This is a genomic window from Gryllotalpicola reticulitermitis, from assembly GCF_042651345.1.
Classification (GTDB): Bacteria; Actinomycetota; Actinomycetes; order Actinomycetales; family Microbacteriaceae; genus Gryllotalpicola; species Gryllotalpicola reticulitermitis.
On the sequence record NZ_JBHSCN010000005.1, the window covers coordinates 453378 to 510541 of the forward strand.

49 protein-coding genes, 3 tRNA genes and 1 pseudogene (2 of these 53 cut by a window edge) are annotated in these 57164 nt (G+C 69.3%); 18 read left to right on the forward strand and 35 right to left on the reverse strand.

Going from position 1 to position 57164, the window contains the following annotated elements; genetic code table 11:
- The 4 genes from manA to ACFOYW_RS09270 all read left to right on the forward strand — a co-directional run.
- Positions 1-950, forward strand: partial view of a mannose-6-phosphate isomerase, class I gene (manA, locus tag ACFOYW_RS09255; protein WP_390228642.1) — the 3' portion only. Its footprint begins 379 nt before the window's first position; the window shows 950 of its 1329 coding nt (coding positions 380-1329); its start codon lies beyond the left edge, outside the window; its stop codon occupies positions 948-950.
- Between the two features lie 189 nt (positions 951-1139).
- Positions 1140-1463, forward strand: coding sequence for a WhiB family transcriptional regulator (locus tag ACFOYW_RS09260; RefSeq protein ID WP_390228643.1), 324 nt, complete (start codon positions 1140-1142; stop codon positions 1461-1463).
- A gap of 154 nt (positions 1464-1617) precedes the next feature.
- On the forward strand, positions 1618-4593 hold the full coding sequence (locus ACFOYW_RS09265; RefSeq protein WP_390228644.1) for a glycosyltransferase family 2 protein: 2976 nt from the start codon (positions 1618-1620) through the stop codon (positions 4591-4593).
- Between the two features lie 2 nt (positions 4594-4595).
- Positions 4596-6011: a DUF5719 family protein gene (locus ACFOYW_RS09270; RefSeq protein ID WP_390228646.1), complete on the forward strand. Its 1416-nt coding sequence runs from the start codon at positions 4596-4598 to the stop codon at positions 6009-6011.
- 10 nt (positions 6012-6021) lie between these two features.
- Here ACFOYW_RS09270 and ACFOYW_RS09275 read toward each other — a convergent pair whose 3' ends face one another.
- Positions 6022-6468, reverse strand: a complete 447-nt coding sequence (locus tag ACFOYW_RS09275; protein ID WP_390228647.1) for a metallopeptidase family protein — start codon at positions 6466-6468, stop codon at positions 6022-6024.
- A 67-nt stretch (positions 6469-6535) separates the two neighbouring features.
- Between ACFOYW_RS09275 and ACFOYW_RS09280 the strand changes: the two genes are divergently transcribed.
- Both ACFOYW_RS09280 and ahcY read left to right on the forward strand, forming a co-directional pair.
- Positions 6536-6745, forward strand: a complete 210-nt coding sequence (locus ACFOYW_RS09280; RefSeq protein WP_390228648.1) for a DUF3499 family protein — start codon at positions 6536-6538, stop codon at positions 6743-6745.
- Between the two features lie 82 nt (positions 6746-6827).
- The gene (ahcY, locus tag ACFOYW_RS09285; RefSeq protein ID WP_390228649.1) at positions 6828-8303 is read left to right on the forward strand and encodes an adenosylhomocysteinase; all 1476 of its coding nucleotides are present in this window, start codon (positions 6828-6830) and stop codon (positions 8301-8303) included.
- A 179-nt stretch (positions 8304-8482) separates the two neighbouring features.
- On the opposite strand, the gene ACFOYW_RS09290 is transcribed toward ahcY, so the two are convergent.
- Positions 8483-9337 (reverse strand): RDD family protein, encoded by an 855-nt coding sequence (locus ACFOYW_RS09290; protein ID WP_390228650.1) that lies wholly within the window; start codon positions 9335-9337, stop codon positions 8483-8485.
- A gap of 18 nt (positions 9338-9355) precedes the next feature.
- Here ACFOYW_RS09290 and ACFOYW_RS09295 point away from each other — a divergent pair, with 18 nt between their 5' ends.
- Positions 9356-10351, forward strand: coding sequence for a stage II sporulation protein M (locus ACFOYW_RS09295; RefSeq protein WP_390228651.1), 996 nt, complete (start codon positions 9356-9358; stop codon positions 10349-10351).
- Positions 10352-10434: 83 nt separating this feature from the next.
- Positions 10435-13038 (forward strand): cell wall-binding repeat-containing protein, encoded by a 2604-nt coding sequence (locus ACFOYW_RS09300; RefSeq protein WP_390228652.1) that lies wholly within the window; start codon positions 10435-10437, stop codon positions 13036-13038.
- Between the two features lie 338 nt (positions 13039-13376).
- Here ACFOYW_RS09300 and ACFOYW_RS09305 read toward each other — a convergent pair.
- The 5 genes and pseudogenes from ACFOYW_RS09305 to ACFOYW_RS09325 form a co-directional block, all read right to left on the reverse strand.
- Positions 13377-13907 (reverse strand): annotated as a pseudogene (locus ACFOYW_RS09305) (peptidoglycan-binding protein); the annotation flags it as partial.
- 1 nt (position 13908) lies between these two features.
- Positions 13909-14397, reverse strand: coding sequence for a hypothetical protein (locus ACFOYW_RS09310; protein ID WP_390228653.1), 489 nt, complete (start codon positions 14395-14397; stop codon positions 13909-13911).
- Positions 14394-14756, reverse strand: coding sequence for a hypothetical protein (locus ACFOYW_RS09315; RefSeq protein ID WP_390228654.1), 363 nt, complete (start codon positions 14754-14756; stop codon positions 14394-14396). The genes ACFOYW_RS09310 and ACFOYW_RS09315 overlap by 4 nt, the downstream gene beginning before the upstream one ends.
- Positions 14757-15089: 333 nt before the next feature.
- Entirely contained in the window at positions 15090-17615 is a 2526-nt protein-coding gene (locus tag ACFOYW_RS09320; RefSeq protein ID WP_390228655.1) for an ATP-dependent Clp protease ATP-binding subunit, read from the reverse strand.
- Between the two features lie 130 nt (positions 17616-17745).
- Entirely contained in the window at positions 17746-18186 is a 441-nt protein-coding gene (locus tag ACFOYW_RS09325) for a hypothetical protein (protein WP_390228656.1), read from the reverse strand.
- Positions 18187-18268: 82 nt separating this feature from the next.
- Here ACFOYW_RS09325 and rfbB point away from each other — a divergent pair, with 82 nt between their 5' ends.
- The 4 genes from rfbB to rfbA are packed head-to-tail and all read left to right on the forward strand — an operon-like array spanning position 18269 to position 22957.
- Entirely contained in the window at positions 18269-19267 is a 999-nt protein-coding gene (rfbB, locus tag ACFOYW_RS09330; protein ID WP_390228657.1) for a dTDP-glucose 4,6-dehydratase, read from the forward strand.
- Positions 19268-19311: 44 nt separating this feature from the next.
- Positions 19312-20724, forward strand: coding sequence for a sugar nucleotide-binding protein (locus tag ACFOYW_RS09335; RefSeq protein ID WP_390228658.1), 1413 nt, complete (start codon positions 19312-19314; stop codon positions 20722-20724).
- Between the two features lie 19 nt (positions 20725-20743).
- On the forward strand, positions 20744-22057 hold the full coding sequence (locus ACFOYW_RS09340) for a UDP-glucose dehydrogenase family protein (RefSeq protein ID WP_390228659.1): 1314 nt from the start codon (positions 20744-20746) through the stop codon (positions 22055-22057).
- Between the two features lie 27 nt (positions 22058-22084).
- Positions 22085-22957, forward strand: coding sequence for a glucose-1-phosphate thymidylyltransferase RfbA (rfbA, locus tag ACFOYW_RS09345; RefSeq protein ID WP_390228660.1), 873 nt, complete (start codon positions 22085-22087; stop codon positions 22955-22957).
- A 50-nt stretch (positions 22958-23007) separates the two neighbouring features.
- Here rfbA and ACFOYW_RS09350 read toward each other — a convergent pair whose 3' ends face one another.
- From ACFOYW_RS09350 to ACFOYW_RS09385, 8 genes are all read right to left on the reverse strand, one after another.
- Entirely contained in the window at positions 23008-26052 is a 3045-nt protein-coding gene (locus ACFOYW_RS09350; RefSeq protein ID WP_390228661.1) for an InlB B-repeat-containing protein, read from the reverse strand.
- Between the two features lie 6 nt (positions 26053-26058).
- The gene (locus tag ACFOYW_RS09355) at positions 26059-28218 is read right to left on the reverse strand and encodes an alkaline phosphatase family protein (protein ID WP_390228662.1); all 2160 of its coding nucleotides are present in this window, start codon (positions 28216-28218) and stop codon (positions 26059-26061) included.
- 194 nt (positions 28219-28412) lie between these two features.
- Positions 28413-29336 carry an L-threonylcarbamoyladenylate synthase gene (locus ACFOYW_RS09360; protein WP_390228663.1) on the reverse strand — a complete coding sequence of 308 codons (924 nt, stop codon included), beginning with the start codon at positions 29334-29336 and terminating at the stop codon, positions 28413-28415.
- 69 nt (positions 29337-29405) lie between these two features.
- The gene (locus tag ACFOYW_RS09365) at positions 29406-30212 is read right to left on the reverse strand and encodes a GntR family transcriptional regulator (protein ID WP_390228664.1); all 807 of its coding nucleotides are present in this window, start codon (positions 30210-30212) and stop codon (positions 29406-29408) included.
- A gap of 159 nt (positions 30213-30371) precedes the next feature.
- Positions 30372-32531 (reverse strand): prolyl oligopeptidase family serine peptidase, encoded by a 2160-nt coding sequence (locus ACFOYW_RS09370; RefSeq protein WP_390228665.1) that lies wholly within the window; start codon positions 32529-32531, stop codon positions 30372-30374.
- Between the two features lie 88 nt (positions 32532-32619).
- Entirely contained in the window at positions 32620-34092 is a 1473-nt protein-coding gene (cls, locus tag ACFOYW_RS09375; protein ID WP_390228666.1) for a cardiolipin synthase, read from the reverse strand.
- Positions 34093-34110: 18 nt separating this feature from the next.
- Positions 34111-34281 (reverse strand): hypothetical protein, encoded by a 171-nt coding sequence (locus tag ACFOYW_RS09380; protein WP_390228667.1) that lies wholly within the window; start codon positions 34279-34281, stop codon positions 34111-34113.
- Between the two features lie 124 nt (positions 34282-34405).
- Positions 34406-35224, reverse strand: a complete 819-nt coding sequence (locus ACFOYW_RS09385; RefSeq protein WP_390228668.1) for an SDR family oxidoreductase — start codon at positions 35222-35224, stop codon at positions 34406-34408.
- Between ACFOYW_RS09385 and ACFOYW_RS09390 the strand changes: the two genes are divergently transcribed.
- The gene (locus ACFOYW_RS09390) at positions 35223-36179 is read left to right on the forward strand and encodes a cytochrome c oxidase assembly protein (RefSeq protein ID WP_390228669.1); all 957 of its coding nucleotides are present in this window, start codon (positions 35223-35225) and stop codon (positions 36177-36179) included. The genes ACFOYW_RS09385 and ACFOYW_RS09390 overlap by 2 nt on opposite strands.
- A gap of 107 nt (positions 36180-36286) precedes the next feature.
- Here ACFOYW_RS09390 and lysS read toward each other — a convergent pair whose 3' ends face one another.
- From lysS to ACFOYW_RS09420, 6 genes are all read right to left on the reverse strand, one after another.
- The gene (gene lysS / locus ACFOYW_RS09395) at positions 36287-37804 is read right to left on the reverse strand and encodes a lysine--tRNA ligase (protein WP_390228670.1); all 1518 of its coding nucleotides are present in this window, start codon (positions 37802-37804) and stop codon (positions 36287-36289) included.
- Positions 37805-37814: 10 nt separating this feature from the next.
- A complete protein-coding gene (panC, locus tag ACFOYW_RS09400) occupies positions 37815-38681 on the reverse strand; it encodes a pantoate--beta-alanine ligase (protein WP_390228671.1) in 867 nt (288 codons plus the stop codon).
- Entirely contained in the window at positions 38681-39472 is a 792-nt protein-coding gene (locus ACFOYW_RS09405) for a Rossmann-like and DUF2520 domain-containing protein (protein WP_390228672.1), read from the reverse strand. Before ACFOYW_RS09405 ends, panC begins: the two co-directional genes overlap by 1 nt.
- Positions 39473-39491: 19 nt before the next feature.
- Positions 39492-41045, reverse strand: coding sequence for a PH domain-containing protein (locus ACFOYW_RS09410; RefSeq protein WP_390228673.1), 1554 nt, complete (start codon positions 41043-41045; stop codon positions 39492-39494).
- 67 nt (positions 41046-41112) lie between these two features.
- Entirely contained in the window at positions 41113-41598 is a 486-nt protein-coding gene (locus ACFOYW_RS09415) for a PH domain-containing protein (protein ID WP_390228674.1), read from the reverse strand.
- A gap of 22 nt (positions 41599-41620) precedes the next feature.
- Positions 41621-42526: a L,D-transpeptidase gene (locus ACFOYW_RS09420; protein WP_390228675.1), complete on the reverse strand. Its 906-nt coding sequence runs from the start codon at positions 42524-42526 to the stop codon at positions 41621-41623.
- A 164-nt stretch (positions 42527-42690) separates the two neighbouring features.
- Here ACFOYW_RS09420 and ACFOYW_RS09425 point away from each other — a divergent pair, with 164 nt between their 5' ends.
- Positions 42691-43302, forward strand: coding sequence for a biotin transporter BioY (locus tag ACFOYW_RS09425; RefSeq protein ID WP_390228676.1), 612 nt, complete (start codon positions 42691-42693; stop codon positions 43300-43302).
- Positions 43303-43368: 66 nt separating this feature from the next.
- On the opposite strand, the gene ACFOYW_RS09430 is transcribed toward ACFOYW_RS09425, so the two are convergent.
- The 8 genes from ACFOYW_RS09430 to tilS all read right to left on the reverse strand — a co-directional run bounded on the left by ACFOYW_RS09430 (position 43369) and on the right by tilS (position 49899).
- A complete protein-coding gene (locus ACFOYW_RS09430; RefSeq protein ID WP_390228677.1) occupies positions 43369-43860 on the reverse strand; it encodes a DUF3180 domain-containing protein in 492 nt (163 codons plus the stop codon).
- Positions 43857-44402: a 2-amino-4-hydroxy-6-hydroxymethyldihydropteridine diphosphokinase gene (gene folK, locus ACFOYW_RS09435; RefSeq protein ID WP_390228678.1), complete on the reverse strand. Its 546-nt coding sequence runs from the start codon at positions 44400-44402 to the stop codon at positions 43857-43859. The genes ACFOYW_RS09430 and folK overlap by 4 nt, the downstream gene beginning before the upstream one ends.
- Positions 44399-44800: a dihydroneopterin aldolase gene (gene folB, locus ACFOYW_RS09440; RefSeq protein WP_390228679.1), complete on the reverse strand. Its 402-nt coding sequence runs from the start codon at positions 44798-44800 to the stop codon at positions 44399-44401. The genes folK and folB overlap by 4 nt, the downstream gene beginning before the upstream one ends.
- Positions 44797-45597 (reverse strand): dihydropteroate synthase, encoded by an 801-nt coding sequence (gene folP, locus ACFOYW_RS09445; RefSeq protein WP_390228680.1) that lies wholly within the window; start codon positions 45595-45597, stop codon positions 44797-44799. Before folP ends, folB begins: the two co-directional genes overlap by 4 nt.
- Positions 45594-46172, reverse strand: a complete 579-nt coding sequence (folE, locus tag ACFOYW_RS09450; protein ID WP_390228681.1) for a GTP cyclohydrolase I FolE — start codon at positions 46170-46172, stop codon at positions 45594-45596. The genes folP and folE overlap by 4 nt, the downstream gene beginning before the upstream one ends.
- 9 nt (positions 46173-46181) lie before the next feature.
- Positions 46182-48182: an ATP-dependent zinc metalloprotease FtsH gene (gene ftsH, locus ACFOYW_RS09455; RefSeq protein WP_390228682.1), complete on the reverse strand. Its 2001-nt coding sequence runs from the start codon at positions 48180-48182 to the stop codon at positions 46182-46184.
- An 83-nt stretch (positions 48183-48265) separates the two neighbouring features.
- A complete protein-coding gene (gene hpt, locus ACFOYW_RS09460) occupies positions 48266-48817 on the reverse strand; it encodes a hypoxanthine phosphoribosyltransferase (protein WP_390228683.1) in 552 nt (183 codons plus the stop codon).
- Positions 48818-48894: 77 nt separating this feature from the next.
- Positions 48895-49899 (reverse strand): tRNA lysidine(34) synthetase TilS, encoded by a 1005-nt coding sequence (gene tilS, locus ACFOYW_RS09465; protein WP_390228684.1) that lies wholly within the window; start codon positions 49897-49899, stop codon positions 48895-48897.
- A gap of 17 nt (positions 49900-49916) precedes the next feature.
- Between tilS and ppa the strand changes: the two genes are divergently transcribed.
- Entirely contained in the window at positions 49917-50414 is a 498-nt protein-coding gene (gene ppa, locus ACFOYW_RS09470) for an inorganic diphosphatase (RefSeq protein WP_390228685.1), read from the forward strand.
- A 9-nt stretch (positions 50415-50423) separates the two neighbouring features.
- Here the strand turns inward: ppa and ACFOYW_RS09475 are convergent, their stop codons facing one another.
- Positions 50424-51872, reverse strand: a complete 1449-nt coding sequence (locus ACFOYW_RS09475) for a C40 family peptidase (protein ID WP_390228686.1) — start codon at positions 51870-51872, stop codon at positions 50424-50426.
- Positions 51869-53128, reverse strand: a complete 1260-nt coding sequence (locus tag ACFOYW_RS09480; RefSeq protein ID WP_390228687.1) for a M23 family metallopeptidase — start codon at positions 53126-53128, stop codon at positions 51869-51871. The genes ACFOYW_RS09475 and ACFOYW_RS09480 overlap by 4 nt, the downstream gene beginning before the upstream one ends.
- Before the next feature lie 177 nt (positions 53129-53305).
- Between ACFOYW_RS09480 and ACFOYW_RS09485 the strand changes: the two genes are divergently transcribed.
- The 3 genes from ACFOYW_RS09485 (at position 53306) to ACFOYW_RS09495 (ending at position 53620) form a co-directional block, all read left to right on the forward strand.
- Positions 53306-53381, forward strand: a tRNA-Glu gene (locus ACFOYW_RS09485).
- 23 nt (positions 53382-53404) lie between these two features.
- A tRNA-Asp gene (locus ACFOYW_RS09490) sits at positions 53405-53478 on the forward strand.
- Positions 53479-53544: 66 nt separating this feature from the next.
- Positions 53545-53620: transfer RNA gene (locus ACFOYW_RS09495), tRNA-Phe, on the forward strand.
- A 101-nt stretch (positions 53621-53721) separates the two neighbouring features.
- Here ACFOYW_RS09495 and ACFOYW_RS09500 read toward each other — a convergent pair.
- The 4 genes from ACFOYW_RS09500 to ACFOYW_RS09515 all read right to left on the reverse strand — a co-directional run.
- Positions 53722-54030 carry a hypothetical protein gene (locus tag ACFOYW_RS09500; RefSeq protein ID WP_390228688.1) on the reverse strand — a complete coding sequence of 103 codons (309 nt, stop codon included), beginning with the start codon at positions 54028-54030 and terminating at the stop codon, positions 53722-53724.
- A gap of 264 nt (positions 54031-54294) precedes the next feature.
- On the reverse strand, positions 54295-55779 hold the full coding sequence (locus ACFOYW_RS09505) for an ATP-binding protein (protein WP_390228689.1): 1485 nt from the start codon (positions 55777-55779) through the stop codon (positions 54295-54297).
- A 472-nt stretch (positions 55780-56251) separates the two neighbouring features.
- Positions 56252-56734 carry a hypothetical protein gene (locus ACFOYW_RS09510; protein WP_390228690.1) on the reverse strand — a complete coding sequence of 161 codons (483 nt, stop codon included), beginning with the start codon at positions 56732-56734 and terminating at the stop codon, positions 56252-56254.
- Between the two features lie 284 nt (positions 56735-57018).
- A protein-coding gene (locus ACFOYW_RS09515; protein ID WP_390228691.1) for a D-alanine--D-alanine ligase family protein crosses the window boundary here: on the reverse strand, positions 57019-57164 show its 3' portion. It continues 871 nt past the right edge of the window; the window shows 146 of its 1017 coding nt (coding positions 872-1017); the start codon falls outside the window, past its right edge — the gene reads right to left on this strand; the stop codon is at positions 57019-57021.

Genomic DNA, 57164 nt, shown 5'->3' on the forward strand with positions numbered 1-57164 from the left:
CGCATCGCAACTACAAGGACCCGTTCCACAAGCCCGAACTGATCTACGCCCTCTCCGACACGTTCCACGCCCTCTGCGGCTTCCGCGATCGGGCGAGCGTCGCGAGCGATCTCGTGCGCTTGGTCGCCGTGGCGGCCGACGCGGGAAGCCCGGCACCCGCCGTCGCGGCGTTCGCGGCACGCCTCACCGCCGCCGACGACGACGGCGCAGCACTGCGTGATGGCGTCACGTGGCTGCTGAGCGGGGGCGCCGAAGTGAACGCCCTCGTCGCCGAGACGATGCGCGCCGCTCGGCTCGTGCTCGCCGAGGCGGGTGCCGACGACTTCGAAGAGGTCGACGCCCTCGATCCGGCGCTCCTGCCGTTCGAGAGCGTCGTCACCTTGCACGACGCGTACCCAGGCGACGCAGGCGTCCCTCTCTCGCTGCTGCTCAATCGCGTGCGGCTCACGCGCGGGCAGGCGCTCTATCTTCCTGCCGGGAACATCCACATGTATCTGCGGGGGCTCGGCGTCGAGCTCATGGCGGCGAGCGACAACGTGCTGCGAGGCGGGTTCACGCCGAAGCACGTCGACGTCGACGAGCTCGGGCGCGTGCTCGACTTCACGCCGCTGCCCGCGCCGCTGCTCGAGCCGGCGATCGAGGGCGGCGTCGAGGTGTTCCGTCCGGGAGTGCCCGACTTCGAGCTCGTGCACATCGCGTCGGGCGCGGCCGCAGCTGCGTCGGGTGCGGAGGCGGGTACGGATGCCGGTGCGGGGGCCGACGCGTACCGCATCCGTCTCACGGCTCCGGCGATCGCTCTTGCCACCTCCGGCTCCCTCGAGCTCGCCGGGTCTCACGGCGCGGTCAGCGTTGCCCGCGGGCAGGCCGTGTACATCACCCCGGACGAGGGCGAGCTCGAGGTGCGCGGGCGGGGTGAGTTGTTCGTTGCCACGAGCCCGGGCAAATCCTGAAAATACTTCACCTTTTTAAGACACGCCGACACGCCCGGGCGCACAAATCCGGCGCCATGCCAGTACGATTCGCGACTTGACGCGAAGCGAATTACACCGCTGTAATTGGTGAAGCGTCCTGAGACGCGAGACCGGCAAAGGCGGTCATCGACACGCCGTCGGTGACCTGGTGGGGAAGGGGAGTTCGATATGACCGATGGCTATCGCTCCGCAGTGCCGGACGACTGGTTCGTTGATCCTGTCCGTCTGGGTGTGCCTGGGGTTCGTCAGGCAGACGTCGAAGAAGACGAGAACGCCCTCGCGTGGCAGACCGACGCGCTCTGCGCGCAGACCGACCCCGAGGCGTTCTTCCCTGAGAAGGGCGGCTCGACCCGTGACGCGAAGAAGATCTGCGGAACGTGCGAGGTGCGCGCACAGTGCCTCGAATACGCGCTGCAGAACGACGAGCGCTTCGGCATCTGGGGCGGCCTGTCCGAGCGCGAGCGCCGGAAGCTGCGCAAGCGGGCTGTGTAGTCTGTCGCGGCGGTCCTCGGCCGCCGCGACGCGCTGACGGTGCGGAAGCGGCATCGGTCGCCAAGTTGGGCACGCACTCAGGGTTCGTCCGGGTTTCGTGACGCGCCTGCCGCGCTCCGAAGGGCCCGCATGGCGTCTACCTAGGCTGTCCGCGATGCTTCAGACAGTCACCGCCATCATCGTCGCCCGCAGCGGGTCGACGCGTGTGCAGCGCACACTGGAGTCGCTTCGAGCCCAGACTCGCCGGCCCGATTCCGTCGTCGTGATCGAGGTCGGCTCCGACGGTGCGGCCGATTCCACGATCGCCGCGTTCGAGCCGACGCAGCACCTCGCCACGAGGGAGCGGCTGTCGTTCCCGGTGGCGGTCGCCGCCGCTGTGCGCGCGCTCGACGCGCCGCCCGACGCCGACCAGTGGCTGTGGCTGCTCGCGCAGGACACGGCGCCAGAGCCCCGCGCGCTCGAGCAGCTGATCGCGGTCGGCGAGGTCTCGCCCTCGGTGGCCGTCGCGGGTCCCAAGATCGTCGAGTGGGACGACCGCACACGGCTGCGCGGATTCGGCGTGTCGATGACGACCGCCGGGTCGGCGGTGTCCCTCGTCGATGACGAGCTCGACCAGGGGCAGCACGACCGCATCTCCGATGTTCTCGGGGTGCACGAGCCGGGCATGCTCGTGCGGCACAGCGTCTTCGACGAGCTCGGCGGCCTCGACGCGGGACTGCCCGTCGTCGACGGCGGACTCGACTTCTGCGTGCGTGCGCGCCTTGCGGGCCACCGCGTGGTCGTCGCACCGGGCGCGCGCGTGGCGATCGGCGGCGACGGCGTCGTCGGTCCGCGGCTCTCGCAGCGCACCGGGGCCGTGCGCGTCGGCCATCGGGTGCGCCGCGCGGCCCAGTTGCACCGCAGGCTCGCGTACGCGCCTGCCGCTCTGCTCTGGCTGTACTGGCTTTCCCTCGTGCCGTTCGCGATCGTGCGCTCGGTCGCCTTCCTCATCGGCAAGCGCCCCGGCGCCATCGGGGGCGAGCTCGCCGCGGCCTTCCAGACCGCGTTCGGCGGCGGTCACCTCGGGACCGCGCGCCGCAAGGTGCGCCGCGCGAAGCGGGTCGGCTGGGCCGTGATCGGGCCGCTGCGCATGCCCGCGCGCGAGATGCGGCGCAGACGGATGCTTGCGCGCGAGGCCGCGATCATCCTCGCGCACGGCGAGAAGCGCGAGATCGACTTCTTCGGCACCGGCGGCGGGTGGGTCGTGCTCGCCATGGTCGCGGCGTCGGTTCTGCTCAACGTGCGCCTGCTCGGCGCATCCGTCATCGGCGGTGGCGGCCTGCTGCCGCAGGCCGACTCGGTGTCCCAGCTGTGGAGCGGCTTCGGCTGGGGCTGGCGCGACGTCGGGCTCGGCTTCGTCGGCCCGAGCGACCCGTTCCAGGCCGTGCTCGCCGTGCTCGGCAGCGTCACGTTCTGGAATCCGTCGTTCGCGCTCGTGCTGGTCTGGCTCATCGCGATCCCGGTCGCGGCCCTCGGCGCGTGGCTGCTCGCCGCGCAGCTGACCCGGCGCCCCGGCGCCCGCGCCGTGTTCGCGGTCGTCTGGGCGATGGGGCCGCCGCTGCTCGCGGCCCTCGCCGCCGGTCGCCCGGCGGCCGTCCTCGCCCACGTCCTGCTGCCGTGGCTCGTGCTCGCGGGCGTTCTCGCCCGGCGGTCGTGGGCGGCCTCCGGCGTGACAGCCCTGCTCGCCGCCGCTCTCGTCGCGTGCTCTCCCTCGCTGATCCCGGCGCTCGCCATCGCGTGGGTCGTCTGGACGGCCGTCAGCGGCCGCGCCGTGTTCCGTGCGCTGTTCGTGCCGCTTCCTGCTGTGGCCCTCTTCCTGCCGCTTGCGCTCACGCAGCTCGGCAACGGGCATCCCGAGCGCATCTTCGCCGATCCGGGCCTGCCGGTGACGAGTCAGGCGGCCACGTCCTGGCAGTTGCTCGTCGGCTTCCCGGGGGGAGCCACGTCGGGATGGGAGAGCTTCAGCGGCTTCCTCGGGTGGCCGGCCGGCCTGCTCCCCATCCTGCTCGTGATCTTCTTCGCGCCGGTCGCTCTGCTCGCTCTGCTCGCGCTCTTCGTGCGCCCAGGGGTTTCCGCGGCCGGTGCGCTGCTCGGGGCGTTCCTCGGCCTCGGCACCGCCCTCGTCGCCTCGCACACCGCGCTCGCCGTCTCAGGGTCGCACTCGGTGCTGCTCTGGTCGGGTTCGGGCCTCAGCCTGTACTGGCTCGGCGCGACCGTCGCCGCACTCCACGGTCTCACCGGGCTGCGCCGCTTCAGCGTCGGGCCGGCGTGGCTCGCCGGGGTCGGGGCGATCGCCGCCGTCGTCCCGCTCGTACTGACCGGCGCTCTCGGCACCTCGGCCGTCACCGCCTCGGCGGCTGGCCGCCTGCCCGCGTACGTGACCGCCGAGGCCGGCGCGCAGCCGCGCACGGCGACCCTCATCGTCACCGCGGACAACGCGAACACGATCACCGCCGGCGTCGTGCACGGAAGCGGCGATACGCTCACGGCGCAGAGCACGGTGGCGTCGACGGCGCCGGGCGGCAAGGCATCCGATGCTCGCCTCGACCGCCTCGCGGTCAATCTGGTCTCGCGCAGCGGCTACCGGGCGTCGGCCGATCTCGCGCACTATGGCATCTCATTCGTCTTCCTCGAGACCGGGCCGTCGGCCGGGGTCGAGGAAGCGGCGTTCACCCGCCGTGCGGCCGCCGCCCTCGACGGGAACGCGCTGTTCACGCAGGTCGGAGCGACCACGAGCGGAACGCTGTGGAGCACGACCAAGTCGGTGCCGGCGGTGCTGGTGCCGACGAATGCGGGCGGCTGGCGGCAGCAGGCCGTTGTGCTGATGCTCATCGTCGTCTTCGGCGTGTTCGCGCTGCTCGCGATCCCGATCGGGCGCTCGCAGACCGGCGCGCCGCGCAGAAGGATGCCTGCCGCCGCACCGGCGGGCGGTGCCGCGCTCGCGACGGGAGACGACCCGGGCGGGGAGTCTCTCGATGAGTCCGCGCCGTCCGCGGACGATGCGCCCGGCCTCGAGCCCGACGGAGTCACGCAGATCGAGCCGGAGCCGGCGTTCGCCGGCGGCGGCTACGAGTACGAAGAGGAGGCGTGAACATGGCGTCGAGAACCGCAGCCACCCGGATCGGGGGGCGAGTCCTGGCGGGCATCGTGGGGCTCGCCGCCTCTGCGTGCGTCGTCGGCGCCGTGCTGACCGTGTCGCCCGCCGGCGCGCACACCACAGCCGCATCACGCACCGTGACGCCCGTCCCGGCCACCGCGATCGCCGCGTGTCCGGGGCCGTTGCTCTCGCTCGCCTCCGGCGCGCAAGGCAGCGCGCTGTCGGCGACCGGCACGCCGAGCGTCTCCTCCGGGGGCGGAACCCAGAGCCCGGGTTCGTCGACGCTGAGCGCCGCGGACATCACGGGCGGCGGTACCGCACCCCGGGCGTTCCAGCAGCCGGCGCCGAAATCCGGCGGGTCCCCGCTGCTGGCGGCGGCCCAGTCGTCGTCGGCGCGCACCGCGGAACTGTCCGGTTTCGCTGCCACGAACTGCGTTCAGCCCGACTACGACAGCTGGCTCGTCGGCGGAGCGACGTCACTCGGCTCGACGACGCTCGTCGTGCTGTCGAATCCCGGCGACGTCGCCGCCACGGTCGACCTCGACGTCTACGACGAGCAGGGGCTGGTGCAGGCCAGCGGCGGCCAGGGCGTGCCGGTTCAGCCGCATTCGCAGCACGTCGTCCCGCTGGCCGGTCTTGCGCCGAACGCGAGCGCGACGGCGATCCATGTGACGAGCACCGGTGGCACGGTGACCGCGCACCTGCAGGAATCGCACCTCACGGGCATCACCCCGCAGGGCGTCGAGTGGGTGGCGCCCACCGCGCCGCCGGCATCGCACCTGGTGATCCCGGGGGCGGTGCTCGACACGACGGCGCTGTCGGGTGGCGGCGCATCGGACTCGGGCGACGGCGGCGTGGCCGTTCTGCGGGTGCTGCCGGTCGGCAAGACGGATGCGAAGCTCAGCATCGGTGTCAAGCCGGAGTCGGGGAAGAAGGCGGGATCCGCTCTCAGCGTCACCGTCGATCACGGTGTCGTCTCGGAGGTTCCCCTCGACCGGCTGGCGTCCGGAACGTACACGATCACGGTCGACAGCACGGCCCCGATCGTCGGCGGCGTCACCACCTCGACGGTGAGCAAGCAGGGCACCGACTTCACCTGGTACGACGCGGCGCAGCCGCTGACAGGAGCCACGGCGATCCCGCTGGCGGCGGGCGCGGGCAAGGTCGTGCACCTCGTCAACACGTCGGGGTCGGCCGTCACGGTGCGTTTCGGGGGTCCGACCACGTGGACCGCGAAGATCCCGGCGGGCGGCACGGTCGCGAAGGCGCTGTCGGTCAACGGCGTGCTGTCGACGACGAATGCGCAGGGCGTGTACGCGTCGGTGAGCTACGCGAGCTCGGGAATGCTCGCCTCGTACGTCGGCTACCCGACGGGCGCTGCCGCCTCCTCGCTGACGGTGTACGGCCGCTAGCCCGCTCGCCTCAGTAGTGCCGGTAGCGCTCGGGCGCCAGCTCCCACGGGTCTTTGCCGAGGTACTCGGCGACGGCGCGGAAGACGCAGCTCTCGATGAACATGCGGCGGTGGTACTCGTCGTTGCGGTGCAGCTTCGCGAGTCGCTCGATCGGCACGCGGAAGAGCGTGATCCGATCGCGCGCGGCATCGACCGACCAGCGTTCCACGTCGTCCGGGCCGAGCGCGTTCGCGGGCGCCGCGGCGATCTCGAATCGCACGGGCGCGAGTTCGTCCGGCCACAGCCCCTTGAGGTAGTCGGCGCACGAGGCGACCGTCGTCTCGAAGAAGTCGATGCGACCTTGCAGCAACGGCAGGTGGGGCCCCGTGATCGGCCCCCGTACACCGCGTCGACCGTGCCGATTGCGCGCCGGGGCCGGGGACGCCGGCTGCGTCTCACGACGCCGGGAACGAGGCATGCACGAATCCTACGTCCGCGCGGTGGGGCGCCGAGCGGATGCCCGGCGCCGACGTAATGTAGGCCGCATGCTCGACCGTCTCTGCTCGAAGGCCGCCTGCCAGCGCGAGGCGGTCGCCACGCTCACATTCGACTACGCCGACTCGATGGCCGTTGTCGGTCCCCTCGCCCCGAGCCGGTCATCGCACGGCTTCGACCTGTGCGCCGATCACGCCGATCGCCTCTCGGTGCCGCAAGGCTGGCAAGTGGTCCGTCACCAGGTCATGGGCAACGTCTAGCCCGTCGCACCATTAGCCCGTCGGGGCGTCGGGGCGTCGGCCCACGCTGGCCGCACGCGGGAGTACTCGCCAGAATGGCGCTATGACTCAGGTGACCACCGCAGTGCCGTTCAAAGTACGTGATCTGACGTTGGCCGCCGCGGGGCGCCACCAGCTGAGGCTCGCCGAGCACGAGATGCCGGGGCTCATGGCGCTGCGCGCCGAGTACGCGGCGACGCAGCCGCTGGCCGGAGCGCGCATCGCGGGCAGCCTTCATATGACGGTGCAGACGGCGGTGCTGATCGAGACCCTGGTCGCGCTGGGCGCGCGGGTGCGGTGGGCGAGCTGCAACATCTTCTCCACGCAGGACGAGGCGGCGGCCGCCGTGGTCGTCGGGCCGAACGGCACGCCCGACGATCCGCAGGGAGTTCCGGTGTTCGCCTGGAAGGGCGAGACCCTCGACGAGTACTGGTGGTGCGCGGACCGCGTCCTCGACTGGTCCGCGGAAGCCGGGGCGGCCGGGGCGGACTGGATCGGCCCCAACCTGATCCTCGATGACGGCGGCGACGCCACTCTGCTCGTGCACCTCGGGCACGAATACGAGGGGGCCGGGGCCGTGCCCGAGGCGCCGGCTGGTGCGAGCGCGGAGCATCGGGCCCTTCTCGCGACCCTGAGCCGTTCGCTCGAAGCATCCGCTGATCGATTCACCCGCATCGCCGCCGAACTGATCGGCGTGACGGAGGAGACGACGACGGGCGTGCACCGCCTGCACGAGCGCGCCGATCGCGGCACGCTGCTGTTCCCGGCCATCAACGTGAACGACGCTGTCACCAAGTCGAAGTTCGACAACAAGTACGGCATCAGGCACTCGGCGATCGACGGTCTCAACCGCGCGACGGACGTGCTGATCGGCGGCAAGGTCGCCTTCGTCGCCGGCTACGGCGACGTCGGCAAGGGCGCAGCCGAGGCGCTGCGCGGCCAAGGTGCGCGGGTGATCGTGAGCGAGGTCGACCCCATCAACGCCCTGCAGGCGGCGATGGACGGATTCCAGGTCGCCCGCCTCGAGCAGGTGATCGGCGAGATCGACATCTTCATCTCCTGCACCGGCAACACCCGGGTGCTCGGCGTCGAGCACATGCTCGGGCTCAAGCACCTCGCCATCGTCTCGAACGTCGGGCACTTCGACGACGAGATCGACATGGCCGGCCTCGAGGCGCTGCCGGGCGTCACGAAGGTCGAGATCAAGCCGCAGGTGCACGAGTACCGGCTGCCGAACGGCCGCAGCGTGCTCGTGCTGTCGGAGGGGCGCCTGATGAACCTGGGCAACGCGACGGGGCATCCGTCGTTCGTCATGTCCAACTCGTTCACGAATCAGGTGCTCGCGCAGATCGAGTTGTTCACGCGAGCGGATGCTTACCCCATCGGCGTGCACACGCTGCCGAAGATCCTCGACGAGAAGGTCGCGCGCCTGCATCTGCCCGCGCTCGGGGTCGAGCTGACCGAGCTGACTGCGGAACAGGCCGCGTACATCGGTGTGCCGGTCGAGGGCCCCTACAAGCGGGACACCTACCGCTACTAGCCCCCCACCCCACTCCCTCTCCCCGCCCCACCCTCTCTCTCTCTCCCCCGCCGGTCCACCGATCAGTGACTGTGCCTGTTTGGCGCTCCTGCGCCCGTTGCAGCGGGCACAGTTGCGCCGACGGGGCACACTTGCGGCGCTCCGGTGCGCGTGCGCGCGCGGGGGAGGGGCGGGAACTGTCAGCGCTCGGGGAAGGCGTTCGGGCGACGCGCGAGGGTCGGCGTCAGCGCCGCGAGGCGCCGTGCCTCGGCCTCGAGGGCGCGCGACTCCCGTTCCCTCCGCACCGCGCTCACGCCGCAGAGGAACGTCAGCGCGTCGACGGCGGGAACCGGATGCACGTAGGGGAGCGTCTCGTTCGTGAACTGTGTCAGCAGTCCGAAGCGCGCCTGCGGTGAGAGACGCGCCTGGTGCTCGAGGAACGAGCTGAGCCGCCGCGCCAGCGAGTCCGGAAGCGCCGCGACGTCGGCGATCTCGGCCCACCCGGTGAGAACGGGAGGCAGGGGAACACCCGTTGCCGAAAGTGCGGGCACGCGCTCGTGCTGGGCGAAGGTGCCGGCGAGCAGATCGCCGATGCGCTTCGACCGCCCGTTCAGCAGCGCGACGATCACGGCGAGACCGCCGAGAGTCGCATAGATCTCGACCACACCCGCGAGCGCACGGATGAACGCATGACGGATGCCTGCTGCGCCGCCGTCGTCGCGCACGACCCGTGCGCCGATCGCGAGCCGCCCGAGCGAGCGCCCGTGCATGCCGAGCTCGATCGCCATCGGGAACCCGAGGACGGAGATCGCGAGCACCACGACAGTGAGTGCCGTCTGGATCGCCGCGTCGAGGTGCGCGGCCAGCACGCTGACCGTGAGGAACAGGACGGCGAGCACCGCGACGGACGCAGCCAGGTCGATCACGCCCGAGAGAGCACGCAGCAGGAAGCCGGCGGGGCGCACTGCGAGAGCGACCGCCTCACCGGTGACGAGCTCATCGGGCGGGCTCAGTTCCGGGGCGGTGGAGAACACCGTCGTCACCTGCGAGGCCATGGCTATCATCAAAGCACGATGGACCTCGACGCCTACACGACTGCTCACAGGGCCGAGTGGGGCCGTCTCGAAGAGCTCGCCCGGGCGCGGTCTCTCACCGGGCCCGAAGCCGACGAACTCATCGAGCTGTTCCAGACCGGGTCCGCGCACCTGTCGACGATCGCCTCCACGGTGGGGCAGAGCGTCCCCGGCGACCGCTTGTCGGTTGCGCTCTCGCGGGCGCGGCTGCGGTTCACCGGGGCATCCGACAACCCGCTGCGCGCCCTGCCGCGGTTCCTGTGGCTGCAGCTGCCCGCTGCGCTCTATCGACTGCGCTGGCTCACGCTCGCAGTCGGCGTCGCGTCGATCCTGATCGCAGTGCTTCTCGCGAGCTGGGTGAACGGCGACCACGCCGTGCTCGCCGCCCTCGGGCAGCAGGCAGATCTGCGTGCGCTCGTCGACAGCCAGTTCGTCGACTATTACCGGCAGAACCCCGCGGCCAGCTTCACGGGCCAGGTGTGGACGAACAATGCCTGGGTCGCGGCGCAGTGCATCGCGTTCGGCATCACCGGCGTGTACCCCGTGGTCGTCGTCATCCAGAACGCCGTCAATCTCGGCATAGACGCTGCCGCGATGTTCGCCTTCGGCAAGGGCGACGTGTTCTTCTCCTACGTTCTGCCGCACGGCATGCTCGAGCTGACGTCGATCTTCGTCGCGGCCGCCGCCGGCCTGCGCATCTTCTGGGCGTGGGTCGTGCCGGGCCCGCGTACCCGCACCAGGTCGCTCGCGGAAGAGGGCCGCTCGCTGTTCATCATCGCGATCGGACTCGTACTGTCACTGTTCGTGTCGGGTGTGATCGAGGGGTTCGTCACCCCGTCGCACCTTCCGGTGTGGGTCAAGATCTCCATCGGAGCCGTCGCGCTCGCCGCATTCCTCAGCTACATGCTCGTCGTCGGCGGCCGTGCGGTGCGGGCCGGCGAGACCGGTGATCTCGACGAGGCCGACCGCGGGGCGACGCAGCTGGTCGCGGGCTGAGCGTCCTTGCACGACTCGTTCTGGTGCAGATGACACCAGAACGGGGCTAGCCCGATCATCGGCTTGCTGCTTGATTTAGGTGCATGCCCCTCCTTAACGCTCGCTCGAGCGCGCTCTTCGCCGGTGCGCTGGCCCTCGCGGTCACGGCGACAAGCGTGGGGCTGAGCGCCGGCGCTGCACCCGCAGCGGCGGCGGGCACGACCGCGACGCCGGTGAGCACGACGATCCTGGCGGCCCCGGACTACGCCTCCACGACGTTCCACGACGCGTGGGACTACTCGAACACTGCCGACCTTCTCATCGACAACAGCGGGCCGACCATCGACGTCGCGAACGCGAAGTGGTCCGGCGGCGTGCTGAGCTACACGGCTGAGCCCCGGTCGTATGTCTCGCCGCTGTGGGGCGGTTACCCCGGCTCGCTCTATCTGGACCGCGACGGCGGCCTCGCGGCGAATCACATCACTGCGTCGAACTACAACTACATCAGCATCCACGCCTACTCGTCGGCCACGGTGTCCTCGGCGATCCAGTGGTTCACGTCCCCCAGCCTGAACAGCTCGACCGAGGGCGGACAGCCGTTCAACCTGCTGCCGGGGTGGCACGAATACCTCGTCCCCCTCGGCGTGAACGTGTTCCCGAAGCTCACCAAGAACTGGGCCGGCACGATCGAAGGCATCCGCTTCGCCACGAGTCCCGCGAGCGACGTGACGATCAAGCTCGACAACATGCGGCTGTACAAGGCGGGTGCCGACCCGACCGCGATGGCGAGCTGGGACATCACCGGCGACCCCGTTGTGCCGTACTGGTCGTCGAACGGCGCGACGAGCTGCGCCGCGGAGTCGCAGACCTGCGGTGCGGTGGTCGAGCCCGGCACGACCGACATCGGCGCGACGACCGGCCGGCTGACCGTGGACGCATCCGCGTACCCGCCCGGCACCACCCTCTTCCTCGCGGCGCCCGGCGGCGGCGCGGCCGTGCCCGGCAGCGCGGTGCACATCGCCGCGCGTCCGCAGCCGATCGTCGACTCGCCGTCCGCCGCGGGCTGCGGCGACTTCGCCACCAGCACGTTCGGGCACGAGTGGCTGGGATCCAAATCGACGGTCACGGTGAAGAACGCGTCGGGCGAGAAGCTTTCGGGCGGCAAGCTCACGGCGACGAACACGAGCAACGACCCGGAGGTGCTCTTCGCGACGGGCGGCGGGATCAACGCATCCGTGTGGCGCTATCTCTCCGTCACCGAGACCTACACGGGCGACTTCAACCTGCTCAACGAACCGGGCGGCGGCACCATGGCCCGCGCGATGTGGGCGAGCGGTGGCCGCCCGGTGTCCCAGACGCAGGACCTGCTCACCTACCACGACCGGCCGACGCTGAACATCGATCTCGGAATGCCCGCGTCGGTGCTCACCGAGACCAGCGCGTCGGTGCGCTACGCCTTCTCGGGCACGGTGACGACGATGCGGTGGGACCCGAACGAGGACCCGGGCAAGCGGAACTGGACGCTGTCGAACGTCACGCTGGGCCGCGAATGTGCGACCACCGCCGCGGGCTACGCCGTGACCTGGCACGACCCGGGCTGGACGAGCGGCACGAAGGCGACCGTGGAAGCGGTCAGCGGCAGCACCGTGCGCACGCTCGGCACGGTCACCGAGAGCTCGGGCGAGAACAGCTTCAGCGTGCGCGAGGGCACCGTGCCGCTCGGCAACTACACCATCCGCGTCGTCTCCACCTCGCCGCTGTACGCGGCCACCGGCACAGGCAACTCGGCCACCCCGCTGCGCATCACTCCGTCCGAAAGTCGCGTCGCCGGCACCGACCGTTACGCCACCGCGGTTCAGGTGTCCAAGTCGGAGTTCCCGAAGGGCACCAAGACCGTGCTGATCGCGAGCGGTGCGAACTACCCCGACGCGCTCGCCGCCGCGCCGGCCGCGGCCGTGCAGAAGGGCGCGCTGCTGCTGACCGCGCCGACCGCGCTGCCGTCGTCGATCGCGGCGGAGCTCAGGCGCCTCAAGCCGGCGCACGTGTATCTGATCGGCGGTCCGAATGCGGTGAGCGCCGGCGTCGCGCGCCAGGTCACGGCCGCGACGGGGGTCTCACCCGTGCGCGTGTCAGGCGCCGACCGCTATGCCACGAGCGCCGCGGTAGCCGCGCGCTTCTTCACGGCCGCGCGCGGGCGGGCGTTCGTGGCCACCGGTGCGGGCTTCCCTGACGCACTCTCTGCCGCGTCCGCCGCCACGCGGATCGATGCCCCGGTGCTGCTCGTGCCGGGCACGAGCGCGAACCCGACGTCCGCGGTGGCGAAGCAGCTCGCGCGCCTGAAACCGACCCGCATCTATGCGGTCGGCGGCACGACGGTGGTGAGCTCCGCGATGGTCACGAGACTGGGCAGGACTGCGCCGACCTCGCGACTGGCCGGCGCGGACAGGTACGGCACCTCGCAGGCCGTCGGCAAGACATTCGACACGGGCACCTCGAACGCAGCGCTGCTCGCCAACGGGTCGCGCTTCCCCGACGCGCTCGTCGGAGCCTCACTCGCCGGGGCGCGCGCCGAGCCCCTCTACCTCAGTCAGCCCAGCTGCCTGCCGAGTCCCATCACCAGTGAGGTCACGCGCCTCGACGTGAAGCAGCTGACCCTTGTCGGCGGCACGGCGGTGCTGTCGAGCGCGCTGCCCGAGAGCACCTGCTGAGGCGCCGGTCGCCGTGGGCCGCGCCCGCGGAGCCCGGCCTCATCGCCTCGCGGCCTCGCGCTAGCTGTACTGACCCGGATCGTTGTTGACGTAGGAGAGGCCTCCGGGGTCGAGTTGGAGCTGTCTAGTTCGCCAGCTCGAACCCACGGAGGTCTCTCGTNCTGCAGTCTCGTCCCGTCTGTGGCCGATTGGAGCGAGAGGTTCGCAATGGACTCAGCTCCTCTTATGAACGGCCACGCTCCACCCACCACCTGCCCGCGAACGACGGCCACTGACGACACAGCCCCGAAACCGTCGGGCACGTAAATGACGCTGCTCGGCGCAAACACGCCATCAGCCACCGCCCCCGACTTCGCCTGAAACTTCCGCACTGCGTCGTCCATCTCCGCCCCGAACCGCTGCCCGACCACTCCTTCGTCTAGATATCCCGCGGAGGCCAACACCTTCCCGAGCGCAAGGACGTCGAGCCCGCTGTCGCCAAGCCGCAGACCGCGATATAGCGGCGTCTGCCCGACGAGCGCCAGCACCGGTTGTTCGTTGAGGCCCAGCAGCTGCTGTCCCATGGAGACCGTGTCGCCTACATGCACGTCTACCGAGGTAATGGTGCCGGATGCTTGACCGAAGACCTCAGGCGGCAGCCCGGTCCGGACAGTGATAGCGATGGCCTGCCGTGCGGCGGAATCACGGCTGCCGACGACAACATGCGAAGGCACAGGCCCGGCGGTTGACCGATGTTGCTCAGCTTTCGCGCCGTATAACGAGCCGCCGAGCAGGCCCAGAGGAAGGCACCACAATACGATCAACGCCACGGCGCCCGTCACACCGGGCGCGTGACGGGAGTGTGTGCTGTCATGTTGGCGTCCCAGCATGTCAACCGCCCGGGGGGCACTGCGATACGTCAATGTTGTGCTTCTGCATCAGATTCACGTTGTCGGAGTACTTCTCCGCGGGCGTCACGCCCCGTGCCTCCAGGCACGCCGCGATGATCTTCGCGGACTCTGACGAGTCCTGATGCGCCATCTGCCAGGCCCCATCGAGCTGCGCCCAATGGAACTGGTAACACTTCTTGTCGACGCCTGATCGAACTGCGGCATCTGGAATGCCGAAATCCATGAGCTGGTACTCGTCGACATGCGGGGTGGCCAACCGATACCCAGCTTTGGCCAAGCAGGCTTGGTACGCGTCGAAACCAGTCTTGTACTCGTCCCAGGTCACGATCCCGTCGCGCAGTGCGCTCCGCTGTTGCTGCGAGATCGCCGCCGCGGAGGGCGAGTGGGACGGCCCGACCACCGTCCCGCTGCAGCTGCAAAGCAGCGCAGCAACAATCGGCGCCATGGCGATGGACAGCGCCCGAATCACGTGATGATGTCGCTGGGGTGAGCTGCAACAGCTGGCTTAGTGACGGTGTGCTGCCCCTGGAAGACGTCATATCCGACGCCGCCCTGAACCACCATGCCGCTGGCCTGCCTCCACGGACTCCAGATCGCGGAACCACCGGTGACCGTGTACTTGACCCGCACCTTGACGTCCCCGCAGAGACTCTTCTGGCCCGCAGTCGAGCTGTTGCCCCGTCGCGTGCTCGTGCCGACGAACGAGTCGTAGTACGTGCACTTACCGTTCTTCGTCCCCAGTGCGTGCGCCGGCGCAGCGAAGAACACGCCTCCGGCAACGATTGTGAGCGCAACGCTCAACGTCGCGAGTGCTTTTTTAGCGAACATTTGACTCCCCGTCCGCCGGCAGGACCGATCCCGCGACGGATCATCGTTGGAAAGGATCGCGGCAAGCGCCGCTCCTTGGGGAAGAAGCTAGCCCACTTCGGTCCCGACATGGTCGCGACAAATCCGCCTGGCCGCCGACCGGCCGACGGCAACGATCGGACTGCCGCAGCGTGTGCGGCTCGGATCCGCCGCCTGCGCGTCGCGTCCGCACAGCGAACGCGGATCCGCGCAGCGCCGCGCGAGCCGCCCATCGCGTCCACCGCGCGACCGCACGTGGGGAGCACGACGAGGGGCCCCTCCCAAACGGAAGAGGCCCCTCGTCGCGTGTGGACGCTAGTCCGACGTGATCGCCAGGTCGGGCGTCGCGCTGCCTGCGGCGTGCGAGCCGGAAGCGATGCTGCCGACCTTCTCGCCACGGGCTGCGATGCCGAAGGTGAACTCGCCGCCCTCGAAACCGACCGACACGTGGTCGCCCGCGTTGAGCTCGCCCGCGAGGATCTTCTCGGAGAGCCGATCCTCGACCTCACGCTGCACGGCGCGGCGCAGCGGCCGGGCGCCGAGCGACGGGTCGAAGCCGATCTCGATGAGGCGGTCCTTCGCGGCGTCGTTGATCTCGACCGTGAGGTCGCGATCGAGCATGCGAGCGCCGAGTCGCTTGATGAACAGATCGACGATCTGACGAAGCTCGTCCTTGTTCAGCTGCGGGAACACGATGATGTCGTCGACGCGGTTCAGGAACTCGGGCTTGAAGTTCTTCTTCAGCTCTTCCATCACCTTGCCGCGCATGCGGTCGTACCCGCTCGACGCGCCCTGCTCGCCCTCGGCCTGGAAGCCGACGGGTCCACCAGAGATCGCTGCGGTGCCGAGGTTGGTCGTCATGATGATGACCGTATTCTTGAAGTCGACGACGCGACCCTGACCATCGGTCAGGCGGCCCTCTTCAAGAATCTGCAGCAGCGAGTTGAAGATGTCGGGGTGCGCCTTCTCGATCTCGTCGAAGAGCACGACCGAGAACGGCTTGCGGCGCACCTTCTCGGTGAGCTGGCCGCCCTCTTCGAAGCCGACGAACCCCGGAGGGGCACCGAACAGCCGCGAAACCGTGTGCTTCTCGCCGTACTCCGACATGTCGAGCGAGATCATCGCCGACTCGTCGTCGAACAGGAACTCGGCGAGCGCCTTGGCGAGCTCGGTCTTACCGACACCCGTGGGGCCGGCGAAGATGAACGAGCCGGACGGACGGTGGGGGTCCTTCAGGCCGGCACGCGTGCGGCGGATCGTCTTGGCGAGGGCCGAGATGGCCTCTTCCTGACCGATGACGCGCTCGTGCAGCGCCTTCTCCATGAAGACGAGCCGGCTGGACTCCTCTTCCGTGAGCTTGAACACCGGGATTCCTGTGGCCTGGGCCAGCACCTCGGCGATCAGACCCTCGTCGACCTCGGCGGTGGTCTTCACGTCGCCGGACTTCCACTGCTTCTCAAGGCGCAGCCGCTCGCCGAGCAGGTTCTTCTCCTCGTCGCGCAGAGCCGCGGCCTTCTCGAAGTCCTGCTCTTCGATCGCCGCTTCCTTCTTCTCGCGCACGCCGGCGATCTTCTCGTCGAACTCGCGCAGCTCGGGCGGCGCCGAGAGGATCGAGAGGCGCAGACGCGCACCGGCCTCGTCGATCAGGTCGATCGCCTTGTCGGGCAGGAAGCGGTCGCTGATGTAGCGGTCGCTGAGGTTCGCCGCGGCGACGATCGCACCATCGGTGATGGACACCTTGTGGTGCGCCTCGTAGCGGTCGCGCAGCCCCTTGAGGATGTTGATCGCGTGGGGCAGCGACGGCTCAGCGACCTGGATCGGCTGGAAGCGGCGCTCGAGCGCCGCGTCCTTCTCGAAGTGCTTGCGGTACTCGTCGAGGGTCGTCGCACCGATCGTCTGCAGCTCGCCGCGCGCGAGCAGCGGCTTGAGGATGCTGGCGGCGTCGATCGCGCCCTCGGCTGCGCCCGCACCGACGAGGGTGTGGATCTCGTCGATGAAGGTGATGATGTCGCCGCGGGTGCGGATCTCCTTCGTCACCTTCTTCAGGCGCTCTTCGAAGTCTCCGCGGTAGCGGCTGCCGGCGATGAGCGACCCGAGGTCGAGCGTGTAGAGCTGCTTGTCCTTCAGCGTCTCGGGCACGTCGCCGCGCACGATCGCCTGGGCGAGCCCCTCGACGACAGCCGTCTTGCCGACGCCCGGCTCACCGATCAGCACGGGGTTGTTCTTGGAGCGGCGCGACAGGATCTGCATCACGCGCTCGATCTCTTTCTCGCGCCCGATCACCGGGTCGAGCTTGCCCTCGCGGGCGGCCTGCGTCAGGTTCCGGCCGAACTGGTCGAGGATCTGGCTTCCGGCCTGGGGCTGCTGCTGCTCGTTCGCCCCGACCTGCACCTGCTCCTTGCCCTGGTAGCCGGACAGCAGCTGGATGACCTGCTGGCGCACGCGGTTGAGGTCGGCGCCGAGCTTGACGAGGACCTGCGCCGCGACACCCTCACCCTCACGGATGAGGCCGAGCAGGATGTGCTCAGTGCCGATGTAGTTGTGGCCGAGCTGCAGCGCTTCGCGCAACGACAGCTCAAGCACCTTCTTCGCACGCGGGGTGAAGGGAATGTGGCCGGTCGGCTGCTGCTGCCCCTGGCCGATGATGTCCTGCACCTGCTCGCGCACGGCGTCCAGAGAAATGCCGAGGGACTCGAGGGCCTTCGCAGCAACGCCCTCACCCTCGTGGATCAGGCCGAGCAGAATGTGCTCGGTCCCGATGTAGTTGTGGTTGAGCATCTTGGCCTCTTCTTGAGCCAAGACGACGACCCGGCGGGCCCGGTCCGTGAACCTCTCGAACATTAGTCACCTCTCCACGACTGGGCTGGCAGCCGTGATACATCGAGGGTAACCAGCGGTTCTCGCGGAAGATGCCCCTGTTCGCCCCAGGCGTGATCCGAGAATCGGCCGCCATGAGCGGCGCGCGAGCGGACTACTTCTTCTTCGAGGGCGGCGCGAGGTAGAAGTGCGTCTCCTGCGCGGTGAACTGAATGGTCACCTTGGGGTCGAGATTGCGCGGGCGTTGGAAGACGGTGGTGAACGGCGAATAGCCCTCGGGGCAGCCGCTCGGCGTGGGCGCGAGCTTCATCGTGATCTCGTCGGGCGCGGTCACCTTGTACCCGGTGGCATATGGCGGGCACTTCGCCGACCCGTAGAGGGTGACGGCGAACTCGCTGCCGTCGGACTTCAGCCAGACCGCCCATGGCGCCCCGCCCGCGCTCGACGCGGGCGCTTCCACGCCCTTCGGCTCGCCCGAGTAGGTGGACATCGGGGTGGACGAGACGGATGACTGCGCCGAGCACCCTGCGAGCAGCATCGCCACGGCCGCGACGGCCACGGCAGACGGGAGCAGGCGGGTGTGCAGGGCGCGCATGCGAAGCATCCTAAAGGCGCGAGCCGAGCATGCCGCCCAGCGACGCAGCACCCTCGCAATGGCCTCCGATAGCCTTTTGCCCATGCGCAGAGTTCTCGTCACCGGTGGCGCCGGCTTCATCGGCTCGAACTTCGTCCACTACCTGATCGAGAACACCGACGACCACGTCACCGTGCTCGACAAGCTCACCTACGCCGGCAATCTCAAGAGCCTCGAGGGGCTGCCCGAGGACCGCTTCAGCTTCGTCAAGGCCGACATCGCCGACGCCGCCGCCGTCGATCCGCTGGTCGAGGCATCCGATCTCGTCGTGCACTACGCGGCCGAGAGCCACAACGACAACTCCCTGCACGACCCGCGCCCGTTCATCGACACGAACCTCATCGGCACCTTCACTCTGCTCGAGGCTGTGCGCAAGCACGACGTGCGCTATCACCACATCTCCACCGACGAGGTCTATGGCGACCTCGAGCTCGACGACCCGCACCGCTTCACCGAGCAGACCCCCTACAACCCGTCGAGCCCGTACTCGAGCACCAAGGCCGGCAGCGACCTGCTCGTGCGCGCCTGGGTGCGCAGCTTCGGCGTCAAGGCGACGATCTCGAACTGCTCCAACAACTACGGGCCGTACCAGCACGTCGAGAAGTTCATCCCCCGGCAGATCACCAACGTGCTGACCGGCCAGCGCCCCAAGCTCTACGGCGCCGGTCTCAACGTGCGCGACTGGATCCACGCCAACGACCACTCGAGCGCCGTTCTCACGATCGTCGAGAAGGGCCGCATCGGCGAGACCTACCTGATCGGCGCCGACGGTGAGAAGGACAACAAGTCCGTCGTCGAGCTCATCCTGAAGCTCGCCGGCCAGCCCACCGACGCCTACGACCACGTCGTCGACCGCCCCGGCCACGACCTCCGCTACGCGATCGACTCGACCAAGCTGCGCACCGAGCTCGGCTGGGCGCCCAAGTACCAGGACTTCGAAGCCGGCCTCGCCGACACCATCGACTGGTACCGGAACAACGCCGCGTGGTGGGCGGGCGACAAGGCCACCACCGAGGCCAAGTACGTGGCCCAGGGCCAGTAGCGGCTCCTCGGAAGCGTCACGACGCCCCGCTAGACTCCCGACTGATGAGCGACTCCCAGCGCCCCGCCCTGCGTGAAAGCCCGATTCCCGGTCTGTTCGTCATCGAGCTCGACCTGCGCGGCGATCACCGGGGCTGGTTCAAGGAGAACTGGCAGCGCGAGAAGATGCTGCCGATCGGGCTGCCCGACTTCGGGCCGGTGCAGAACAACGTCTCGTTCAACGACGAGGTGGGCACGACCCGCGGCATCCATGCCGAGCCGTGGGACAAGCTCGTATCGGTCGTGCACGGCAAGGTCTTCGGGGCGTGGGTCGACCTGCGCGAGGGTCCCTCGTTCGGCAGCGTCTTCACGGTCGAGATCGACCCGTCGGTCGCCGTCTTCGTGCCGCGCGGCGTCGGCAACTCGTACCAGACGCTCGAGCCTGACACGGTCTACTCGTACCTCGTCAACGACCACTGGTCGCCCGACGCCGGCGCCAAGTACACCTTCCTCAACCTAGGCGATGAGACCGCCGCGATCGCATGGCCGATCCCACTCGAGCAGGCGGTGCTGAGCGAGAAGGACAGGACTCACCCGCGTCTCGCCGAGGTCGCGCCGATGGCGCCCCGGAAGACGCTGGTGCTCGGCGCCAACGGCCAGCTCGGCCGCGCCCTGCGCGAAGTGTGGCCCGAGGCCGAGTTCGCCGACCGTGCCGAGCTCGACATCACGTCGCCCGATTTCCCGGGCGCCCGCGCGTGGCGCGACTACGGCGTGATCGTGAACGCGGCCGCCTATACGAAGGTGGATCTCGCAGAGACGGATGCCGGGCGCCGCGAGGCCTGGGCGGCGAACGTCTCGGCGCTCGCCACGCTCGCGCGCGTCGCCACGACGGCGGGCATCACGTTGGTTCAGGTCTCGACCGACTACGTCTTCGACGGCACGGCAGACGGCCACCCCGAGGACGAGGCGCCGAGCCCCCTCGGCGTGTACGGGCAGACGAAGGCCGCGGGCGACGCGATCGTCGAGACGGTGCCGCGGCACTACATCGTGCGCACCAGCTGGGTCATCGGCGACGGGAACAACTTCGTCCGCACCATGGCATCCCTCGCCGAACGCGGCGTCGCGCCGAGCGTCGTCGACGATCAGGTCGGTCGGCTCAGCTTCACCGGCGACATCGCTCGAGGCATCCGTCATCTCGTCGAGGGGGGCGCGCCGTTCGGTGTGTACAACCTGACCGGCTCCGGCGAGCCCACGAGCTGGGCCGCGATCGCCAAGCGGGTCTTCGAATTGACCGGCCACGACGCGAACGCCGTCACCGGCGTGAGCACAGCCGAGTACTTCGCGGGCAAGCAGGCGTCGCCGCGGCCCCTGAACAGCGTGCTGCCGCTCGACAAGATCGAGGCGACGGGCTTCGCGCCGCGCGACCACTTCGCCGCGCTCGAGGCGTATCTCACGGCCAACCCCCTCGCGACGAGCTGACGAACTAGGGAGTCATCAGGTGCGTATCACTGTCATTGGCTGCGGCTATCTGGGTGCGGTGCATGCGGCGTGCATGGCGGAGCTCGGGCACGAGGTGCTCGGCATCGACGTGGACGCGGCGAAGATCGAGCTGCTCTCAGCCGGGCGCGCCCCCTTCTACGAGCCGGGCCTGCCCGAGCTGCTGACGTCGGCGAGCGCGACCGGGCGGCTCAGCTTCACCACCGACATCAGCCGCGCCGCCGGCTACGACGCGCACTTCATCGCCGTCGGCACGCCGCAGAAGAAGGGCGAGCACGCCGCCGACCTGACGTACGTCGACGCCGCGGTCACGTCGCTGGCCCCGCACCTCGCGCCCGGTTCGGTCGTCATCGGGAAATCCACGGTCCCGGTCGGCACCGCCCGGCGCCTCGCCGGCATCATCGCCGGCGTGCAGCCCGAGGCCGCGCTGGCCTGGAACCCGGAGTTCCTGCGCGAGGGCTTCGCCGTGCAGGACACGCTGCGTCCCGACCGGCTCGTCTACGGCCTGCCCGACGGCGATGCGGCCGACCACGCGAAGACGACGCTCGACGAGATCTACACGGTCGCGCTCGGCAACGACACCCCGCTCGTGGTCACCGGGTACGAGACCGCGGAGCTCGTGAAGGTCTCCGCCAACGCGTTCCTCGCCACGAAGATCTCTTTCATCAACGCGATCGCCGAGATCGCCGACGTCACAGGCGCCGATGTGACCAAGATCGCCGACGCGATCGGCTACGACGCCCGCATCGGCCGGAAGTTCCTCAACGCAGGCCTCGGCTTCGGCGGCGGATGCCTGCCCAAGGACATCCGCGCGTTCCAGGCTCGCGCGGGCGAGCTCGGCGCCGACCAGGCGCTCACCTTCCTGCGCGAGGTCGACCAGATCAACATGCGCCGCCGGGTCCGCGCGGTCGACTTGACCCGCGAACTGCTCGACGGATCCCTGCTCGGCAAGAAGGTCGCCGTGCTCGGCCTCGCGTTCAAGCCCGAGTCCGACGACGTGCGCGACTCGCCCTCCCTCGACGTCGCCTCCCAGCTGCGCGCCCAGGGCGCTCGCGTCGTCGCCTTCGACCCGCAGGCGGTCGAGAACGCGCGACGGCTGCACCCCGAGCTGGACTTCGCCGAATCCGCCGCCGACGCCGCCCGCGACGCCGACGCCGTCGTGATCCTCACCGAATGGCGCGAGTTCCGCGACCTCGACCCCGCCGAGTTCGGTCAGATCGTCGCCGACAAGCGCATCCTCGACGGCCGCAACTGCCTCGACCCCGACACCTGGCGCGCCGCCGGCTGGCGCTACCGCGCCCTCGGCCGCCCCTAACCCCAAGCGAAGGAACACCGAAGACCTATGCGCGGAATCATCCTCGCCGGCGGCTCAGGCTCGCGCCTCTGGCCGATCACCAAGGGCATCTCGAAGCAGCTGATGCCGATCTACGACAAGCCGATGGTCTATTACCCCCTCTCGACGCTGATGATGGCGGGCATTGACGAGATCCTGATCATCACCACCCCCGAGTACAACGATCAGTTCCGCGCCCTGCTCGGCGACGGCTCTCAGCTCGGCATCCGCATCGACTACGCCGTGCAGCCCTCGCCCGACGGGCTCGCGCAGGCCTTCATCATCGGCGAGGAGTTCATCGGCGACGAGTCCGTCGCGCTCGTGCTCGGCGACAACATCTTCCACGGTGCAGGCCTCGGCTCATCACTGCGCCAGCACGCCCACGTCGACGGCGGCCTGATCTTCGCTTACGAGGTCAGCGACCCCCGCCGCTACGGCGTCGTCGAGTTCGACGAGGACTTCAAGGCGCTCTCCATCGAAGAGAAGCCCGCAGAGCCGAAGTCCAACTACGTCGTCCCCGGCCTGTACTTCTACGACAACTCGGTCGTCGAGATCGCGAAGACCATCGAGCCGAGCGCGCGCGGCGAGCTCGAGATCTCGACGGTCAACGAGCGGTATCTCGAGGCCGGGAAGCTGCAGGTGCAGGTGCTGCGCCGCGGCACCGCGTGGCTCGACACGGGCACCTTCGAGTCGATGATGCAGGCCTCCGAGTACGTGAAGGTCATCGAGGACCGCCAGGGCTTCAAGGTCGGATGCATCGAGGAGATCGCCTGGCGAGCCGGCTGGATCACGATCGACCAGCTCGAGGAACTCGCTCACCCGCTGCTCAAGAGCGGGTACGGCCAGTACATGCAGCGCCTGGTAGACACCGCCCGCCGCTAGCGCTACGGGTGCGCTAGCGGCGGCCGGAGTTCCCTGGCAGCGAGTGCCGCCTAGCCGATCGTGAAGGTGCTCACCACCGCACGGTGGTTGCTCGCCCACGAGTTGCCGGCCGGCGTGGTCGCCGACGGCCACCCGAGGGACAGCGTGTCCGAGTCCACCAGCGACAGGTCGCGAGACGGCGTGTAGTCGACGTAGTCGACCCGGTCGCTCGGGGTGGCGAACAGCAGCGTGTCACCGGGGTCGGTGCTCGCGTTGCGGTTGGCCGCGCGGTACGAGTCGGTCAGACCGGCTCGGGTGAACACGCTCGACTCCGAGGACGAGACGAGGTCGCCGAGCAGGATCGCCGGCGCCTTGGCCGACGCATCCTTCGAGATCTCGCGGCTCACCGCGGCAGCCTGCGCATCGCGAACCGTCGCCGTCGTCTCATCGAGATGAGCGCTCCAGAGCTGCACGCTCTGGCCGGCGATGTCGACGGTCGCACCGAGGGCCGGCGCCGCGCTGGTCGGCACGACCTCGGTGGCCTTCGTGAACGGGTAGGCCGAGACGATGCCGAGGTCGCCGGAGAAGCGCACGTTCCAGCCGAGCGCCGAGGCCACCTGAGTCGCCATCGCCGCACCACCGCTCTGGAATCCGATCTCGTCGATGCCGCGCGCCGCGATCACCGCGAGGTTCTTGCCCACCGCATCGGTCACGTTCGCGCCATCGTTCCACGCGTTCCACGTGGCGGCCTTGACCTGCGGAGCGGCGCCCCGCCCGAGAACGGGCACCTCGACGAGCAGCGTCGAGCTGGTCGTGCCGTTCGTCGCGGTCACGGTGATCGTCGCGCCGGTGCCCGGCGCACTGGCGGGCACGGTGCCCGTCACGACGCCGAACGCGTTCACGTTGAGCCACGTGGAACCGCTCACCTTGGTGAACATCGTCGGCTTGGCACCATTCCAGAGACCGAGCAGCTGCTGGTCGACCTGACCTCGCTCAGCCACCGCAGGCAGCTTGAAGGTGTCGGTCACGAAGCCCGGGTCGAGGCTCGGCCAGCTGCCGACGGCAGCCTGCTGAACGACCCACACGGCGTAGAGGGTGACGGTGCCGTTCTCGGTGGCCGTCAGGTTCTCGACGCTGGCGCCCGGAGCGTACGCGACGGCACCCGTCGCGCTCGTCGCCCAGCCGGAGAGCATGTAGCCGTCGCGGACGAATCCGACCGTCGGCAGGGTCGCCGGGGTGTCGTAGCTGAGCGTGATGTCGGACATCGAGCCGACGGTCGCGCCGTTGCCGTTGAACTTCACGGTGTAGCTGTTCGCGGCGAACTGGGCCTGGACCGCGACGTTCGCAGCCGGCATCGTGAAGGTGCCATTGCTCGCGACCTTGACGCTGCCGTCGCTCGGGCTCGTGACGTTCCACCCGGTGAGGTGGTAGCCGGTGTCGGGCGTCGCCGTCAGCTTGACGGTGCTGCCGGCGACCGCCCCGTGCGCAGGGGCACTCGCCGTGCCATGCCCGGCCGAGGTGACGTCGACGAGGTGGGCGCCGACCGGAATCCACACCGCGTACAGGGTGACGACCGCGCCATCCGTGGCAGAGAGCTCAGACACCTGGGCTCCGTCCTGGTAGACCGGGTTGCCGTCGGCGCTCGTCGCCCAGCCCGCGAACTGTTCGCCGGACTCGGTGAAGGCATTCGGCGTCAACGCGGCCGTCTGGTCGTAGCTGAACGCCTCGTCGGCCATCGTGCCGCTCGCGCCGTTGCCGTCGAAGTGCACGGTGTAGCCGTCTGCGGCGAAGGTCGCCGTGAGAGCGACCGGCTGCGCCGGCATCGTGAACGTGCCGTCGCTTGCGACGGTGACGCTGCCGTCGCTCGGGCTCGTGACCGTCCAGCCGGCGAAGTGGTAGCCGTCGGCCGGCGTCTCGCTCAGCGTGACGGTCGCACCCGCGGCCGCCTGCGCCGGCGTCGCTGACGCCGTGCCCTGCCCGCTCGTCGTGACGTCGACGCCGTTGACCGACATGCCGTAGAGGTCGCCGACCTGCGTCGCGCTGAGCGGCGTGCTCCAGATGCGCGAGTGGGCGAGGCTGACCGGGGCCGTGGCCTCGATGCCGCCGCTGCCGTTGACATCGGCACCGAGCGTCCATTTCTGTGAGACGGATGCCGGGAGCGTCAGGCTCCCCGAGGCCGGCGTCGAGGCGACGAGGGCGCCGTTGAGGTACAGGCTCAGGGTCGAGCCGTCCCACGTGGCGACGGCGTCGTACCAGGTGCCGGGCTGGACGGCATCCGCTGCCGCGTACGCGTACTTGTAGCCGCCGACATCGATGCTCGCGTTGAGCTTGTCGTTGTAGACCTCGATGTTCACCCCGCCGCTCTGCTCACCCGAGCAGATCGAGGGATACGCACTCGTCGACAGCGTCGAGAGCGCGGCGCCGTTCCAGCGGAACTCGCAGTCAAGCGTGAGCCCGCTCGCGAGCTTGCTGTACTGGCTCGAGAAGTCGTACTGGTACGCGTCGGTCGAGCCGTTGAACGTCGCGACGTCCTGCCCGAGGCCGGGGTCGTTCGCGATCGTCGGCGTGCCGTAGGTGGTCGCGGTGAGACCCTGCGCGTGATCCACCGGCGCGCCGGAGGCGAAATCGGTGTTCAGCACGTCGGGAGCCGGCAGCACGGTGACGGTGATCGCCGAGCCGACCGCGGTGTAGCCGTCGTTGTAGCAGAGGTAGACCGCGTAGTTGCCCGCCTTCCAGCCCGTGGTCGGGAAGGTGAGGGTACCGCTCGCGGGCGCCGCGGTGCCCGCAGCCGGCTCGCTCGTGCCGCCCGTGGAGGTGTACTGCCAGTACGTCGAGGGCGACGGGCAGGAGGCCCCGGGGGTCTGGTTGTAATAGAAGCCGATCCAGTTCGTCGCGCTGACCTCATTGGACGGCGCGGAGAAGTCGATCTTGATCGGCGTGCCCGCTTCGATGACCGGAGTCGCCGTGCTGGCGCCCGTCGCGGAGGCCGTGGCTTCGGCGACCGGGGCCGCCTGGGCCGCCGCACCCGCTGCGGGAACCGCAACGAGGAACGCGAAGGCCGTCGTCGCCGCAGCGAGCGTCGCCGCGGCGACGCGTGCGCGAATGTTCTTCAGCATGCTCGGTCAGTCCTTCGTCGTGGTGGCGATGCGGCCGGCGTAGCGCTGCTTCCAGCCGGTGCCGGTGTCGGCGGTGATGACGACGTCGTAGTAGCCGTCTTCGGTGGGCCACTCGACGGAGGTGCGCTGGCCGCCGCGCAGCTCGTACACCTTCGTGCCGCCCGTGAAGTCGTTCGCGGCGAGCGTGTAGCGCAGCGACTCGGCGCCGTCGTTGTGGAGGGTGATCGCGACCCGCGCGTGCGCGCCCTTGTCGAGGTCGACGTCGACGCGAGGGATGCCGAGATCCTTCTCGTCGGCCGGAACGAGCTGGCCCGCGAACGAGCGGACGAAGCCGTCGTTGCTGTAGATCGAGAAGGCGTACTTCCCGTCGGTCTGCGTGGCATCCCACTCATACGACTTGGAGGCGCTGCCCGCCGTGACCGTGAACGGGGTGTTACTGAACGCCTGGTGGGCGTCGGGGAACACCTGGAAGCTGAGCGCCTTGCCGCGCGGGCCCTCGACCGACATCGTGGCAGTGACCTTGCCGGTGATGCGGTTCTCCGTGACCGTCGCGTGCCCGTGGAACGGGAGCGCGCGGTGCTTCATGTGGTCCGCGGCGATCGTCACGGGCACCTCGGCGACCGGGTCCGGGAACGTCGCCGGGCCGAACTGCGGGTTCGTGAAGTCGAGCGCGCTCGTCAGGTCTCCGACGATCGAGCGTCGCCATGCGCTGATGTTCGGGGACGTGAAGGGCTTGCCGAGGTGCGCGGCGTACGTCTCGAGGAACTTGACGATCGAGGTGTGGTCGAAGACCTCGGAGTTGACCCAGCCTCCGCGGGTCCACGGCGAGACCATCACGAGCGGAACCCGCGGCCCCAGGCCGATCGGCTCACCGCCGGTCGTGACGATGTTGGAGACGTTGATCTTCTCCGCCTGGTTCGTGTACTCGCCCGGCGTACCCGGCTCGGCGTACGGCGGGAGCACGTGGTCGAACTTGCCGTCGTTCTCGTCGTAGTTGATGAGGAAGAGCGTGCTGTTCCAGATCTCGGGGTTGCTCTGCAGCGCCTCGAGGATGCGGGCAACGTAGCGCTCGCCGTGCTGCGAGTCGGCGGCGGGGTGCTCGCACCAGCCGTACGGCGCGGTGATCCACGAGACGGTGGGCAGCGGGTACTCGGCGTCGGGCGCGCACGCGGCGATGAAGTCCTGCAGGACGTACTCGAGGTTCTGCGCGGAGTCGGTGTTGGGCACGACCGACGCGGGCGGCGAGGGCAGGTAGTACTGCGCGTTGCCGCGCCAGATCAGACCGGTTCCCGGCGCGAGCTTCGGGTCGTCGGCGGCGAGACCGGCGGGGTTGAAGCCCTTGAAGTAGGTGAGCTCATTGTCGCCGTAGTCGCCGAGCCAGTCGCTGCGGTAGGCGCCCTTGCCGCCGTTTCCGGAGCCGTGGTTGTCCGAGAACATCCGCCAGTCGATGCCGACCTGCTGCAGCTGCTCGGCGACGGTGATCCAGTCGCGGTCGTAGTTGGCCTCGTCGGTGTTGTTGACCTCACCGTTCGACATACCGCTCCAGTGGTACTTCCGGTTGCAGTCGGTCGGTCCGAGGATCGAGCAGAAGTACTGGTCGCCGATGCCGAACTGCGAGGCGACCGACCAGTAGAAGGACATGTAGCCCGGCGAGTGGTAGTTCATCGCCTCGACGCCCTTCTCCTTCACCCATGAGTCCCAGCGACGGCCGTCGATGGTGGTGAAGGAGTGGTCGGTGCCCCACGCGGAGTCGTCGACCTGCGGCGTGTGCACGGCACCGGCTGCGTCGCGCTGCTGGAACACCGTCGTGCCGTCCTGGAAGGTGAGCGCCTGCTTGTCGTTCAGGCCGCGCACGCCGGGCATGGTGCTGAAGTAGTGGTCGAACGAACGGTTCTCCTGCATCAGGATCACGACGTGCTTCAGGTCCGACATCGAGCGGGTGAGGTGCTTCGGCTCGGGGTGGGGCGCCGGGTGCGCCGGGTGCGCGGGTTTGCCGGGCGTCGCCGCCGCCGCTGCGTTCGCGCCGGCTGCGACACCGGCGCCCACTGCTGCGGCACCCGCGGCGGCACCGGTCGCCATGAGGAAGGTGCGGCGACCGACTCCCTTGGAGCCACTGGCCTCGGTGGGGGTTGCTTCTGAACCGGACTCGTCGGGCTCATTAGTCATTGGGATCTCCCGTCACATCAAAGGCGGCCATGCGGCACTCGCGCCGTTCACGAGCGGGCCGGTCAGCCACCTCGGCGATGCCAACGACTTTCGATGACGGCCGGGTGAACACCGATCGATCAACGAGTGGCGGCCCCCGCGACGCGCCGCAATTCACACCGGCGACTGTGCACAGTGATGGGCGCGGCGCCCGATCACGCCTCCGGCGACGTCACCGGCGCAGCTGGCGCCGACGCCTCGGCGGCGTCCGGCTCGGTCGGCGCAGTCGGCTCGGCCAGCTCAGCCGGCTCAGTCAGCTCAGCCACCGCCGGCGGGGTGCCACCATCTGACGGGTCGACGTCGATGACCGCGGTCTCGCCCAGCGCGATGCGCAGCTGCTCGACGGTTACAACGCCACGCCGCAGCACCCGGTACTTGCCGCTCTCAACCGCGACGGTCGCGTCCAGGATCGTCGACTTCTGCGCAACGCCGGCATCAGAGACGGATGCCCCGGCCACAGCGGTATCGCCGGAGCCAGCGGCGGCACCCGCGTCGCCGTCAACACCGGCGTCCGGATCCGCACCCGCCTCGTCCGCGACTTCCGCCCCGCCACCCGCACCGCCGTCGAGGACGACGGCGACGGCGTCCCCGAAGATCGCGGCGGCCTCGGCGCCCGTCGTGGCCGGCGGCAGACCCGCGACGCTTGCGGTCGAGACCGCGAGGGGACCGACCTCACGCAGCAGCTCGAGAGCGACGTCGTTGCGAGGCATCCGTATTGCGACGGTGCCCTCGGTGTCGCCGAGGTCCCATTCGAGCGTGCTCTGCGCCTGCAGGACGATGGTGAGACCGCCCGGCCAGAACCGCGGCGTCAGCTGATGCACGGCACCCGGCACCCGCATCGCGAGCCGGTTGATCGTCACCGCATCCGGCACCAGAACGGCGGGCGGCGTCTTCCGGCCGCCGCGCCCCTTGGCGTCCTGCAGCCGCTGCACGGCGGCAGGGTTGAACGCGTCGACCGCGACGCCGTACACCGTGTCCGTCGGGATCACGACCACGTCCCCGCGCTCGAGCGCCTCGCGTGCGAGCCGCATGCCCTCGTCGCGCTGCTCGGGGTCGTCGCAGTCGTACACGGTCACCATCAGTCCCTCACCTGTCTCTCCACCGGGCCGGGCCCGCGGCTTTTCCCGAACACTGCCCCACCACGAGCGTCACAGCAGCTGCTGGCCGACGGTCGCGTTCGCCGCCGACGAGTCGACCTCGAACTGGATCGTGCCCGGCAGATATCGATCCTCGCCGTGCTCGATCGCCTTGCCGTCGTGGCCGTAGGTCTCGCGACGCACGCGCAGCAGCGGGCTCGACCGGCGGATCGCCAAGAGCCGCGCGTCGTCGCTCGAGGCGGGGACCGCGTCGATGTGGTGCTGACCGAAGACCATCATGATGCCGGCCTGCTCCATGGCGGCCACGACCGACGGCACATCAGCGGGCAGAGACTCCACGACCGCGGCCACCCATGGCGCGTACGTCGTGCGCTCGAGCATCACGGGCCGGTCGTCGAGCGTGCGCACCCGCGTCACGCGCAGCACCGCGGCCCCGCGTGCGAGGTGCAGCGTGCGCGCCTCGTCGAGCGTCGCGAACCCCCGCTCCTGAGACACGCGCCGGCCGCCCGGCGTGAGTCCGCGGTTCTGCGCCCACTGTGCGAACGACCGCAGCACGGAGAACGGCTGGGTGTGCAGTGACGACTGCACCAGCCATCCGACCCCATGGCGCGAGACGACGACCCCGCGCTGCTGCAGCCGCTCGAGCGCCTTGCGGACCGTGTCACGCGAGACACCGAAGCGCGCCGCCAGGCGATGCTCGGCCGGCAGCACCGACCCCAGCGCGAACGCACCGGTGGCGATCTCGCGCTGCAACTCGGTCGCGATGGCGTAATAGCGAGGGTGGGCGGGCGATGCGCCTGCGTCCGCGAGATCTGCTTCTTCCAGCAATCCGCTGCCGGGCAATTGGTTCACAGGCATCCGTCGAGCTGAATCAGGTGGTTCGGAAATCGCCGTCGCGAAGCCGCACGGGCGCCTTCCGATTATTCGACACGACCTGCACTCGTCTGTGCACGCTCACCTGATGTTTGCCCGCCGGGCAGTCGCCGTACACCTGCGGCCCCCGGCTCGCGAGCACGGTCAGCCGACCCGCAGACCGGTGAAGTGGGCGGCGAAGGCCAGCACGTCAGCCGCCTCGGCCGCGACCATCGCGAGCGGCTTGCCCGCTCCGTGACCGGCCTGCGTCTCGATCCGGGCGACGATCGGCGCGCGATCGACGGATGCCTGCTGAGCCGCCTGCAGCGTCGCCGTGAACTTGTGGCTGTGCGCCGGAACCACCCGGTCGTCGTGGTCGCCGGTCAGAATCAGCGTCGGTGGGTACGCCACCGGCCGAACGTTGTGCAACGGCGAGTAGGCGAGCTCGACCTCGAAGTCGTGCGGATCGTCGGGGTCGCCGTAGTCGCTCGTCCAGGCCGCACCCGCGGTGAATCTGTGGAAGCGCAGCAGGTCGAGCACTCCGACACCCGGGATCGCGGCCGCCGCGAGGCCGGGGCGTTGCGTGAGCGCCGCGCCGATGAGCAGGCCGCCGTTGCTGCGGCCGTGGATCGCCAGCTGCTCGTGCGTCGTCACGCCGGTCGCGACCAGGTGGTCGGCGACGGCGATGAAGTCGTCGAAGACGTTCTGCTTGTGATCGCGCTTTCCGGCTTCCGCCCATGCCCGACCGAACTCGCCACCGCCGCGCAGGTTGGCGAGCGCGAGCACGCCCCCGGCGGCGAGCCACCCCGCGAACAGCGCCCGGTAGCCCGCCTCGACCGGAATGTCGAAGCCGCCGTAACCCCACAGCAGAACCGGCGCGGGAGCATCCGTCGCCGCGCCCTCGCGGGCCCCCTCGGGCGTGATCAGGAAGTACGGCACCCGCGTGCCGTCCGCGCTCGTCGCTCGTGCGCGCTCGACCCGCACGGTCGGGAACTCGAGCGGCTCACCCGCGGCGGCGGCCGGCACGAGCGCATCGAGGGGCTCGAGCACCCCCGTGCCCACGACGCCCCGGAACGCGCGCGTCGGCGCGGTCGGGGTCGAGAGACCGACGAACCACTCGGCGGAGTCCTGCTCGCTCCACCAGCCCACGATCGTGCCGCCGGGCAGCTCGACGCGCCCGAGCAAGGTGCCGTCGAGCGCGTAGCGGGTCAGCTCGGGCTGCACGTCGACGAGCCGAGACACGACCAGTTCGTCGCCGGCCGCCGCGGCGAACTGCAGAGAATCGGATGCCTCGGGCACCAGCTCGTCGAGCACGAGCTCGCCCGTGCGCTCGAACGCGCTGAGGTCGAAGGCCACGAGGCGCCCGTTGTCGGCGTCGAGGTCGGTCTGCACGACGACCCGGTCGCCGTCGTTGCGCACGTAGGCGTAGTACGCGTCGGGAGCATCGAACACGCGCAGCGGCTCGCCGACGACGCTGGCGCCCGAGGCATCCGTCTCGATCCGCGCGAACCAGAGCCGGTTCTCGCGGTCGGTTCCGCTGCCGAGCGGCATGACGACGAGGCCCTGGTCAGCCGTGACGGAGGCCCCGACGAAGGCCTGTTTGTACTCGCCGCTGATGTCGACCAGGGTCGGGTCGGAACTCTCAGGCGTCCCGAGGCGATGCAGCTTGAGCAGGCCCGTCTTGACGTGCCCTGCCTGGGAACCGACGGCGCGGCCCTCGTGCGGCACGGCCTCGTAGAGGAACGACCGCCCGTCGGGCAGCCACTCGGCGTGCCCGAACTTGGTCTGAATGGGCGGCTCGACCGGGGCGGGCTCGCCGCCGTCGGCGATGACGGATGCGTGCGACCCGAGCTCCACGGTCGTGAGGTCGACCCAGTCGCTCCCGCCTTCGCTCACGTTGTAGCTGAGATAGCGGCCGTCGTGGCTCACCGTGAACCCGCGGAGGCTCGTCGTGCCGTCGGCCGACCACCGGTTCGGGTCGAGCACGACCCGGCCGCCCGCCAGCAGCTCGGCGAGGGTGTCGGCGACGACGACCTGGTTCTGGTTCAGCGAACCGTCGTTGCGGCTGACGAAATACCGGCCTCCGTGTCGCGACGGCGTTCCCGCGCTCGGGCGGGTGACGATGCGCGTCATCAGCTCGCGGAACCACGCCCGCTCGGAGATGCCGTCGAACACGGCCTCGGTGTGCGCGTTCTGGCGTGCGACCCAGTCCCGCGTCTCGGCGGAGTCGGGGTCTTCCAGCCAGCGATACGGGTCCGCGATCTCGTGCCCGTGGAGGCGCTCGACGACGTCACCGCGCCGGGTCTCGGGTGAAGCATCCGTCATGGTGTCACGCTACCGGGCGCCGAGAACGGAGCAGTTGTCGCGCCGTCGGCGAGATCGGCGCATCTACTCCGGTTTCGACAGCGCCCGACTACTGCAGCGCGCTCGTCAGGCGCGCCAGATTGTCCGCGATCGTCGAGCGCAGCGGCTGCTTCGCCCACTCCTCGCGGGTCAGCTGGTGGCTGCGCTCGCGGTAGCTCTGCTCGATCTCGCGCAGTTCCGCGACGAAAACGTGGCCGCGCACCATGAGCGACATCTCGCAGTTGAGCTGGAACGAGCGGATGTCCATGTTGCTCGACCCGACCACGGCGACCTCGTCGTCGATCGTGAAGTGCTTCGCGTGCAGGATGATCGGCGCGCGGTACAGCCAGATGATCACGCCGGCCTCCAACAGCTGCTCGTAGTACGAGCGCTGAGCGTGATACACGAGCCACTGGTCGCCGATCTCGGAGACGAACAGTTCGACGCGCACGCCGCGCTCGATCGCCGTCATGATCGCGTTGAGCATCGACTCGTCCGGCACGAAGTAGGGGCTCGTGATGATGATCTGCTTCTGCGCGTAGTACAGCAGCGCGAGGAACAGGCGCAGGTTGTTCTCGTGCGGGAAACCGGGCCCGCTCGGCACCACCTGGCAGTCGATCTGCTCTCGCGGGGGCGCCTGGAACACCGGCGCGACCGGCTGACTCTCACGCGCGAGCAGCTCATCGGTCTCGGCGTACCAATCGGTGATGAAGATCGCGTTGAGGCCGGCGACGGTCGGACCCTCGAGGCGTGCGACGAGTTCCTTCCACTGCAGCCCCCGCCGCCGGTTCTTTGCTTTGTCGTAGCCCGGGTCGATGACGTTCTGCGACCCCATGAAGCCGATCTCGCCGTCGACGACCAGCAGCTTACGGTGGTTGCGCAGGTCGGGCCGCTGGTACTGGCCGTGGAACGGGCGGATGGGCAGCATGAAGTGCCACTGCGCGCCCATCGCGGTCAGCCGTCTCTTCGTCGCGCGGTAGCCGCGCGTGCGCAGCGTCGCGATGTGGTCGAACAGCACCCGGACCACCACGCCGCGGCCGACCGCGCGCTCGAGAGCGTCGAAGAACGGCACCGTCAGGTCGTCGAGGGTGAGGATGTAGAACTCGACATGCACGAAGCGCTCGGCGCCGTCGATCGCCGCGATCATCTCCGTGAAGCTCTGGGTGTATTCCGTGATCAGCGTCGCCGAGTTGCCGCCCACGAGCGGCATCGAGCCCAGGTTGCGGTTGAGCCGCACCACCTGCTCGAACCACGGCGGCCAGGGGTGGTCGCGGCGCACGCGGTCGACGCCCTCGGTCTGGTCGACGATGAACTGATTGATCTGCACCTGCTTCTCGCGGCGCCGCTTGGGCAGCTTGTACGAGCCGATGAGCAGGAAGACGAGCACCCCGACATACGGGATGAAGTTGATCGCGAGCAGCCACGCGGTGGCGCTCTGCGGGCGTCGGTTGCGCGGCACAACGATGATCGCGATGACACGGATGACGAAGTCGACCAGGAGAGCAAGAATGATGATCGCGGACGTGAAGAACCCTGCGTTCATCAAGCTCCCGCCGATCAGCTAATTCTTCGAGGGCAGACCTCTCTTGGCGCGCTCCTCAGCCTCAATCTTGGCGTATGCCTTGCGTTCGTTGCGATCGGCGCGCACGATCGCGGCCATCGCCCACCAGAAGATGAGCCCGACCAGCACTGTCGGCGCCAGCGCCCAGACGACCCCTTGCCACGCGTTCATGTCGCACTCACTTTATCGACGCGATGGTGGGGGCTAGCTGTGGGGCTACCGTACGTTGCGCTACAGCTGCCAGCCTGGGCTACAGCCGTTGCTGGCGCGGCGTGCCGCAGATGTAGCGCGACGGTCAGGGGCGCAACCGGAATCCGCCCTCGCTCGAGAGGACCTCGCCGACCATCCACCGCCCGTCGGGCCCGACCAGCCACGCGATCAGCCGCGCCGCGTCGTCGGGCTCGCCGAAGCGCCCGAACGGCATCGCAGCCCGCAGCCCGTCGAGTGCCTCTGGCCTGTCGGTCGTGCCGGGGTCGAGATACCCGGTGTTCGTCACCCCGGGGTTCACGGTGTTGAGCGAGATGCCGTGCTCGACCAGTTCTGCCGCGGCGGTCGCCGTCGACCCCGCGATCGCCGCCTTGCTCGCGACGTAGGCGAACTCGTCGCGCATCGGCCCGTGCAACTGCCCGCTCGTGAACCAGATGACGCGGCCACGGCCGGCCTCCGAGCCGTCCCAGTCGAAGCGCTCGGCGAATCGCTGCGTCAGCAGGAAGGTCGCGCGCGCGTTGATGCTCCAGTGCGCGTCGAGGCCGGCGAGAGTGACGTCGGCGATCGAGCCGTCGAGGCCGGAGCGCGCGTGATTGCACACCAGGATGTCGAGCCGGCCGGTGAGCGAGACGGCCTGGTCGATGAGCGGGGCGGCGGCTGAGGCATCCGACAGATCCGCCGAGAAGTCAGCGGTCTGCGCCCCTTCGGTCAGCTGCGATCGGATGCCTGCGCGCACGGCCTCGACATCGGCACCGCCCCACGGCTGCTCCGCGTCGTGCGGGGCGAAGTGGTGCACGACGACGCTCGCACCGAGCCGGGCGAGGGTCCTCGCGACGGCGTAGCCGATGCCCCTCGGCCTCGAGACCCCCGTGACGAGCGCCGTCCGTCCAGCAAGCGGATAATTCATGGGTCCATGCTGGCAGTGTTGCTACGCGCCGAGCGAGAGGAGCCCGACCACGCCGTCCATCCCCGAGTTCCTGCTCACCTTCTCGTTCGACCCGGTCGTCACGATCGCCCTCGCGATCGGCGCGGTGCTGTACGCGTGGGGTCTGGTGGCGATGGCACGCCGGGGCGAGCGCTGGCCGGCGTGGCGCGCGTGGGCGTTCTATGTGCTGGGTCTCGGGTCGTACGCGTGGATCCAATACGGATTCCTCGGGACCTGGTCGCACGACCTCCGCTGGGCGTTCACGACGCGTATCGCCCTGCTGCTGTTCATGGTGCCGCCCCTCGTCGCGCTCGGCGGCCCGATCACCCTGATGCGGCGGACCCTGCCGCCGCGGGGTCACGCGGTGCTCGAGGCGATCCTGCGGTCGCAGCCGGTGCGCCTCATGGGCAACGCGATCTTCGCTCCGCTCGTGCCGCTCGGCGGCTTCCTGCTCTTCCTCACCCCGCTTGCCGCACCGCTGCGGCTCGACTCGGGGTGGGCGATCGCGATCACGCTGTTCGTGCCGTTCGGCGGCCTGCTGATGACGCTGCCGATCGCCGAGGACACCGACAGCCGGTCGAGCAACTTCATCATCTACGAGTTCCTGCTGGCGATCGTCGAGGTGATGCTCGACTCGATCCCCGGCATCTTCCTCCGGCTGCACTACACCGTGCTCGATATGGCGCCCAAGATCACCCAGACGGCCTGGGGTGCACCGTTACCGGCCTGGTTCCCGAACCCGCTGCACGACCAGCACCTCTCCGGCGATTTCCTGTGGTTCCTCGCCGAGATCGCCGACCTGCCCGTGATCATCGCGCTGTTCGTGCGGTGGGGTCACGTCGACCGGAAGGACGCGAAGAAGATCGACGACCTCTCCGATGAGGAGTACGAGGCCGCGGTCAAGGCCCACCTCAGCGGCCACCCGACCCACAACTGAGCCCAGGTGCGCCGAGATGCGCCGCGCGGACTCAGGTGCGTGCTACGGGCATCCGTTCAGCGCATTCGCGTCCGTCCGGCGCACCTGAAGTAGCGCCAGCGCTGGCGCTACTTCACCAGCGGGAAGAGGATCGTCTCGCGGATGCCGAGACCGGTGAGCGCCATGAGCAGGCGGTCGACGCCCATGCCCATTCCGCCGGACGGCGGCATGCCGAACTCAAGGGCACGCAGGAAGTCCTCGTCGAGGCGCATCGCCTCGTCGTCGCCGGCGGCGGCGAGCTTCGCCTGCTCGATGAAGCGCTCGCGCTGGATGACCGGGTCGACGAGCTCGGAATAACCGGTCGCGAGCTCGAAGCCGCGCACGTACAGGTCCCACTTCTCGACGACGCCCTCGATCGACCGATGCTGCCGCGTGAGGGGCGACGTGTCGACGGGGAAGTCCATCACGAACGTGGGGCGGGTGAGCCCGCCCTTCACGAAGTGTTCCCAGAGCTCTTCCACGTACTTGCCGTGAATCGGATGCGTGATCTCGAGCCCCTCGCGCTGGGCGAGCGCCGCGAGCTCTTCGATGGGCGTCGCGGGCGAGAACGACGTGCCGGCCGCCTCATTGAGCGAGTCGTACATCGAGATGCGCGCCCAGTCGCCGCCGAGGTCGAACTCGGTGCCGTCGGCCCAGGTGACCACGTGCGAGCCGTTGGTCGCCAGCGCCGCGTCCTGGATGAGCTGCTGCGTGAGGTCGGCGATCGTGTTGTAGTCGCCGTACGCCTGGTAGGCCTCGATCATTTCGAACTCGGGCGAGTGGGTGGAGTCGGCGCCCTCGTTGCGGAAGTTGCGCGCGATCTCGTAGACGCGGTCGATACCGCCGACGACGGCGCGCTTCAGGAACAGCTCGGGAGCGATCGACAGATAGAGATCGGTGTCGAAAGCGTTGGAGTGGGTCACGAAGGGGCGCGCGGAGGCTCCGCCGTGCATGGTCTGCAGCTTCGGGGTGCTGACCTCGAGGAATCCGTTCTTGGTGAAGGTCTCGCGCACCGACGCGGTCGCCTTCGCCCGCGTCACCACCGTGCGCCGCGCCTGCTCGCGCTGGATCAGGTCGAGGTAGCGCGAGCGCACGCGCGTCTCTTCCGAGAGCTCCTTGTACATGTTCGGCAACGGCAGGATCGCCTTCGCCGCGATCTGCCAGTCGTCGACCATGATCGACAGCTCGCCTCGCCGTGACGAGATCACCTCGCCGTGCACGAACACGTGGTCGCCGAGGTCGACGAGCTCCTTCCAGCGCTGCAGGGACTCTTCGCCGACCGACGCGAGCGACACCATCGCCTGAACGCGGGAGCCGTCGCCCGCCTGCAGCACCGCGAAGCAGAGCTTGCCGGTGTTGCGCTGGTTGACGACGCGGCCGGCGATGCCGACCTGCTCGCCGCTCGTCGCGTCGGCGGTGAGCTCGCCCCACTTCGCGCGCACCGCGGGGATCGTCGTCGTGACGGGAAGCGTGACGGGGTACGCGCCACCACCGAGATCGGATGCCTCGGACACGAGCCGCTCGCGCTTCGCGAGCCGCACGGCCTTCTGCTCGTTGATCTCGTCGAGCGTGGGCTCGGGGGCGTCGTCGGTCGTCACGTCGGCCATGGAATTCCTGTCAGAAATGGAGCGGTGCGTTGTCGATCAGGCGCGTCGCGCCCACGCGGGCGGCGACCAGCATGAGCGCGTCGCCCGTCGCGTCGTCGCCGAGCGGCAGGAACGTCGCGGGGTCGACGATGTCGAGATAATCCAGCCTAACGTCCGGCCGCTGGTCGAACGCGGCGAGCGCGGCACGGCGAGCAGCGGCGATGCCTGAGGCGGATGCCTCGCCCGCGACCCGCAGCGCGGACGAGAGCCCGAGCGCCAGTTCGCGCTCGGTGGTCGACAGGTAGCGGTTGCGACTCGAGAGCGCGAGGCCGTCGCTCTCGCGCACGATGGGCACCGCCTCGATGGCGAGCGGCAGGTCGAGGTCGGCGACCATCTGCTTCACAAGGAACACCTGCTGCGCGTCCTTCTGGCCGAACAGGGCGATGTCGGGCTGCACGACGTTGAACAGCTTGCTGACGACGGTGAGCATTCCGTCGAAGTGGCCGGGGCGCGAGGTGCCCTCGAACAGCCCGGCGACCGCTCCGGCGTGGACGGTCGTCTGCGACGCGCCGCTCGGGTACATCTCGGCGACCGACGGAGCGAATACGGCGTCGGCTCGGCCGCCCAGTGCCGCGAGATCGGCGTCGAAGGTGCGCGGGTAGCGGTCGAAGTCCTCGTTCGGCCCGAACTGCAGCGGGTTCACGAAGATCGAGACGATCACGACGTCGGCGAGCTCTCGGCCGCGGGTGACGAGGCTGAGGTGGCCCTCGTGCAGTGCGCCCATGGTCGGCACGAGCGCTACGCGCCGGGACGCGGCGCGCGCCTCGCGCACGTAGCGGCGCGTCGCCGCGATCGTGTCGAGGACGGCCGGCTGCGCTGTCGGCGTGTTGTGCGTCATCACTCTCCGTCGCGGTCGAGGTCGGTGTCGTAGTCGTCGCCGGTGCCAGTGCCGGCGCCGCCCAGCTCGGACAGGTCGAGCGGCGCCGCGACGCCGGCACGGCGCAGCGCCTCATCGACCGTCGAGCGCACGAGCGAACTCAGGTACGACCCCGGCTGCTCGAATCCGATCTCCGCGAGCAGCCCCGTCGCCTGCTCGACGATCTGTCTGCTGAAGCTCGCCGCTGTCGCGATCGCTTCGCCGTACGCCGCGCGGTCGGCCTCGGCGACCAGCACCGGCTCGCCGCCCATCTCGACGACGAGCGCCTGCCCGATCGGCTGCACCGGCGCGGGCGCAGTCACGGCGAAGTACGTCTCGGCCATGCGTGCGAGGTCGAGCCGGGTGCCGGTGAAGCTCATCGCCGGGTGGATGGCGAGGGGAATGGCGCCCGCGGCGAGCGCCGGCCGCAGAACACCGACGCCGAACCCCGGCGCGGTGTGCACGACCAGCTGACCCGGCTGCCAGGCGCCGACGGCTGCGAGACCCTCGACGAGCCCAGGCAGCTCCGCGTCGGGCACGGCGACGAGCACCAGTTCGCTGCGCTCGAGCAGCTCGGGCGTCTCGAGGATCGGCACGCCGGGCAGCATGTCCTGCGCCCGTTCGCGGCTCGTCGTGCTGACCGCGTTCACGCCGACGATGGCGTGCCCTGCGCCGGCGAGCGCGGCGCCCAGCACCGGCCCGACGCGACCCGCGCCGACGATGCCGACGCCGAGCCTGCCCGAGCGGGACGGACCACCAGAGCGTTGCTGCACTGACGCACCCCTCTTCCCGTCACTGCCTGACGTCACGACCCGCCAAGATTACGGCACTGCGCGCGAGCTGGTCGAAGAGCTCGACACCCGCAGCGGTGCCGATCACCGCGAGCTCCGGCCGGATGCGCACGTCGACGACATGCACATGTACGGCCGCGAGCCCGAGCATCCGATGCAGCGGCCCCTGGCGGACCGCGACGGACTGCACGCGCGCGAGCGGCACGAAGGCGAGACTGCGCGAGATGACGCCGCGTCGAAGCGCGACCGCGTCGCCCGCGTAGGCATAGCCGATGCGCCGCCACGACAGCGGGTGCAGCCACATCGCCGAGCGCGGGGCGCGCGAGAACAGCGGTGCGGATGCCCGCGGCGACCGCGCCGTCGCAGCCACCAGCCCGAGAAGCGCATCGCTCGGCACGGCCGGAAGCAGCAGGGGCAGCACGCGGGCGACGTCATCGAGGGAGCCGACGGGCAGCACGACCGACGCACCCTCGGCCTCGCCGCGCTGCCGCGAGCGGCCGGCGCGAGAGATGCGGACGCGCCACCAGCCGAACGGACGCCACAGGATCGGCTGCACGACCTCGACGGCGTGGATACGGCCGGTCGGGATCGTCTCGCTGCTCGTCGTGAGCAGGCCGTAGCCGACGCGCACGCCGTCCGTGCTGCCGGAGATGGTGTAGCGCGCGAGCCGGCTGAACCGGCGCGAGTAGCCGGTGAACATGCCGAAGACGGAGGGGATGACCGCGACGAGGAGGAAGTAGTTGCCGCGCGCGACCTCGACGATCAACCAGACGACGATCGCGATGAGCACGAAGGTGAACGGGCTGAGGATCAGCGACGCGATCAGGCGCCCGGGGTGCACCTTCACGATGGATGCCGGGGCGAACCCCGGGTGCAGGTCGGCGGGCGCGACGAACTCGTTCGCCCGGGTGCGCAGGAACGCATCGACGGTGCCCTCGGCGATCACCGTCCCTGCCGCGTCGGGGGCCCCGTGGTCGAGCGCGGCTCCGCCGGTGGCCGCCGGGTGCGGAGCCGCCCGGCCGTCGGCTTTCAGCGCTGACGAGCCCGCCAGCCCGAGGATCTCCCGCCGCAGCTCTTCGGCGGGCGCCGATCCGAGGTACTGCAGGTACAGGTTCGCGTCATGCCCCGCGACGACGATCTCGAGCCGCGCCGCACCGAAAAGGCGCGCGAACAGTGTGCGATGCACGTTCACGCCCTGGATCCGGTCGAGCCGCGCCTGGCGGTTCTGCCGGTTGAGCACGCCGGACCGCAGCTCGACGGCATCCGCCGTCACCCGGAACTCGGTCATGCGCCACGTCACCCGGTACCAGACGATGATCAGGGCGATGAAGGCGAGGACGCCGAGTGCGGCCCACAGCGTCCACCCGTGCCGCACGACCGCATCGACCGGGTCGCCGGCATCCGAGCGCACGGGCACGCGCGCAATCCAGTCGACGAGGCGCTCGCGCAGGTTGGCGAAGAGGATCGCGACGATCGCGACCAGGGCCGCGCCGCCGCGCAGCAGAGGTGTGGCGGGATGCATACGATGCCACTCGCCGTCGGCGAGCACGTTCACGGAGCGCTCCGGAGTGTCGGCGGCGCCGAGCTCACGGACGCAGCTGCCGCGGCGGTGGGGGTGCCCCTCACAGGCCGGCCCGTCGGGTCTCTGCGAGCGCGATCAGCTGGTCGCGCAACTCATCAGCGGTCGCGGCCGGCAGACCCGGAATGGCGATGTTGCTCGACGCGCTCGCGGTCACGAAGCGCAAGTCAGACAGGCCGAGCGCGCGGCTGACGGGGCCGCGGCTCACGTCGATCAGCTGCATGCGACCGTAGGGCACGGCCACGAACCGCAGGAACGCGATGCCCCGGCGCACCAGCAGGTCGTCTTCACGCATCCGATACCCGATCGCACGGGCGCGGCGCGGCGCGAGCGTCAGCTGCAGCCCGAACCCGATCACCCACGCGGCGACCAGCAGCCAGCCCCACCAGGCCCAGTCGCCCGCCCACCAGACGAGCGCGGCGATCACCGCCAGGACGACTGCCGCGATCGCGGAGCCGACGAGCACGATCCAGACGTACTTCGTCGACACCCGATGCCAGTCCCCGCCGATGTCGAGCCGCTCCGCCACGGCATCATCGTACGGGCCTGGGCTACTTGTCGATGTAGACGACCGTGCCGGCCGGGATCTTGTCGAGGGTCTCGATCTGCTGCGCACCCATGCGGATGCACCCGTTGGAGATCGGTCCCGAGTGGTCGTCGTAGTAGTGCATGGCCGTCACCGCGACGTTCTGGCCGTCGAAACCCTGCAGCGTGGGCGACTGCGTGGCGAGATAGACGATCGGATGCCCCTCCGTGTACGCCAGGGACGGATTCACCGCGACGAGCATCACGAACGTGCGGCCGATGGGCGTGGGCGTCGCGGGCGTGCCCCAGGCGAAGTCGGTCGCCGCGACCGTCGTCTTGTTCCCGGTCACGATGTCGATCGTGTGCTTCGAGAGGCTGACGACCACGTGCGTCGGGTTCGTCGCGAGCGCCACGTCGCTGCGCCGCAGCCAGCCGTAGGTCTGGTGCGAATCACCGGTCGGCGGCACACCCTGCCGGCCCGTGAGCAACACCTTCACCCAGTCCGTGTACTCGGCGATCACGGGCACCGTGCCCCCGCCGTACTGCGGGTTCTGATCGAGTTTCGCGACGGGGGCCGCCGCCGGGCTCGCGAACACAGGGATCGCGGCCGCCACGGGTCGGGCGGTCAGGTCGGTCATCGTGCCGCCCGGGTCGGCGTCGACCGGAATGTGCGGATTCACCGAGAAGACGTCGATGTCCGGCATGCCCGAGACGTTGTACGAGGCCGTGTTCGCGGCCGGCCCGCTGCGGGTCGGCGTGGGCGTCGGCGTCGGGGTCGGCGTGGGCGTCGCGGTGAGGGTCACCGTCGGCGCGGCAGCGGGCTCGGCGGGAGCGGGCCGCAGCATGGCCGTCACGGCGACGACGACCCCCGCGGCCACCACGACGGCACCCCCTGCCGCGAGCCATCCTCGCGTCCCCCTCGCGCTGATCACCGTTCCATGGTCGGTCGGGGTCTACGGGAACGCAATCCCCTTCCCCGGACGGCAAACTTCGTTGCGCGCGGCGTTCACCTTGACGCATTGCACCAACGGTTGTCTCAGATCGATGTAGATCATGTCCAATCGTGGGCTCTCTGCCCTGCCATAGTGTGGAGCGCATGACGATCGCTTCCGCTTCGCTCAACCGCCCCGTGCTGGCCGACGCCCTCGTGCGCCGCGACGCCGTCACCAACACGCTGCTCGTACTCGGCGGTGCTGCCTTCACGGCGCTGCTCGCCCAGGTGCAGATCCCGCTGTGGCCCGTGCCGATCACGGGTCAGACCCTCGCTATCGTGCTCGTCGGCGCGACGCTCGGCACCTGGCGCGGTGCTGCGTCGATGCTGGTCTACCTGGTCGCCGGCCTCGTCGGCGCGCCGATCTTCGCCGGCGGCACGCACGGGCTCGGCGCCGGCGTACTGCCGAGTTTCGGCTTCGTGATCGGATTCGTTCCGGCCGCCGCCCTCGTCGGCTGGCTCTCCGAGCGCCGCTGGGACCGCCGCCCGCTGCTGTCGATCGTCGGCTTCGGGCTGGCCTCCGCCGTGCCGTTCGTGATCGGCGTGCCGTGGCTCGGTGCCGTGCTCGCGTCGATGGGCGCCCCGCACGACGTCGGGACCGTGCTGAGCCTCGGGTTCACGCCGTTCATCGTCGGCGGCCTCGTGAAGTGGGCGATCGCAGCGACGATGCTGCCGCTCGCATGGAAGGCGCTGGCGTTCTTCACCAAGAAGAACTAGTTCGCCGACGAGCTCAGCGGCCGTCGCCCCGAGTGGGCGGCGGCCGCTTTCGTCTGCTCCCCGACGCTAGGCGTGCGAGCGGCTCGTGCCCGGCTCGGTTCCGCCGCGGCGGTCGTCGTCGCTCGGCGGCGGCAGCGTGCAGAACCACTCGGCGATCAGGCCGCCGATGAGCAGGATCGCGCCGCCGATGCCCGAGATCACGGTGACCCAGACGCTGCTCGGCCCCGCGATCACGCTGCGGGTGATGAGGAACAGCAGCAGGCCGATCATGAAGCCCGTCAGCAGGGCGCCCGTCACCGAGCACGCCTTCGCGAGCACGGCGGTGCGCGCAGCGCGGAACGGATCGAGGTGGGTCGTCGCCGTGCCTCTCACGGCGCGCCGGATCGGCCATGCCAGCGCGATGACGACGAATCCGATGACGGCCAGCGTGACCCCGAGAATCACCGGCGGCACAAGCAGCGCCCTGCCCGACGCGGCGAGCCCGGCGTTCGTCAGCAGGCCGACGACGATGCCGATGAGCCCGACGATGACGACGGTCGTGGAACGGGTGCGCTTCACAGCTGGACCTCCTCGGCCGGAACGGTGTCGTTGCCGATCTTCGTGAGCTGCGCCGCGACCGGGCCGACGCCCGGAAGGAAGGCATCGGCGTCGACGGCGAGCCAGGGCGCGAGCACGAAGGCGCGCTCGGCCGCGCGCGGATGCGGCAGCGTGAGTGACGGGTCGGCGGACTCGAGCCCGTCGAAGTCGACGATGTCGATGTCGAGCGTGCGGTCACCCCAGCGCTCCTCACGAGTGCGCCCGTGCTCGGTCTCGATGTCGTGCACGGCGTCGAGCAGACCGTGCGGCGACAGGAACGTGTCGACGAGCACCACGGCGTTGAGGTAGCGCGGCGCGGTCGGGTCGGCGCCCGACAGCTTCACCGCGATCGACTCGACGACGGGCGACACCGCCGTCACCTCGATGCCGGGCGTCGCACGCAGAGCGGCGACAGCGGCTCGCAGCAGTTCACCGCGGGCGCCGAGGTTGCTGCCGAGCGCGAGCACCGCGGGGCGCGCCCTCGGGGCACGATCGAGGCTGCCGCGGCCCGGAATGCGGATCATCGGCGCTCCTCAGAGGCGAATTCGGCGTGCGCCGCCCATTCCCGGTCGCGCTCGATTGTCACGGCCACGTCGGTGAAGGGCACGCCGATCGGCGCGTCGGGCTTGTGCACCGTCGCCCGCACCCGCTCGACCGCGGCGAAGGAGAGGGCGACCCGCGCGACGCGCTCCGCGACCGTCTCGATGAGGTCGACGGGATCGCTCGACACTGCGGCGTGCACGGCCTCGGCCAGCTCGCCGTAGTGCACGGTCGCGAGCAGGGCATCGCCGCTGGCCGCCGGGCCGAGGTCGAGCCAGACCGTCACGTCGATCAGAAAGGTCTGCCCGTTCTCGCGCTCGAAGTCGAAGACGCCGTGGTTCGCACGCACGGCGAGCCCGGTGAGGGTGATCGAGTCGGTCATCGGGATCCACTTTCCCATTGCGCGACGACATCGAGCGCGAGCCTCGTCGAGAACACGTCATGCACGCGCACGCCCCACACGCCGGCGCGCGCCGCGATCGCGCTGATCACCGCCGTCGGCAGGTCGCGGGCATCGACGGGCGCGCCCTCGGGCAGCAGCGCACCGAGGAAGCGCTTCCGGCTCGCCCCGATCAGAACCGGGTGGCCGAGCTCTTCGAGCAGCCCGATGCGACCGAGAATCCGCCAGTTGTGCTCGTGGTGCTTCGCGAAGCCGAGCCCCGGGTCGATCACGAGAGCCGAACCGTGGATGCCCGCGTCGAGGGCTCGGTCGATCTGGGTCGCGAGTTCGTCACGCACCTCGGTCGCGGCATCCGTATACCGCGCAAGCTCGTTCATGTTCGCGCTGTGCCCGCGCCAGTGGCTGAGCATGTAACCGCACTCGAGTTCCGCTGCTGCGGCGAACATGTCCGGGTCGGCGTGGCCGCCCGAGACGTCGTTGATCCAGCTCGCGCCGGCGGCGACCACGGCGCGCGCCGTCGCGGCGTTCATCGTGTCGATCGAGGTACGGATGCCTCGAGCGGTCAGCTCCGAGACCACCGGAAGCACCCGGCCCAGCTCCTCGTCGACCGGCACGCGGGGGGCGCCCGGCCGGGTCGACTCACCTCCGACGTCGATGAGGTCGGCGCCCTGTGCGGTGAGCTCGACGGCGTGCGCGACGGCGGCGTCGATCGAATCCCACTTCCCGCCGTCGCTGAACGAGTCGGGCGTGACGTTGAGCACGCCCATGATCACCGTCACTGAATGGGCCCTCCGCCGATCAGTGCGATCACTTCGGCCCGTCGTGCAGGTTCTGCGAGCACACCGCGGGTCGCCACCGTCACCGTGGACGAATGCACCTGGCGTGCACCGCGCGTCGTCACGCACTGGTGCTGCGCGTCGAGCACCACGAGCGCGCCCTGAGCATCAAGACCCTGCATCAGCGCATCCGCGATCTGCTCGGTCAGCCGCTCCTGGATCTGCGGGCGCGAGGCGAGGATGTCGACCATGCGCGGCAGCCGGCCGAGCCCCACGACGCGATCGCTGGGCAGGTACGCGAGGTGCGCGCGCCCGACGAACGGCAGCAAGTGATGCTCGCACACCGAGCGGAAGTCGAGATCGCGCACGAGAACCAGCTCGGGGTCGGCGCCGTCGAGCGGGATCGTCGCGCGCAACGGCTCGAGCGGATCGGCGCCGAGCCCCGCGAAGAACTCGGCGTACGCCTCCGCCACCTTCGACGGGGTGTCACGCAAGCCCTCACGCGACGGCTCCTCGCCGATAGCGGCGAGGAGCTCGGCCACGGCGGCCTCAATGCGCGCGCGGTCGATGCCCGTCACGCAGCGGCCTTACGCGGTCGCGGGTCGCGGATTGGTTCCGGGGCTGCGACGCGGACGGGAGCTGCTGTCGATGCCGCCGTCGGTCAGGCCGGCCTCGATCGGCGCCTTGGCCTTCGGCACTTCGATCGGGGGCAGGCTCGGCAGCGGGCGGTCGGGGCTCGAGACCCACTGCGGGCGCTCGGGCAGCTTCACGACATCGGCGAAGATCTCGGCGATCTGGTTGTGGTCGAGCGTCTCGTGCTCGAGCAGCTCGCCGGCGAGGCGGTCGAGGATCTCGCGGTTGCGGTTGATCACCTCGTAGGCCTCGTCGTGCGCCTTCTCGATGAGAGCGCGCACCTCGGCGTCGACCTTCTCGGCGATGCTCTCGGAGTAGTCGCGCTGGTGACCCATGTCGCGACCGAGGAACATCTCGCCCGAGGACTGCCCCAGCTTGACCGAGCCGATGTCAGCGCTCATGCCGTAGTCGGTGACCATCTGTCGGGCGATGCCGGTGGCCTTCTCGATGTCGTTCGCGGCACCGGAGGTCGGGTCGTGGAAGACGATCTCTTCGGCGACGCGGCCGCCCATGGCGTACGCGAGCTGGTCGAGCAGCTCTTCGCGGGTCACCGAGTACTTGTCTTCCAGCGGCATGACCATCGTGTAGCCGAGAGCGCGGCCGCGGGGCAGGATCGTGATCTTCGTCACGGGGTCGGTGTGGCGCATCGACGCGGCAGCGAGGGCGTGGCCGCCCTCGTGGTACGCGGTGATGAGCTTCTCCTTGTCCTTCATGACGCGGGTGCGGCGCTGCGGGCCGGCGACGACGCGGTCGATGGCCTCGTCGAGGGCACGGTTGTCGATCAGCTGCGCGTTCGAGCGCGCGGTGAGCAGCGCGGCCTCGTTCAGCACGTTCGCGAGGTCGGCACCGGTGAAGCCCGGGGTCTTGCGCGCGACGACCTCGAGGTCGACGGACTTGGCAAGCGGCTTGCCACGGCCGTGCACCTCGAGGATGCGCTTGCGGCCGAGCAGGTCGGGCGCGTCGACGCCGATCTGGCGGTCGAAGCGGCCGGGGCGCAGCAGCGCAGGGTCAAGGATGTCAGGGCGGTTGGTCGCCGCGATCAGGATGACGTTCGTCTTGACGTCGAAGCCGTCCATCTCGACGAGCAGCTGGTTCAGGGTCTGCTCACGCTCGTCGTGCCCACCACCGAGGCCCGCGCCACGGTGACGGCCGACCGCGTCGATCTCATCGACGAAGATGATCGACGGCGCGTTCTGCTTCGCCTGGTCGAACAGGTCGCGGACGCGGCTCGCGCCGACACCCACGAACATCTCGACGAAGTCGGAACCCGAGATGGAGTAGAAGGGAACGCCCGCCTCGCCCGCGACCGCGCGAGCAAGCAGCGTCTTACCCGTTCCAGGAGGGCCGTACAGCAGCACGCCCTTCGGGATGCGGGCGCCGACGGCCTGGAACTTGGCCGGCTCCTTCAGGAAGTCTTTGATCTCCTGCAGCTCTTCGATGGCCTCGTCGGCACCGGCGACGTCGTCGAAGGTGACCTTCGGGCTCTCCTTCGAGACGAGCTTCGCGCGCGACTTGCCGAACTGCATCACCTTGTTGCCGCCGCCCTGCATGCCCGCGAGCATGAACCAGAACAGCGCGCCGATGATCAGCACGGGGATGAGGAAGCTGAGGATGCTGCTCCAGATACTGGGCTGCGGCACCTTGTCGTCGTAGCCCTTGGGCAGGTTCGCGTTGTCGATCGCATTGACGACAGCGGCACCGCGGGGCGCGACGTAATAGAACTGGACGTGGTCGCCGTTGTTGCCGTCGGGCTGCGACAGAACGAGGTCGACGCGCTGCTGGCCATCGATGATCTGCGCCGACTGGACCTTGCCCTGTGAGAGCAACTCAAGGCCCTGCTGCGTGGTGATCTCCTTGAACCCCGACATGGAGAACACACTCATGCCGATCAAGACGATGATGCCCGCAAGGACGATATAGGGGATCGGCCCACGGAAGAGCTTCTTGAGAATCATGGTGATAGCAGAGTACGCCCTGCGATCTGAGCGGCGCCTGCCTGTTCGCCTACGGCGTGCTATGCGTGGCCCAGGGGTCGAATCTAGGAGTACACGTGCGGTGCGAGCACCGCGATCGAGCGCAGGTTCCGGTACCGCTCGGCGTAGTCGAGGCCGTACCCGACGACGAATTCGTTCGGAATGTCGAAGCCCACGTACCTCGGGTCTACGTCGACCTTCATCGCGTCCGGCTTGCGCAGCAGCGCACACACCTCGATGGATGCGGGATTCCGCGACGCGAGGTTCTGCTTCAGCCAGTGCAGCGTGAGGCCCGAGTCGATGATGTCCTCGACGATCAGCACGTTGCGCCCCTCGAGACTGATGTCGAGATCCTTCACGATGCGCACGACCCCGCTCGAGTGGGTGCTCGCGCCGTATGACGAGACCGCCATGAAGTCGACCTCGACGGGTCGCTTCAGCTCGCGCGCGAGGTCGGCCATCACCATGACCGCGCCCTTCAGCACGGCGATGAGCAGCAGGTCGCGGCCTTCGTAGTCGGCCTCGATCCGGCGGGCGATCTCGGCGAGCTTCGCGGCGATCTCCTCCTCGCTCAGCAGGACCTTCTCGAGTTCGGAGGCGACGTCTTCCGGAAGCATAGAGAGAGCCTATTGGGTCCGTGTTGCGGGCCAGTTTCGCGCCGGGTCGAGCCCGCCAGGGCACCCTGCGACAGCGCTCAGGCGCCGCGCAGCACGAGAAGGGCGCCTTCCCGCGCGGCCGTGAAACCAGGCAGGTCGAGCGGCTTCTGCCCGCGCCAGTCGGTGACGAGCCGCAGCACCGCCTGCACATGCACGCGCTCGAGCGCGACCCCGAACTCGGCGAGCGCGACGTAACGCACCAGCCGGCCCCGCAAGGCCGGGGGGTTCGCCTCGAGCGCCGACACGGAGACGGCGATTCCCGCCTCGACGTGCTCGACGATGTCCTCGATCGTCTCCTCGATCATCTGCTGGAACGCCGCGTTGTCCTCGCGCAGCTGCTCGGCGGTTCGTGCGAGCGCCTCGGCGACGCCGGGACCCAGTTCGGCCTCGAGCACCGGCAGAGCGCGCTCGCGCACGCGCACGCGCGCATAAGAGAGGTCGGCGTTCTGCGGATCGTGCCACGGCTCGAGCCGCGCGTCATCGCAGAAGGCGCGCGTCGTCGCGCGCCGGATGCCGAGCAGCGGCCGCCGGTACAGGCCGGCCTCGGCCGCCATGCCCTGCAGGCTCGCGGCGCCGGAGCCGCGCGCGAGCCCGAGCAGCACCGTCTCGGCCTGGTCGTCAAGCGTGTGCGCGAGCAGAACGGCGGCGGCGCCGAGATCGGATGCCTGCGCCGCCAGCGCCGCGTACCGCGCCGTCCTCGCCGCTCCCTCTGGCCCCTCGGGGCTCGCCGGGTCGACGTGCACCCGCACCACCCGTACCGGGTCGAGCCCCACCTCGCGGGCCCGAAGCGCGGCGCGCTCGGCGACCTCGGCCGAGGCATCCTGCAGCCCGTGATCGACGATCACCGCGCCGGCCCGCAGCCCGGCCCGGGGCGCCTCGAACGCGGTCGCCGCGGCCAGCGCGAGCGAGTCGGCCCCGCCGCTCAGGGCGACGAGGACGAGGCATCCGTCAGCCAGGTCCGAACAGGCCCCGCGCACCGCCCGCCGCACGTCCGCGATGGCGGGCGTAAGGCGCGGCCGCCGCTCTTCCGGCTCGAAAGGCATCGACTAACGTTAGCCGCATGACGACCAACGCCTACGACGCTGTGATCGAGATCCCGCGCGGCAGCCGGAACAAGTACGAAGTCGACCACGAGACGGGTCGCGTGTTCCTCGACCGCGTCCTGTTCACGAACTTCTCGTACCCGACCGACTACGGATTCTTCGAGAACACTCTCGGCGAAGACGGCGACCCGCTCGACGTGCTCGTGCTGCTCGACTACCCGCTGTTCCCGGGCGTCGGCGTCAAGGTGCGGCCCGTCGGCGTGCTGCACATGAGCGACGAGGCCGGCGGCGACGACAAGGTCATCGCGGTGCAGTACAAGGACCCGCGGTGGCTGCACCTTCAGGACGTCGACGACATTCCCGAGTACACGAAGAAGGAGATCCAGCACTTCTTCGAGCACTACAAGGACCTGGAGCCCAGCAAGTGGGTCAAGGTCGACGCGTGGGGCTCGGCCGCCGACGCCGAGAAGCTCATCGAAGAGGCAATCGAACGGCTCAAGACCGCAGGGCACTGAGCCCCGTCGTCACCGACCCATCGAGGGCCGGGCGACGACGTTGATCGGCGAACCCCACACCGCTTCGACCTTGACGTTCTCGCCCGGCTGAGGGGCGGCGATCATCTGCCCGCCGCCGATGTAGATGCCCACGTGGTACAGGCCGTACGGCGCCGTGCCCCAGAAGATCAGGTCGCCCGGCTGCGCCTGCGAGCGCGGCACCAGCTGACCGAGGGCCTGCGCCTGCTCGTACTGGTAGACCACGCCGTGGCCGCCGATGTTCACGCCCGCGTAGGCATACGCCATCATCGTGAGGCCTGAGCAGTCGAATGAGTTCGGGCCGGCGCCGTCCATCACATACGGCTTGCCGATCTGCGCGTAGGCGTACTGCAGCATTGCCGAGACGATCGCCTGGTTCGGCGCACCGTTGCTCGTGACCGGCGGACGCGGTGCGCTCGGCGGGGCGGGTGCGGCTGGAGCGGCGGGGGCCGCCGGCGCGACAGGAGCTGCCGGCGCGGCCGGCGCCTGGCCGCCGCCTGGCTGCTGTTGTGCGCGGTCGGCGGCCTGCTGTGCGGCAGCGCGCTGTGCCGCAGCTTGTGCCGCCTCGCGCTGTTGTTCGGCCTTCTTGGCCGCCGCCTCTTCCCGCTGCTTCTCGGCCGCGGCCGCAGCAGCGGCAGCGGCGGCCTTCGCGGCCGCGATGGCCTGCTGACCCGCGACGTACTGCTGCGCCACGTTCAGGGACACGTTCTTGAGCGAGGCGAGCTGGGCCGTGAGCTGGGACTGCTTCTGCTGCTGTGTCGTGACCGCGGACTGAGAGGCGGTGGCCGCGGTGCTGGCCGCGGTCTCGGCCTGCTTCGCGGCATCCGCTGCCTTCTGCCGCGCGTCAGCCGCGGCCTTCGCCTGCGCGGCTGCCGACTTCGCCGTGTTGCGGTCGCTGATCGCCTGGTTGTAGATCACCTTGGACTGCTCGGTGAGCTGGCTCATGGTGCCGAGCTGGTAAAGCAGCTTGTCGGCCGCGCCGGCGTCGCCGCCCTCGAGCAGCAGGTTCATCGACCCGTTCGTGCCGGCCGTGCGCATCAGGTGCGAGGCAAGCAGCCCCGCGCGGATCGACGACGTCTCGGCGGTCTTCTGCGCAGCATCCGCCTGCTTCTGCAACTGATTGGCGTTCTGAGTCGCCGCCTGCAGCGCGCCCTGCGCCTGCAGGTAGGTCTCGTTCGCCATCTCGGCCTGGATGCCGGCCGCAGTCGCCGCGCTCTGCAGCTGCCCGACCAGCCCGTTGATCTTGGTGACCATCTGCTGCTGCGCCTGCACATTGGCCTTCGCGTGCTGCACGTCGGACCAGCTCGGGTACTTCGGCGTGGCCGCCTCAGCCGACACTGGGTGGATCAGGGACGCGATGCTCGCCGTCACGACCCCCACCGTCGCCGCGCTGATCACGATCGACGGTGCTCTGCGGAAACTCGAACCGGACTCGCTCATAGTGCTGCTCCGTGTTGTGCCATCCAGGAGATGGGGTTGATCTGCACGCCGTTCTGCCGGACCTCGAAGTGCAGGTGCGCACCAGTCGAGTGACCGGTCGAGCCGACATGCCCGATGACCTGGCCGGCGCTCACGCGCTGGCCGATTCCGACGACGATGCCGCCGTCGATGTTGTGACCATACGCCGTCGACATGCCGTCGCCGTTGTCGATCAGGATGAAGTTGCCATACCCGCCGTACCAGCCCGCGTAGGCGACCGTGCCGGAGTGCGCGGCGCGTACCGGGGTGTTGAAGCCCGCCGCGACGTCGACGCCCTCGTGCCACGTCGAGCAGCCGGCGCACGGTGCGGGGCGCGGCCCGTAACCCGCGGTGATCTGACCGCGCACGGGAAGCGCCCAGCCGGATGCGGCGACACGAGAGGCCTGAGCGGCGGCCACTGCCGCTGCTGCCGCCGCGGCGCGCTCGGCCTCGAGCTTCTTCTTCCGCGCCTCGGCCGCCCGTACCTGTACGCCCTTCTGGTAGCCGGCGACGGTCTTCGCGGTCTTGTTCTTGAGGGCCGCGAGCATCGAGCCGAGCTCGTCGCGGTGCGACTCCTCGGTCGCGGCGGTTCGCTGCGCTGATTCCGATGCCTTGACAGCGGCCGCGAGCGCGGCCTGCGCCTGCTGCTGCAGCCGAGCGCGCTCATCGAGCGCCGATTTGGCCTGAGCGGATGCCGCCGCCGCAGTGTTCTTCGCCTGCTGCGCCTGCGACCACAGCCGCGACGTCGACTCGGTGAGCTTCGTCATGCTGCCGAGCTGATCGAGCAGTGCGCTCGGACCCGTCGTGCTGCCGCCCTGGCTCGAGAGCACGAGAGCGAGTGACATGTTGTGGCCGCCGGAGCGATACAGCTGAGCCGCGAGCCGGCCCGCGCGCGCGTCGGCCGTCTGTGCCTTGGCGCTCGCCTGCTGGGCCTGGGCATCGAGGGTCTCGTACTTCTGATCGGCAAGGAAGAACGCCTCTTGCGTAGTCTGCAGTCTGTCACCGGCGGCCGTCGCGGCCCGCCGTGCCGACTGCGACTGCGCCTGCAGGCTCTTCGTCAGCGCCGTGACACGCTTCACCTCGGCCTGCGTCGCCGCCTGGCTCGCCTTCGCCTTCTGCACCTCGGCCCAGGTCGGGTACGCGTCGGCGAACGCGGCCGAGGACGGCACGACAGCGGGCAGCGCGACGCTTACCGCGAGGAAGAAGGCGACGGATGCCGCGGCGAGGGTCAGCCGCACGGTCGTTGCGCCTCCTTCAGGCTGGCGGGCGAGCACGTCGCCTCGAACCTAACCGGCTCGTGGGCCCCCGATGTTGTGAACACGCCCGAGACTCGTGAACCAGCGCGCCGGATTTGTCCTCGTGTACGGGCTCACGTATGCTTGGTCCTCGGTAGTCATGCGGTGGCAGCCGCAGACGGCCCCATCGTTTAGTGGCCTAGGACGCCGCCCTTTCACGGCGGTAGCACGGGTTCGAATCCCGTTGGGGTCACCATGATTGCCAAAACAAATGAATATGGCCCTGTAGCGCAGTTGGTTAGCGTGCCGCCCTGTCACGGCGGAGGTCGCGGGTTCAAGTCCCGTCAGGGTCGCGGAATAGTGAAGCCCTATCGAGAGGTAGGGCTTTTCTTCCGAGAGGCGCCGTTACTGCGCGCCTTGGCTCTGTAGCTCAGTTGGTAGAGCGCACGACTGAAAATCGTGAGGTCACGGGATCGACGCCCGTCGGAGCCACCACTATTTCCCCTGGTCAGAAGCAGTATCTGGGCCGGTGCTCGCACCGATACTGACCTCACGACTGTCGCGGGCCATTTCTTAGGCCGGCTCCGACCTGGATCTCACCCATGTTTTCGGGGGGCGAGCCCCTGCCGCGCGATCGTGAGGTCGGTAATGCCCTGGCCGGCGACGGCGACGGCGACGGCGACGGCGACGGCGACAACGGAGACATGCCTATGCAGGAAGCCAACCTCGACCGCATCCAGTTGTAGTGCCGCGGGACCTGGCCGGAGCATCTGTGGGATCAGACGAAGGTCGAGGCCGATGTGTCCGACCGCCACGTCGACATCGTGGAGGTCCGACCGCCGTGGAACGGCGTCGGTGAGCATCTTCTTCGGGTAGTCAGCGACTGCCTGCCTCGGTGAGGACATATCGCTGCTTCGAGCTCGTCGGCTTAGTTACTCAGCTTGGTGACTTAGTGACTCGTCTTGGTGACTGAGTGACTGGCATCCGCCACGGACGGTTCCCGGTCGCGGGCCGATCGACGGCCGGCGCAGCGGAGCTCGGGAGGAGTTGTCGAGGGCCTCCGTCAACAAGCCATCAACAAAGGCATGCGCCAGAAACCCTTGAGAACACGGGGCTTCGAGCCGCTCAGCCGGCTCGTTGCGGTTCCGCGGTCAACGAGCCATCAACAATCAGCGGGCAGGCTCCGAGAGGCCAGCGGCCCAGAACGGGATGTAGCGGCGGCTGCGCGGACCGGCGTTCTTGTCATAGGCGACGACGAGACCGCGGTCAAGCGCTTCCTTGATCAGTCGGGATGCGACCGACTTGTTCTTCTCCTCGATGCCGAACCTCTGGCGGATCGAACTGTTCGTCGTATCTTTGCGGGAGACCTGGTTGAGACAGGCATGGAGGTACACGGCGTGCGCTCGCTCGTCGGGTGTCATGCTTCCGAGCGGCCTCGGCGACAACAGCGTCACGCGGGTGGTGTCCGAGGTGGTCAGCACTTCTGGAGCCGGCAACTGGTGGAACTCGACTTCGAAGGCGACCTTGTCCCAGCCGCTTCCGCGCTCCTCACAGATGCGCATGCGCCGCATGAGCGCCGCCAGCCCTTCGTTCCGAGACTTCGGCGGAGTGTCGATAAACCTTGCCGGGTCAACGATCGGCGAGCCGGGATTGGAGATCTCGACGCGATCATCGAAGACTTCCACGATCGGCCCTGAGCCTGTGATCGCGAAGTCCTGATGAATGAGCGCGTTCGCGATGAGCTCGCGGATCGCCAACGGCGGGTACAGCGGCCTCGTCGTCCGAAGCGCCACGCCGATCGCCTCATTCGCCGGGAAGAAGGCACTGACGTAATCGATGAGCCCCTCGAATCCAGAGGCATAGCCGCGTCCGCCGCCCTGCTCTTTCGTCGTATTCAGCCGGTCGACCCCGTCGTAGCGAATGACGCGAAGCGCTTTCCGCGAGAGCGACGGGAAGTCCATCAACCGTTTCGCGAGCAGGATCGCGCCAAGGTTCGTGACCTTCCACCCGGTGCCCGCCATTCGGTCGATCAGGCTGTCACTCGCCAACGCGCCGAGAATCCCGACCCGGTTTTCCGGGAGTGGCAGACCGAGCAGCTCAAAATACTTCGGGTAATCGAGCAAGTCGAGCACCTGCTCGTCCGTCAGCCGCTCCTTCGCAGTGCCACCCTCCCAGCCGCGCTCGTCAAAGGCGCGCCACAACCGCCGAGCATGATCCGGATACCGATCGAGCTCCTGAGTGTTCTCGCTCACCCGGACGAAGGCCTTTGGCCCAAACCGTACGGGTTCGAAGGAAGCGGGCACGATCGTGAGTACAACGAGCCGCAGCCCACCGACCTGGACGGTCTCGAACTCGAAGTGGATTTGCGGGTGGATCGAGTGCGCCAGCCACGCCTCAAGCGCCTCGTTGCCTTTCTTCGCGGTCTCCGGCTCGAACGTGGTGCCGACGATCTTGTGTGTACCATCCTCGACGCCCCAGATCAGGTAGCCGAAGTCTCGCCCGTTAATCTTCGCCGAGTTCGACAGCGCGGAGATGCGCTCAGCGATCATCGTCGGATCAGTGTTGTTGACCTTGAACTCGACCCACTCGGCCTCTGCTGGCAATGCAGTGAGCTGCGGGATGAGGTGAAGGAGCTGGTCGCGCGAATGGATCATGTCGCGCCTCCTATTGCCTCCGTGTCGAGAACCCAGCGTAGTGATCGGGCTACGAAACGGTGGTCGGCCCGCCGGGCACATCAACAGACGTCGCCGACTTCGCCGCAGCGCCCTCCCAACTCGCGGAGTCCGCGCCGACCCAACCGGCCATGGGCCATATCCGGGCCATTTCCGACCGCTGAACTAACTGCGAGCAACTGCGAATGTCCAGGGAAATGCCTCGTCAGAAGCGAGCCGACCCCATACATGCAGCGCCATTTTGCCCTGCAAGTCACTGAAAATCGTGAGGTCACGGGATCGACGCCCGTCGGAGCCACCACCCTACTTCCCACTCTGACGCGGAAGTTGCCGCAGCTTCACCCCCTCGGGGCGGCCCCGGGTTCATCGCCAGCTGGGTCCGAAGCCAGCCTCGGCCAACAGCACCGTCTAGGACGGCGCCCTCGCCGGCAGGCAGGCGTGGTGTAGGCGCTGATCAGTAGTCGGCGGGGATCGGCCCGAGGGGCCTGCTGAAACGCGGACGCCCTGGAGTCTGCTCGTCCTCCATCACGCGGACATCCGTGACGATGATTGCCTCACTGCGTCCGTACCGCCGCCGCGCGATGCCGTCGCGCTCGTCGACCACCATCGTCGTGCGATAGGCGGGGTCAGCCTCATGCTGGAACGTCACCAAGATCGAGTGACCACCGACGCGCTGCACCAGCATGGGAAAGAAACTCCCGCCGCGTTCACTGGGACCCCATTGCGGGAAGAGCTCCGGCATCGCCATGCAAACCGGCTGGGCGGACGCCGTGCTGCTGCGGAACTCCGTCTCAATCTCACCGTCGACATTGCGGAGGACACGGTCGCTGTACGACGCTCGGTCGCCGCCCCCTTGGCGATCCAGCACCCAGGCGCTCGCGAGCTCATCAAGCACCATCTGGAACTGTCGAACGCGACCCATCGGATCCTGCTCCACACCGCGCGCAACGATTCGGCGCGGCGACACGGTCCTGTGACAGGACGAGGGCTCTGATTCCGTCGAGATCGAGCGATTTGACGCGATCACGGAGATGGACGCACAAGTGGGGCGTGGCGACATCGCCGGTGATCTCAGCTACGGGCTACGGGGCCGCGATCCCTGCATCCGAGACGACTCCGCCCGGATGTCGTCCGCTTCCATCCCGTGCCCTCTCAGGCGTGGTTGTCGCCCGCACCGTCGCGTGCGCACAGCGATCGGCTATCGCCGTCGTTTGCGAGCTCTCAGCGTTGTCGAAGTGCGAGGCGGCAGATGCGATCGCACAGCTCGGCGTAGTCGATGCCGAACGCCGCTGCCGACTTCGGAAGGAGACTGGTTGCGGTCATGCCTGGCAGGCTGTTTGTCTCGATGATCCAGAGGCGTCCGTCGT

Excerpts from the sequence above, each read along its gene's own strand:
- rfbB (WP_390228657.1), top strand. The coding sequence starts at position 18,269 with ATGCGCAGAGTTCTCGTCACCGGTGGCGCCGGCTTCATCGGCTCGAAC.
- rfbA (WP_390228660.1), top strand. The coding sequence starts at position 22,085 with ATGCGCGGAATCATCCTCGCCGGCGGCTCAGGCTCGCGCCTCTGGCCG.
- ACFOYW_RS09270 (WP_390228646.1), top strand. The coding sequence starts at position 4,596 with ATGGCGTCGAGAACCGCAGCCACCCGGATCGGGGGGCGAGTCCTGGCG.
- ACFOYW_RS09325 (WP_390228656.1), bottom strand. The coding sequence starts at position 18,186 with ATGCGCGCCCTGCACACCCGCCTGCTCCCGTCTGCCGTGGCCGTCGCG.
- panC (WP_390228671.1), bottom strand. The coding sequence starts at position 38,681 with ATGACGCACAACACGCCGACAGCGCAGCCGGCCGTCCTCGACACGATC.
- ACFOYW_RS09315 (WP_390228654.1), bottom strand. The coding sequence starts at position 14,756 with ATGTTCGCTAAAAAAGCACTCGCGACGTTGAGCGTTGCGCTCACAATC.
- ACFOYW_RS09295 (WP_390228651.1), top strand. The coding sequence starts at position 9,356 with ATGGACCTCGACGCCTACACGACTGCTCACAGGGCCGAGTGGGGCCGT.
- ACFOYW_RS09385 (WP_390228668.1), bottom strand. The coding sequence starts at position 35,224 with ATGAATTATCCGCTTGCTGGACGGACGGCGCTCGTCACGGGGGTCTCG.
- ACFOYW_RS09265 (WP_390228644.1), top strand. The coding sequence starts at position 1,618 with ATGCTTCAGACAGTCACCGCCATCATCGTCGCCCGCAGCGGGTCGACG.
- ACFOYW_RS09260 (WP_390228643.1), top strand. The coding sequence starts at position 1,140 with ATGACCGATGGCTATCGCTCCGCAGTGCCGGACGACTGGTTCGTTGAT.
- ACFOYW_RS09280 (WP_390228648.1), top strand. The coding sequence starts at position 6,536 with ATGCTCGACCGTCTCTGCTCGAAGGCCGCCTGCCAGCGCGAGGCGGTC.
- ACFOYW_RS09380 (WP_390228667.1), bottom strand. The coding sequence starts at position 34,281 with ATGAACGCGTGGCAAGGGGTCGTCTGGGCGCTGGCGCCGACAGTGCTG.
- ftsH (WP_390228682.1), bottom strand. The coding sequence starts at position 48,182 with ATGATTCTCAAGAAGCTCTTCCGTGGGCCGATCCCCTATATCGTCCTT.
- ACFOYW_RS09505 (WP_390228689.1), bottom strand. The coding sequence starts at position 55,779 with ATGATCCATTCGCGCGACCAGCTCCTTCACCTCATCCCGCAGCTCACT.
- ACFOYW_RS09320 (WP_390228655.1), bottom strand. The coding sequence starts at position 17,615 with ATGTTCGAGAGGTTCACGGACCGGGCCCGCCGGGTCGTCGTCTTGGCT.
- hpt (WP_390228683.1), bottom strand. The coding sequence starts at position 48,817 with ATGCTTCCGGAAGACGTCGCCTCCGAACTCGAGAAGGTCCTGCTGAGC.
- tilS (WP_390228684.1), bottom strand. The coding sequence starts at position 49,899 with ATGCCTTTCGAGCCGGAAGAGCGGCGGCCGCGCCTTACGCCCGCCATC.
- ACFOYW_RS09360 (WP_390228663.1), bottom strand. The coding sequence starts at position 29,336 with ATGGTGACCGTGTACGACTGCGACGACCCCGAGCAGCGCGACGAGGGC.
- ahcY (WP_390228649.1), top strand. The coding sequence starts at position 6,828 with ATGACTCAGGTGACCACCGCAGTGCCGTTCAAAGTACGTGATCTGACG.
- ppa (WP_390228685.1), top strand. The coding sequence starts at position 49,917 with ATGACGACCAACGCCTACGACGCTGTGATCGAGATCCCGCGCGGCAGC.
- ACFOYW_RS09335 (WP_390228658.1), top strand. The coding sequence starts at position 19,312 with ATGAGCGACTCCCAGCGCCCCGCCCTGCGTGAAAGCCCGATTCCCGGT.
- lysS (WP_390228670.1), bottom strand. The coding sequence starts at position 37,804 with ATGGCCGACGTGACGACCGACGACGCCCCCGAGCCCACGCTCGACGAG.
- ACFOYW_RS09290 (WP_390228650.1), bottom strand. The coding sequence starts at position 9,337 with ATGGCCTCGCAGGTGACGACGGTGTTCTCCACCGCCCCGGAACTGAGC.
- ACFOYW_RS09370 (WP_390228665.1), bottom strand. The coding sequence starts at position 32,531 with ATGACGGATGCTTCACCCGAGACCCGGCGCGGTGACGTCGTCGAGCGC.
- ACFOYW_RS09355 (WP_390228662.1), bottom strand. The coding sequence starts at position 28,218 with ATGACTAATGAGCCCGACGAGTCCGGTTCAGAAGCAACCCCCACCGAG.
- ACFOYW_RS09500 (WP_390228688.1), bottom strand. The coding sequence starts at position 54,030 with ATGTCCTCACCGAGGCAGGCAGTCGCTGACTACCCGAAGAAGATGCTC.
- folB (WP_390228679.1), bottom strand. The coding sequence starts at position 44,800 with ATGACCGACTCGATCACCCTCACCGGGCTCGCCGTGCGTGCGAACCAC.
- ACFOYW_RS09365 (WP_390228664.1), bottom strand. The coding sequence starts at position 30,212 with ATGCCTGTGAACCAATTGCCCGGCAGCGGATTGCTGGAAGAAGCAGAT.
- ACFOYW_RS09425 (WP_390228676.1), top strand. The coding sequence starts at position 42,691 with ATGACGATCGCTTCCGCTTCGCTCAACCGCCCCGTGCTGGCCGACGCC.
- ACFOYW_RS09390 (WP_390228669.1), top strand. The coding sequence starts at position 35,223 with ATGGGTCCATGCTGGCAGTGTTGCTACGCGCCGAGCGAGAGGAGCCCG.
- ACFOYW_RS09275 (WP_390228647.1), bottom strand. The coding sequence starts at position 6,468 with ATGCCTCGTTCCCGGCGTCGTGAGACGCAGCCGGCGTCCCCGGCCCCG.
- ACFOYW_RS09350 (WP_390228661.1), bottom strand. The coding sequence starts at position 26,052 with ATGCTGAAGAACATTCGCGCACGCGTCGCCGCGGCGACGCTCGCTGCG.
- ACFOYW_RS09475 (WP_390228686.1), bottom strand. The coding sequence starts at position 51,872 with ATGAGCGAGTCCGGTTCGAGTTTCCGCAGAGCACCGTCGATCGTGATC.
- cls (WP_390228666.1), bottom strand. The coding sequence starts at position 34,092 with ATGAACGCAGGGTTCTTCACGTCCGCGATCATCATTCTTGCTCTCCTG.
- folK (WP_390228678.1), bottom strand. The coding sequence starts at position 44,402 with ATGATCCGCATTCCGGGCCGCGGCAGCCTCGATCGTGCCCCGAGGGCG.
- ACFOYW_RS09300 (WP_390228652.1), top strand. The coding sequence starts at position 10,435 with ATGCCCCTCCTTAACGCTCGCTCGAGCGCGCTCTTCGCCGGTGCGCTG.